Genomic DNA, 57,671 nt, shown 5'->3' with positions numbered 1-57,671 from the left:
ATTGGGGGAATTGTCGCAAAACGCTGCGGTCGTGAAAACTAAAACCTTTAGCTTTTCGCTTAAGGCGACTATTATCTAGCCCATTATGTTGTTTAGTCTGATGGTAAAGTGCAATGCTTCAGGAAATAATAGAAAGCAAACTTACAGATACATTTGAACCTAGTTACCTAAGTGTTGTTAACGAGAGCTATATGCACAATGTGCCAGCCGGTTCAGAAAGCCACTTTAAAGTGGTGATTGTGAGTGAGAAGTTTGAGGGATTAAGGCTGATTGCTCGCCACCGTCAAGTGAATCAAACACTGGCTGAGGAACTGGCAAACTACATACATGCGTTATCGATGCACACCTACACAGAGCACGAATGGCAGCAACACAATCAAATCGCGCCGGACAGCCCTATGTGTATGGGTGGTGACAAATAACTGCTGAAAAAGGGTAGCATGGCTGCCCTTTTTAGTTAGTCCAAAAAAGGTATTGTTAACAACATAGAAACAATAAATACAGTGGTTAGTTTTAAATAAGATTGTTTCACGATGTGAATATGTAGTGTCATTACTCTTTTTGCGGCTATTTCTGTTTGTGCGATGGCTCAAACTTATGACTATTCCTTAGTCTTTTAAACTCAATTCCTTCGAAATATGTACCTTATTCCCTGCATTGGTCATGGCATCAACTTCCTAAAAGATGCTAAACTACCGCACCTGATAAATCTCGCCGATTTCTTGTGACGAGATTTTTAATAGGATGTTGCGATTTTGGTGTTTAAAACAGCACCGAAACCGGACACTAGTGTCGTGTCTAAAAGTTACGCAATCAAAGAATCTTTTTCCCGATAAAAGTAGTGCAAGTGCGTATGATTACAATAAAGAAGGGTTTGGACCTTCCTATCGCAGGAACTCCTACCCAGGTGATTAATGATGGTAAGACCATCAAAAAAGTCGCCTTGCTTGGCGAAGAGTACGTCGGCATGCGTCCTACTATGCATGTCCGCGTAGGCGATGAAGTAAAGAAAGCTCAAGTTCTTTTTGAAGATAAGAAGAATCCGGGAGTGAAATTTACTTCACCAGCAGCTGGTAAAGTGATCGAGATTAACCGTGGCGCTAAGCGTGTGCTTCAGTCTATTGTGATTGAAGTTGCAGGTGAAGAGCAGGTGACATTCGATAAGTTTGAAGCTGGCCAACTAGCAGGTCTTGACCGTGAAGCGGTTAAAACTCAGCTTGTTGACTCAGGTCTTTGGACTGCTTTACGTACTCGTCCGTTCAGCAAGGTTCCTGCAATCGAATCTTCTACGAAGGCTATTTTCGTAACTGCTATGGATACTAATCCTTTAGCGGCTCAGCCTGAGTTGATCATCAATGAGCAACAAGAAGCGTTTGTTGCTGGTTTAGATGTGCTTTCGACTCTGACTGATGGCAAGGTTTACGTATGTAAATCTGGTACAAGTCTTCCTCGTTCTTCTCAGTCTAATGTTGAAGAGCATGTATTTGATGGCCCTCACCCAGCAGGTCTCGCTGGCACCCACATGCATTTCCTATACCCCGTGAATGCAGAAAATGTGGCGTGGAGCATCAACTACCAAGATGTTATTGCGTTTGGTAAGTTGTTCCTAACTGGTGAACTTTACACTGACCGTGTTATCTCTCTGGCTGGTCCAGTGGTGAATAACCCTCGTCTAGTTCGTACTTCTATTGGTGCAAGCCTAGAAGACGTAACAGATAGCGAGCTAATGCCAGGTGAAGTTCGTGTGATTTCTGGTTCAGTACTAACAGGTACTCATGCAACTGGTCCTCACGCTTACCTTGGTCGTTACCACGTGCAGGTTTCTGTATTACGTGAAGGCCGCGAAAAAGAGCTGTTCGGTTGGGCTACTCCTGGCAAGAACAAGTTCTCGATTACTCGCTCATTCCTTGGTCATCTATTCAAAGGTCAGTTGTTCAACATGACAACGACAACGAATGGTAGTGACCGTTCTATGGTTCCAATTGGCAACTACGAACGCGTAATGCCTCTTGATATGGAGCCTACTCTGCTACTTCGTGATCTATGTGCAGGTGATACGGATAGTGCTATCGCACTAGGTTTGCTTGAACTAGACGAAGAAGATTTAGCATTGTGTACCTTTGTGTGTCCTGGTAAGTACGAGTACGGTGCGTTACTACGTGAATGCCTAGATATCATTGAGAAGGAAGGGTAATTTTCCATGGGTCTTAAAAAGTTTATTGAAGACATCGAGCATCACTTTGAGCCTGGTGGTAAACATGAGAAGTGGTTTGCGCTTTACGAAGCAGCAGCGACTCTGTTCTACACGCCTGGTCTAGTGACAAAGAAAAGCTCGCACGTTCGTGATAGCGTTGACCTAAAACGCATCATGATCATGGTTTGGTTTGCGGTATTCCCAGCAATGTTCTGGGGTATGTACAACGCAGGTGGCCAAGCTATTGCAGCACTAAATCACATGTACGCTGGTGATCAGCTAGCAGCGGTTGTTGCTGGTAACTGGCACTACTGGTTAACGGAAATGCTTGGCGGCACTTTAGCGGCTGATGCTGGCGTTGGCAGTAAGATGATGCTTGGTGCAACTTACTTCCTACCAATCTACGCAACGGTATTTATCGTTGGTGGTTTCTGGGAAGTGCTGTTCTGTATGGTGCGTAAGCACGAAGTTAACGAAGGTTTCTTTGTAACTTCTATCCTGTTTGCACTGATCGTTCCACCGACACTTCCTCTATGGCAAGCGGCACTAGGTATTACCTTTGGTGTTGTTGTTGCTAAGGAGATCTTTGGTGGTACGGGTCGTAACTTCCTAAACCCAGCTCTTGCTGGCCGTGCGTTCCTGTTCTTCGCCTACCCTGCGCAAATCTCAGGTGACGTAGTATGGACTGCAGCTGATGGCTTCTCTGGTGCAACCGCACTAAGCCAGTGGGCTCAAGGTGGTAACGGTGCACTGGTTAATGCAGTGACAGGCGCTCCAATCACTTGGATGGACGCATTCATCGGTAACATTCCTGGTTCAATTGGTGAAGTTTCAACACTCGCACTGATGATCGGTGCAGCGATGATCGTTTACATGCGAATCGCTTCTTGGCGCATCATTGCAGGTGTAATGATCGGTATGATTGCAACAGCAACCCTGTTCAACGTGATCGGTTCTGACACTAACCCAATGTTCAACATGCCATGGCACTGGCACCTAGTCCTAGGTGGTTTTGCATTCGGTATGTTCTTTATGGCAACAGACCCTGTATCGGCTTCATTTACTAACAAAGGTAAATGGTGGTACGGCGCGCTGATCGGCGCGATGTGTGTTCTGATTCGTGTAGTAAACCCAGCGTACCCAGAAGGTATGATGCTGGCGATCCTATTTGCGAACCTGTTTGCACCTCTGTTAGACCACATAGTTATCGAGAAGAACATCAAGCGGAGACAAGCACGCTATGGCAAGTAATAACGATAGCATTAAAAAGACGCTGGGTGTTGTTATCGGGTTGAGCCTTGTTTGTTCAATCATCGTATCAACAGCAGCCGTGGGTCTACGCGACAAGCAAAAAGCTAACGCTGTACTAGATAAGCAAACTAAGATCGTTGAAGTAGCTGGCATTGAAGCTGAGGGTAAAAAAGTACCTGAGCTATTTGCTGAGTTCATCGAACCGCGCCTAGTTAACTTTGAAACTGGTGCGTTTGTTGACGGCGATGCTGCAACTTACGATCAGCGTAAAGCAGCAAAAGATCCAGCAGAGTCTATCAAGCTAACAGCTGACCAAGACAAAGCTAAGATCCTACGTCGTGCTAACACAGGTGTTGTATACCTAGTGAAAGATGGCGACGCTGTATCTAAGATCATCCTACCGGTACATGGTAATGGTCTTTGGTCAATGATGTATGCATTTGTTGCGGTTGAAACTGACGGTAACACGGTATCTGCGATCACTTACTACGAGCAGGGTGAAACTCCTGGACTTGGTGGTGAAGTTGAGAACCCATCTTGGCGTGATCAATTTATTGGCAAGAAGCTTTATGATGAAAACTTCAAGCCAGCTATCAAAGTTGTTAAAGGTGGTGCCCCAGCCGGTTCTGAACACGGTGTTGATGGCCTATCAGGTGCGACACTAACAGGTAACGGTGTTCAAGGTACATTTGATTTCTGGTTAGGCGATATGGGCTTTGGTCCATTCCTAGCAAAAGTTCGTGACGGAGGTCTGAACTAATGTCTAGCGCACAAAACGTTAAGAAGAGTCTGTTAGCACCGGTATTGGATAACAACCCAATCGCGCTTCAGGTTCTTGGTGTTTGTTCTGCTCTGGCAGTAACCACCAAACTAGAAACGGCTTTTGTAATGACACTAGCGGTTATCTTTGTAACTGCACTGTCTAACTTCTTCGTTTCAGTAATCCGTAACCACATTCCAAACAGTGTGCGTATCATCGTCCAAATGGCGATCATCGCATCGCTAGTAATCGTGGTAGACCAAGTGCTAAAAGCTTACCTATACGATATCTCTAAGCAGCTATCGGTATTCGTAGGCCTAATCATTACAAACTGTATTGTAATGGGTCGTGCTGAAGCATTCGCAATGAAGTCTGAGCCAATCCCATCTCTAATCGATGGTATCGGTAACGGTCTTGGTTACGGTTTCGTTCTTATCACTGTTGGCTTCTTCCGTGAACTGTTTGGTTCAGGCAAACTGTTCGGTATGGAAGTGCTTCCTCTAGTAAGCAACGGCGGTTGGTACCAACCAAACGGTATGATGCTTCTAGCGCCATCAGCATTCTTCCTAATCGGCTTCCTAATCTGGGCAATCCGTATTCTGAAACCAGAACAAGTAGAAGCGAAGGAGTAAGGACGTCATGGAACATTACATTAGCTTGCTAGTTAAATCGATTTTCATCGAAAACTTAGCACTATCGTTCTTCTTAGGTATGTGTACGTTTCTTGCGGTATCTAAGAAAGTTAAGACCTCTTTCGGTCTTGGTGTTGCGGTTGTATTTGTACTGACAGTAGCAGTACCTGTGAACAACCTGCTTTACACTTTCATTCTTAAAGAGAATGCGTTAGTTGAAGGCGTGGACCTTAGCTTCCTGAACTTCATCACCTTTATCGGTGTAATCGCAGCACTTGTACAGATTTTAGAAATGATCTTAGACCGTTTCTTCCCACCTCTGTACAACGCGCTAGGCATCTTCCTACCGCTGATCACAGTAAACTGTGCAATCTTTGGTGGCGTGTCTTTCATGGTTACACGTGACTACAACTTTGCTGAATCTGTTGTTTACGGCTTTGGTTCTGGTGTGGGCTGGATGCTAGCTATCGTTGCGTTAGCAGGTATCCGCGAGAAGATGAAGTACTCTGATGTACCTCCAGGTCTACGCGGTCTTGGTATTACGTTCATCACAGTTGGTCTTATGGCGTTAGGCTTTATGTCTTTCTCTGGTGTTCAACTGTAAGTCGGGTAAACGGCAGCAATTAAAGGAATAGTCATGAATACTATTATTTTTGGTGTAGTGATGTTTACCCTGATTATTTTGGCGCTAGTTTTAGTGATTCTTTTCGCTAAATCTAAACTAGTACCATCAGGTGACATTACAATTTCTGTGAACGATGACCCTTCTTTGGCGATCGTTACTCAGCCAGGCGGTAAGCTTCTGGGTGCTCTAGCAGGTGCTGGTGTATTCGTATCTTCTGCTTGTGGTGGCGGTGGCTCATGTGGTCAGTGTCGCGTAAAAATTAAATCAGGCGGTGGCGACATTCTACCAACCGAGCTTGACCATATTACTAAAGGTGAAGCGCGCGAAGGTGAGCGTCTAGCGTGTCAGGTTGCAATGAAAACTGACATGGACATCGAGCTACCTGAAGAGATCTTCGGTGTTAAGAAGTGGGAATGTACAGTTATCTCTAACGATAACAAAGCGACATTCATCAAAGAGCTTAAGCTGCAAATTCCAGATGGCGAATCAGTACCTTTCCGTGCTGGTGGTTACATCCAGATTGAAGCGCCTGCTCACCACATTAAATACGCTGATTACGATATTCCTAAGGAATACCGTGAAGATTGGGACAAATTCAACCTGTTCCGTTACGAGTCTAAGGTAAGTGAAGAGACAATCCGTGCTTACTCAATGGCTAACTACCCTGAAGAAGAAGGTATTATTATGCTGAACGTGCGTATCGCTACGCCGCCGCCTAATAATCCTGATGTACCACCAGGTATCATGTCTTCGTTCATCTGGTCTCTAAAAGAAGGCGACAAGTGTACTATTTCTGGTCCATTTGGTGAGTTCTTTGCTAAAGATACAGACAACGAGATGGTCTTCATCGGTGGTGGTGCGGGTATGGCGCCAATGCGTTCACATATCTTCGACCAACTTAAGCGTCTTAAGTCTACTCGTAAGATGTCGTTCTGGTACGGTGCGCGCTCTAAGCGTGAAATGTTCTACGTAGAAGATTTCGATGGCCTACAAGCAGAAAATGACAACTTCGTATGGCACTGTGCTCTGTCTGATCCAATGCCAGAAGATAACTGGGATGGTTACACAGGCTTCATCCACAACGTATTGTACGAAAACTACCTAAGGGATCATGACGCTCCTGAAGATTGTGAATACTACATGTGTGGTCCACCTATGATGAACGCAGCCGTAATCGGTATGCTGAAAGATCTAGGTGTGGAAGATGAGAATATCCTACTGGATGACTTCGGCGGCTAAATTTCAGCGTATTTGAAATTACATATATAAGATGGCTGACTGCTTAAAGTCAGCCATTGTTGTTTTAGAGTGGTAATAGTCGATACGTTGTAAAGTAACGTATGCGCTATTCCCGTTCCTCAATATACAGGAGTCTAACAAGTGAAAAAGTGGCTTGTTGCATTTGCTTCTCTGTTAGTACTAGCTGGTTGTGAAAAACCAGTTGAGCAGATCCATCTCAGTGGCCCAACTATGGGTACCACATACAATATCAAGTATATTTCGGCTGAAGGGCAACCTACACCTGAAGCGATTCAGAAAGAAGTTGATCGTCTACTCGAAGAAGTTAACGACCAAATGTCGACTTACCGTAAAGACTCCGAATTAAGTCGCTTCAACCAGAGTCAGTCAGCTGAAGCATTTGCCGTTTCACCTCAAACAGCGACAGTGGTGAAAGAAGCGATTCGACTTAACGGTCTTACTTTAGGTGCATTGGACGTCACTGTTGGTCCACTCGTCAACCTATGGGGTTTTGGCCCAGAAGGCAGACCGGAGGTTGTTCCAACAACTGAAGAGCTCGCGGCGCGTAAAGCAATGACGGGCATCCAGCATCTGAGTGTGAATGATGATGCTTTAGTGAAAGATATTCCTAACTTGTATGTAGATTTGTCTACAATTGCAAAAGGTTGGGGGGTCGATGTTGTTGCTGACTACATCCAGTCGCAAGGCATTCAGAACTATATGGTTGAAGTAGGTGGTGAAATGCGCCTAAAAGGCTTGAACCGTGAAGGTGTTGCGTGGCGAATTGCCATTGAAAAACCATCGGTTGAAGAGCGTGCGATTCAAGACATTATTGAGCCAGGCGATATGGCTGTTGCCACATCCGGCGATTACCGTAACTACTTCGAGCATGACGGAATTCGATACTCACACATTATCAATCCAGAAACGGGTAAGCCGATTAGCCATAAGGTTGTATCGGTAACGGTTCTTGACCAATCGTCTATGACGGCGGATGGGTTAGCGACTGGACTGATGGTATTAGGCGAAGAGAAAGGCATGCAGATTGCTGAAGAAAACAACATTCCTGTGCTTATGATCGTCAAAACGGAAGAGGGTTTTAAAGAACTAGCCTCTTCTGCATATAAGCCTTATACGAATAAATAATAACTCGAGCGAGCATGTCATTATGAGTACATTTTTGATTACATTTGGTGTGTTTATGGTCGTGATTGCAGCGATGTCCATAGGCTATATCATTCAGAAGAAAGTTGTTAAAGGTAGCTGTGGTGGCTTAGGTGCGGTTGGTATCGAAAAGGTATGTAATTGTCCTGAGCCATGTGATGCACGTAAGAAGCGTGAAGCACGTGAAGCGGCCCGTCAAGAAAAGCTAGCCGCATGGGAAAAAGACCGCATCGCTTAGTCCCGTCCTGCTAATACAAAACACCAGTCACTCGACTGGTGTTTTTTTTAACATTTCGTCGGTGAAAATAGTCCGGTTACGTCCCAACTTCTTCGCCAAATATAAGCGATCATCAGCGATCTTAATTTGGTCATGAATGTCCCCACTGATAGTACTTATGCCTATGCTGACAGTAACAAGTATGGTATTTCCATTATGCTCTACTGGGGTTTTCTCGACACGTTGTCTCATGTTTTCAATGCGATTGATGAAATCATCGTATGGCGTGCACGATTGAATACAAAACTCTTCCCCACCAAAACGCACCACGACATCATCAGGAAAATATATCTTCAGGATATTTGCGACTGTTTTAAGAGCAGCATCGCCCCCGTCATGACCATAATTGTCGAATAGGTCGATATCAATCATTGCAATGTTACGTAGCAGACAACCAGAGCAAGCCTGACTACAGAGAAATCTTCGATTCCACAACCCTGTGAGAGCGTCTTGATTAGCGAGTTTGTGTAACTTATCGGTTGCTTCCTTCATATCAAGCAACTGGTGAACTCGACAGTAAAACTCTTCTTGATTAAATGGCTTGGTGAGAAAGTCATTCGCTCCCGCTTTTAGAAACTGGGCGGTAAGGGTTTTCGATTCGTTGCCAGATAGCTCTATGATGGCGAGTTGGTTCTTATCGTACATCTGGCGCATTTCACGAGTCATGGATATGCCATCTTTAACCGGCATGTCATGATCAGTGATAACAAATGTGATATCGGAACAGCTTTGCAGTTTTTCGAGTGCAACTTGACCGTTTTCCGCCTGCGTGGTGCGAATGTACTGATGTTCGAGCAACTGTGTCACATGGCGTCGGACTGTCGCTGAGTCATCAACAATGAGGGCATGGTGTTTGCTGTTATTAATAAGCCGTTTAGCTAGAGGAAGTAGGTAGGAGACGGATGCCATGCTGTCTTTCAATATGTAGTCCAGAACCCCCTTTGCAATAACTGTTCGGCCTGTGCAAAAGATTCTGCACAGCAGACATGACAGCCTAAAGTAGTGAGCTGCTGTTTTAAGAAATTTTGGTAAGCGCGACTATCCTCTACAACCAAGACTTTATTGTTCAAAGCGGTGCCTCTTTTGTTACCTATAGAATTAATAATAACTGCATCCAACAAACTTGCGAGTGTCGAACAGGACAAATTTGCAGGCAATTTGTACTTTGAGATATATATGTGATTTATTATACTGTTTATATGTACAGTCTATTCCGGTCATCGAAAGTGGATAAGAAAACGCGAAAAATCATACATATAGACATGGATTGTTTTTACGCGGCAGTGGAAATGCGTGATAACCCTTCATATCGTGGACGGCCACTCGCCGTCGGGGGGCATGAAAAACAACGTGGCGTGTTAAGTACCTGCAATTATGAAGCGAGAAAGTTCGGCATCCGCAGTGCCATGCCAACCTCTAGAGCATTGCAGTTATGCCCTCAGTTACTTGTCGTACCGGGAAGAATGCAGATCTACAAAGCGGTTTCAAAACAGATCCACGCTATCTTTTCGCGTTACACAGCACTTATTGAGCCCCTGTCTCTTGATGAAGCGTACCTCGATGTGACGGATTGCCCTTTACATAAAGGCTCGGCAACCCTGATTGCTGAAGCTATTCGTAGTGATATTTGGAATGAGCTACAGCTAACGGCATCTGCGGGTATCGCGCCAGTAAAGTTTCTCGCCAAGATTGCTTCCGATATGAATAAGCCCAATGGTCAGTATGTGATTCCTCCGGATAGAGTTCAAAGTGAGATAGACAATTTGCCGTTAGAGAAAATTCCGGGGGTTGGCAAAGTGAGTCTGGAAAAACTCCATCAAGCTGGGTTGTATGTAGGGCAAGACGTCAAAAACAGTGACTATCGCGATTTACTACTCAAGTTCGGCCGGCTTGGAGCCTCGTTGTGGAACAAGAGCCATGGTGTTGATGATCGTGAAGTCGTGGTTGAAAGGGAAAGAAAATCGGTTGGGGTCGAGCGTACATTTGCCGAAAATATTTTTTCATATGATGAATGTTGGCGTGTCATAGAAGACAAGTTATTTCCTGAATTAGAACAAAGGCTAGAAAGAGCATCGCCAGACAAGGCGATCATCAAGCAGGGGATTAAAGTTAAATTTGCTGATTTTCAATTAACGACGATAGAACATATTCACTCGCAGTTGGAGTTGGAATATTTTAAACAGCTATTGCATGACATTCTTAAACGTCAACAAGACCGAGAAATCCGATTACTGGGTCTAAGCGTGATGCTTAAACCCGAGGAACAGAGTAAACAACTGAGTTTTTTTTAATCTAGGCTTTCTACCCACAGCCTAACCTCACTGAAGGGGATGGCTTCAAGTTGACCAAACCCAGCTAAAGAGCGTGCTTTGATCTTGGTAAATACAGGTGTAGTGATCCCACAAAGAAATTTCGTTCTTAGATTGAGCGACAAAGGCGCACGAGCTTTGGTTTCCAATTGAACCAACCATTCACGAACTTGTTCTTGATCCGTCTCGCGTTGTACTAACTTGGGTAAGAGTGCGACTTCGCCACGACAGACACTACAGTGGTTACAGTTGGAAGGTGCGTGTTTATCGCCAAAATACTTGGCCAACCTTGCACTAAGGCATTGACTTGATTCAAAGAAATCCAGCAGTTCGCGAATACGATTCACATCATTGGTTTCTTTATTTTTAAACAGAGAGGATAGTTTTTCAGCGAGTTCAGCGGTAGTGTTGGCTTTTGACGAAACTCGATAGACCTCAGTCATCAGTTTACTTTCTAGCTCTATCCAGCCTTTCTCGTTGAAATAGTTGAGTGCGGCTATGGCTCTTGAACGATCGCCTTGGAACTCTTGCCATAAGGTCTCAAAATCGACCTGACACCAAGTGCGAGCTTGGGGTGAACAGTTAAATAGCGCGGTAATAAACGCACTACGTTGTGGATCAAAATGATTGACAATGTTTTGTTTATCGGTGAGAAACTTAAAACGATAGTCTGCGAAATAGCTGTATTGTGACTCGATGACACCTTCCATTTCCATGTACACTAATAACGTTTTCAAAGGAAGCTGACGAATATTGCTTTCTGTCGAGAGTCTGCTGAGCACGACTTCCCATTGAGGAGATGAGTCAATCGCTTGTTTGAGGACAAACTCTATTTCGCTTGTCTCAGGTGTGTCGCCATAAATAAAGTTCTCTAAGGTGCTGATACTATTTTGGTTCGCGAGTAATACGCATTGGGACGGATGCCCGTCTCGTCCTGCTCGACCTATTTCTTGCGCATAGTTTTCGATGGATTTAGGCAGATCGAAGTGAATGACTCGGCGAATATCAGATTTGTCCACTCCCATTCCAAAAGCGATGGTTGCGACAATGCAATCTAGCTGCCCCTGCATAAATTGATTTTGAATCTGCTCACGCGTTTCATTGCCCATGCCTGCATGATAGGCACTGACGTTAAGGTTATTATCAGCCAGTAAGCGGGCAACCTGCTCGGCGGTATTTTGCAGGGTCACATAGACAATGGTGGGCAGTTTGGAGTTTGATTTAATTAAACTCAGTAGCGCTTCAGGCTTGTTTTCGTCCAAGCATGGTGAGACAGAAATATCGAGATTAGGACGATAAAAGCCAGTGACAACAACATCATCAGGTTCAATGGAGAACTTGCTCTGCATATCCTCGATAACCGTTTGTGTGGCTGTCGCGGTAAGCAATAGGACTTGAGGTATGTTTAATTCTTTCAGGTAGTGCGGCAGTTTGAGGTAGTCCGGGCGGAAATTGTGGCCCCACTCAGAGATACAATGAGCCTCATCGACGACCAGCAAAGATATCGGTACTTGGGAAATAAACTGCCTAAAGCGTTCATTCTTCAGCCTTTCGACAGAAATCATCAAAACCTTGGTATGTCCTTGTTTTACCAGATTCATGATCTGTAAGGACTCTTCACGGGTTTGGCTAGAGTCAATGGATGCCGCAGGAATTTGTTTGCTGCTTAGGAAGGCGAGCTGATCCTTCATCAATGCCAGCAGAGGAGAAACCACCAAGGTCAGATGAGGCAAGACGACAGCGGGAAGTTGATAACAGAGAGATTTACCTGAACCGGTAGGGAAAATTGCTGCACATGATTGGCCTTGCATCACTTTTTCGATAACCGCTTGCTGCCCTGTACGAAGTGATTCGAAACCAAAGGTGTGATGGAGTGTCTGCTGAAGATCGAATTCTTGGTTGGGGCTAAACATAATACTTGATTCCGGTATCTTTAAAGGGTAATGAGCTCTATTCTAAGGGCATTAAAATGATTGGAACATGGTTTTAGTATGAATAAGTTGGAACTAAAACGCATTATTCTGGATTTGCTAGAACGAAAATGGCAAATCGCGCAAAGCTCAGTTCAAAGGGCAATTGAATCGGCGACGGACGAAGAAACGGTTCCTGAGCATAAGTATGACACTTTAGCCCTTGAAGCATCTTATCTTGCCCATGGTCAGGCAATGCGCTTACAGGAATGTGAACAAGAAATTCGCGTGATGAAAGAACTTGTTTTGCCTATCGAGCCCGAAAAAGTGGTACTTGGATGTGTGATTTCATTACTGGACGATGACGATCAGATCAAACGCTTTTTTATCTCACCATGTGCGGGTGGTTTAAAAGTGTCAATCGACGATGAGAGCGTCACATTAGTAACGTTTGATTCGCCATTAGGTCAGGCTCTCAAGTCCAAGAAAGTTGGAGAGGAAGTGACTTACAAGGTTGCCGGTGTAGAACATTGTTACGAGATTGAAACCATAAGCTGACAAACATCAAACGATTTCTGCTATGGTAGGCATCAATAACTGCTCGAGAGGTAACAATGAAAAAAGTATTACTGACATTACCTTTATTACTTTCCAGCCAAGTTTATGCTGCACAGTGTAAAGTTGACTTAAAAAACGAAATTCACTTGAATGGTGAGAGAATTGAAATTCACCAAGTTGGTGGTGAAACCGCGGTTGTCGATGCAGACAATGGCCTAACGATTCATGGTGAAAAAATTGAGTTGGATGATAGCCAGAAACAAGCTATTGCCCAATATCGAGAGAATATTAATGACTATTTGCCTAGAGCGAAGCAAATCGCCCAAGATGGCTTAGCACTCGCGAATGATATTGTTGATGATGTGGCAGAGAGCTTTGACGCGCCAGAGGCGTTTGATAGCGTCAAAGAGGCTATGAAGCAGTTTTATGCCGATATTGAAGCTCGATACTACAAGAATGGTGATTTGGTTTTACCTGCCGAAAGCTTTGGATCGCTAAATGAAACATGGGCTGAAGACTTAGAAAAAGCCAAAGCACTGTTTAATGAAGAGTTCATTACGAGTGCCTTTGATGCAATGTCAGCGAAAATGAAGGCAGAGGGTGGACTTAACTTAACTGAAATGGCCAACTCAATGGCGGAACTTAAAGAACGAGTTGCTAAACGTCTTGCCGAGCATGCGGCTGAAGTTGAGCAACAAAGTGAAGACTTTTGTGATTCTCTTGATCAAATGGCTGAACAAGAGCAGCAACTTCACGATAAGATCCCACAATTGAAGGATTACCAAATCTTCACCATCTAATCCGATTTACTTTTTCGATTGTATTGAATAAAGAGCGCCTGTATGGCGCTTTTTTATGTCTTGAGTACTGGAATAGTGAATTGTTGTTTGATTTTTGCTCATTTGAGACTGATTTGTTGTAAATACGCTGAGAACTGCCCATGTGTGTTGATTGTTTAGTTTTGGCTAGTGTTTTATACTTGTGTACTAGTTAGCTAGTTCATTGGTGCGAATAGGTTGTATGGCTCAAACAAATAACACACAAACACGTGAGCATTTTGGTTCTCGTCTCGGTTTCATTCTTGCTGCGGCAGGCGCAGCGGTAGGTCTTGGCAACATTTGGGGCTTCCCTACGCAAGCCGCGAGCAATGGTGGTGGTGCATTTCTGCTAGTTTACCTAGTGATGATTCTAGTGGTTGCATTTCCCATGTTGGTCGTTGAAATGGCAATCGGTCGATATGGTCAGGCAAATCCGGTAGATAGTATGCGCTCACTTACTAGCAACCCTTTAGGTAAAAAAGTAGGGGCAACGGTAGGTTGGATTGGATTGAGTGTGCCAAGTGCGGTATTGGCATTCTATAGCATTGTAGGCGGTTGGCTAATTTGCTTTTTACTAGGAGCAATAACCGACGTTCTGGGGTTTGAGCAGGCAACCGCTTGGTTTAAGGGATTTAGCGTAGAGCGCAATTTGTTCGGTACGATTGCATTCTATGTTCTAACCGTATTAATCGTTCAAGGTGGAGTGAAGCAGGGGATTGAAAAGTGGTCAACCCGCTTGATGCCAGCACTATTTGTTCTATTTGGTCTGCTATTTATCTATATCATGACTCAAAGCGGTGCGATTGAGGGGTTAAAACACTATTTGATACCTGACTTTGAAAAGGTAATGGATCGAAAACTCATTTTGGCCGCGATGGGGCAAGGGTTCTTTTCACTGACTATTGGTGGTTGTTCAATGCTGATTTATGGTTCTTACCTCAGCAAGAAAGAAAACCTGCCAAAGATGGCGATGAATGTCACCTTAGTTGATACAGCCGTGGCGTTTATTGCCGGACTGGTCGTGATGCCAGCGATGTTTGTCGCAATGCAAAAAGGTGTGCAGATTTATGCTGAAGATGGTTCTTTGCTCAGTTCTGATACCTTAGTATTCACGGTTCTACCTTTGATGTTTGATAGCTTAGGTCTGCTTGGCCAGCTGTTTTCAATTGTGTTTTTCCTATTGCTGACGATTGCTGCGTTAACATCTTCAATTTCTATGTTGGAATGTCCGGTGGCGTTAGTGAGTGAGCGCTTCAACACCAAACGCAAGACAACAAGCTGGGTTTTAGCTGGGCTTATCGCTCTGTTCAGTATTGTTATTGTTTACAATTTTGGCGCTATGTTTGGGGTGGTAGCAACGGTGGCGACTCAATACTTGCAACCTGCCGCAGCGCTGTTGTTCTGTCTGTTTGGTGGCTGGGTGTGGAGCCGAAATAGCAAAGTTAAAGAGCTAGAACAAGGGTATCCTGAGTTCACTCAAAGCTGGTTTGGTAAAATATGGCCAATTTATGTCAAGTTCGTTTGTCCAGTACTGGTCTCCACCGTGATATGGGCATCATTTGGTTAAAGCAAAGCTCAATTTGTTAACGTAGCCCGCGTAATGCGGGCTACGTTAGTGAGTCACGCCACCGTTACTTCGATCTGATACAAACGGCGGTCTGATAGGTGATTGGGAACCATTGCCAAAACCAAGCAAAGCGGTGTTCCATCATTTTTCCTGGCCACCAGTATTTCCATTTAAAAAACACATCATCAGCCATGCCAAATCCTACCTCGGAGTAACCGGTGTAGTAGAGATTATATGGCGCTTCTCTTGTACGTCTTAGTGGCCTCGTCATCGGGCGTTCATTCGATCTGATGAGTCGCCAGTCGGAGTAACCTGCGTAGGTTGAATTGGAACATGCATTCCTTCCTTGCTGACGGTTGTAGAATGGCCCCCATTGTGTGTAGTACATGTGGCGATACGTCTCATAAACAGGCTGAGTTGGCCCGTATATAACCGCTACGGACTGAGAGCAGTTTGAGACATATATTGGGAAGCCATGGGCAAAACCGCCTATCGAGCAAGAGCGCACAGAATCTGTACCAGTGGGCAGAGAGATACCATTTAGGGTGCTCACTACACTATTAGAGAATTTGGCCCTTAAAACGTTACCGTCTTGGTCTTCAACTTGATGGTACAGGAACGAAAACTGGCCTTGTAAAATAGTAAACTCACTTGTTGCCCAGAATGTATCGCCTACGTTTAGGTTCTCTCCACCGTTGATGGTGTTGGTAACATTCCCTGAGTTAGCCTGAATGTTTCTACTTGCCGGACTAGCAGGTCTGTAATAGTCGGAACACTTAGGGGCTCGGTAGCCTTTACGCACACAAAATCTGACTGAAGATAAGTGTGAATTGTTGGCGATATAGTAAGGCTTACTCGATACGATAGTGCCGGAACGTGTCTGCCAATAGATAGATCGAAAGGTTGAAGATGAATCAAAGTTGGTGGCAATTTCTTGATCGATCATGCCTGTAAGCATGATGTCTTGTCTATTTTGTATCGTTACTTCGCTGGCGTGTACCCAGCTAGAACAAACACTAATAAATAATAGTAAGATGAACTGCTTCATTATTTTTCTCTTGTAGTGGGTAGCTAAGTCATATGAAAATTACTTGCCGACTCCAAATGCCAATGACTAATTAAGACGCGTGCAAATTGCTGTGGCGACCAGATGAATTTGTGTTCTACAATTTGGCCTGTGGTTGCGTAGTTTTATTATGTCCATAGTTGTCCTTTGATCTTAGTTGTTATTTCGTAAACTGATGAAGAGGATGGTTATTGGTTATAATGCCAATCTTATAATTATTATTTACTTAATTGATGGTTGTTTATTTTAGTCATTATTTAATTTATTAATTAGTGTTTTTTTAGATTGATGTTGCTTTTATCTTCTAATATGAATAGGGATCGATTAATAAATTGTTGTTTTTGATAATAAATTTAGTTTCTATAGGATTGTTTCTTGGTTTGCATTGTGTTTGCTCTCCTTTTTAATAAGATAATTGGTTGGGTTGTGTAAGGTAAATTCCCATTCCTAAGGAAGATATTACAAATGTTCACTTTGATAGAGAGTGGAAATGACTTTGTTGCTTAAATCGAAGGAACTAAATCAAGCTTATAGGACTAGGTATGCCTGAAACTCAGTATGTTGTTGATTACTCTAATTAGGTTCTTAGCTTGGTTATGAGTCAATGTCACTAATAATAATGCTTACTAAAGCAATTTGTTTGAAGGCTATATTAATATCATATGAATGTGCTAACTACTAATTTCGAAAACGCATCATTATTTTCGATCTTAGGCTAGAGTAATTTTAAGGACTAATTATGAGTAGGTTTTTACTATTATTCATTGCGCTATTTTCTGGTATCGCAAGTGCTAGTGTTAGCGTATTTACAACTAACGGTGGCCTCGCTTCAGCAACGGTTTCGCCTAACAAAATCATTATGGAAAAACATAATAATGATTTGGCTAAAAATTTGGTTGGAAATCAAAAGTTCGATACCTATTGGTCATTAGATGGTTAAGTTGTATCTAACTTGCCGTATTTCTACGTTGAAAATCAGCACGTAGGTCAGCAACTTCAGTTTTGCGTGAGGAAAAGGGCTGCTCTATTTACTCGAACTTGTAGTTCGGTGTTGAATGTAGCCAATACAGCTCACACTAGGAATATAGTAGTCAATACGGGTTACACTTCAAACTACATATTTGATAAACGTAAGATCAAAACGATGATGTTATCGAGTCGCGTTTCGTCCCGGTATCACCAGGATTAACTAACGATAAGGTGTTCAATGTGCTGAATCGCGAGGCAAATTTAAATGGTCGTGTGACCAAGTATACGTCTTGCTCGGTAGCGTTATTGACTAATGGAATGCGTACGATTAGTCAGGAAACCTGTAAAGGTCCATTTGATGTTGGACTAAGATAGGGGGGCGATGCTAACAAGTATCTCAGTCCTAGTAGACAGACTGAGATACTTAGTCAATTATGACGTGGAGATTTGACCCGTTGTAAGAGGGTCTACATCCAGATCATTCACTTTCTCAATGAATTCCTCTACCACCTGTTCTACTTCTTCGTCATCTTGTTCAAAGTAGGCTAGGTTGAATATTGCATCACCTTCATTGACCAGCGGCAGTGTTTGTTGACCGATAACAATACCGCCTTTACGGGCGATGAGTTCGATTTCACTGTGTCCCAGTGGAGCACTGATGTATGCCAATACTTGCCCTTTTTCGACTTTCTCGCCCAGAGTCACCACAGTGCGAAGAATGCCGTCACTTTCCGCACGCAGCCAACTGGTTGACTTGGCAATAACGTGTGTTGGCAGCTTTTTGCGAGTTGAGCGTAGCATACCGATAGCCTGCATTACTCGCTGAACTCCAATAAATCCAGCACTGATACAGATTGGCTCGAAGCGTAATGCTTCGCCTGCTTCATAGGTAAGAACAGGGATACCCAGACGTTCAGCCTCACTGCGTAAAGAACCATCTCGTAGAGGAGCATCAATGATCACAGGAGTCGCAAATGCCTGAGCAATGCGAAGTGTTTCAGGATTACTCAAGTCGGCACGCAGTTGAGGTAGGTTGGTTCGATGGATGGCACCGGTGTGGAGATCGAGTATGTAGTCACAACGTTTGGCTACCTGAGAGAAAAATGTGTATGCCATACGTGATGCGAGTGAACCTTTTTCACTACCAGGGAAGCAGCGATTTAAATCTCGTCTATCAGGTAAATAACGTGATTTGTGAATAAAACCAAAAACGTTAACTATAGGCACAGCAATGAGTGTTCCTTTTAGCTTGTTAACGTCAATGGTGTTAATCAGTTGTCTTACGATTTCAACGCCGTTGAGTTCATCACCGTGGATCGCCGCATTAACCATCAGTACTGGTCCTGCTAGCTTGCCGTTGATGACCTCAACCGGAATTGATAGTGGCGAGTGGGTATAAAGTCTTGCTGCATCTAACTCTATGACCTTACGTTCTCCCGGTGAGATAGACTCACCGAGAAATTCAAAAACGCTATTTATTTTAGCCTTTGCCACGAGTTTTAGTCCTTTTACTTGCCGCATTTTTCTCTATGAATTCGACAATCATTCCAGCAATGTCTTTACCAGTTGCGGTCTCAATACCTTCAAGACCTGGAGATGAGTTTACTTCCATGACTAATGGACCGCGATCTGATCTTAATAGATCCACACCGGCCACATTTAGACCCATAATTTTAGCGGCTGCAACTGCTGTACGGCGTTCAGTTGGGGTGATTTTTACTAATGATGCGCTACCACCACGATGTAGGTTGGAGCGGAATTCACCCTCTGCACCTTGACGTTTCATAGACGCAATCACTTTATCGCCAATGACGAAACAGCGAATGTCAGCACCGCCGGCTTCTTTAATGTACTCTTGCACCATAATGTTTGCTTTAAGACCCATAAAGGCTTCAATAACACTTTCCGCCGCTTTACGAGTTTCAGCTAAAACAACACCAATACCTTGAGTACCTTCAAGTAGTTTTATCACTACTGGAGCACCACCAACCATGTCTAAAAGGTCTTTTACATCGTCAGGTTTGCTTGCAAAGCCAGTAATAGGCATGCCAATGCCTTTACGTGATAATAGCTGCATCGAACGCAATTTGTCACGCGAGCGAGTGATTGCGACCGATTCGTTAACTGGATATACGCCCATCATCTCAAACTGACGTAATACCGCAGTGCCATAAAATGTAACTGAAGCACCAATTCGAGGAACAATAGCATCAAAGCCAGATAGCTCTTCACCTTTAAAGTGAATTTCTGGTTTGTCTGAGTTGATATTCATATAACAACGTAGCGCATCAATCACTTTTACTTCGTGACCACGGATTTTTGCTGCTTCAATTAGACGCTTCGTTGAGTAAAGAGTCGAGTTGCGAGACAGAATAGCAATTTTCATTATTTGTTTTCCTCGAAAGGGACTAAAAACGATTCTACAGGGTCGACGATGATACGATTATGCATTGCTGTTCGACCTAATAACATGCGAAAAGCCATATTTTCGCGATTAGTTAAAGTAATTTCTATTGGCCAACTTTTTCCGCCAAGTTTTATTTCTGATTCGATAACATAGCGTGACTCTTCATGTCCGCCCGAATCACGAACTATACGTTCATCAATAACTTTCGCTTCACATACAGTTTCGAAGTCCGTGTTATGTTGCATTGGGTGGATCCAGAATCTAACCCAAAGAGCTTCGTCCTTTTTAAAGCTCTCTACTTTGAATGCGTGTAAGCATGAGGTCCTGGCTCCGGTATCAATTTTTGCATTAATTTCTTCAATACCTAAACCCGGCAGGCTGAGGGTTTCTCGCCAACCTACTAATAGTTTTTCTTTCATCGCAGTAACAATATATTTAGAGAGAATTTAAGACACTCTAATGAAGTGAGCATCCCCGACATAACGCGGTTGACTACCGATTATATGGCTTGAAGAGGGTATGAGAATTTACCCTAAGGCGCTTCAAGGACGGCGACTGTAGCAACCATGCTATGGTGTGACTAACGAATTAAAATTGCCGTCACAACAAATTATACTTATTAAACAGTAGCATATAAAACAAAAAAAACCAGCTAATGTGAGCTGGCTTTTTGAATTACTTTTACTAATGGATTGGTGAATGTTATTTATTCGGAATTGCTTCTAACAATGCCACCATTTGATCCCAGAATAGAGTGACTGTATCGATCTTAACCTTTTCATCTGGAGAGTGTGGGAACTTAATGGTTGGGCCAAAAGAAACCATATCCATATTAGGGTAAGGTTCTTTGAATAAACCACACTCAAGACCTGCGTGAATGACCATGATGTTTGGCTTGTGTCCGTAGATACCTTCATACATATCGCGGAAGATGGCCATGATCTCTGAATCAGCATCTGGTTTCCAACCTGGATATGCACCAGAAAACTCGATATTTGCACCGGCGAGCTCTGCAACAGAAGTCAACATACCTTCAACTTGTTGGCGACCAGAATCGATCAGCGATCGTACTAGGCATAGTACGTTGATGTGATCTTGTTCAGTCGTTACAACGCCAACGTTTAGCGACGTTTCAACAACGCCTTCTATCTCATCACTCATACGAATGACGCCATTCGGGCAAGCGTTCAATGCCGCAATAAAACGTTGCTGGTCAGCAATGGAAAGCACTTCTGACTGAGTTTCGATTGCTTGATTAAATGAGACAACGTCAGTTTCAACTTTACCCAGTTCGGTTTTTATCAAGTTGGAATAGAAGTCAAACAGTTCAGCCAGTTTAGCTTCGTTTTCAGCTGGAATTGCGACGGTAACAAATGCTTCACGAGGGATCGCATTACGTAAGCTACCACCACGGAACTCAATGAGGCGAAGATCTAACTCTTGAGCATGACCCGCTAAGAATCGAGCAAGTAATTTGTTGGCGTTCCCACGACCTGTGTGGATATCACAACCAGAGTGACCGCCTTTAAGTCCTTTCAGGATCAGTTGGCGAGTAACAAGACCAGCAGGAATCGCTTCACGAGTAATATTGAACGTCATTTCACCATCGATGCCGCCCGCACAACCCATGTAGACTTCACCTTCTTGTTCAGAGTCTGTGTTTAGAAGAATATCGCCTTCCAACCAACCCGCTTCCAAACCAAATGCGCCAGTCATTCCTGCTTCTTCATCAATAGTAAGCAGAACTTCGATTGGACCATGTTTGATCTCTGTTGAAGCAAGCACAGCTAAACAAGAAGCCATACCAATGCCGTTGTCAGCACCTAACGTCGTACCTTCTGCGGTAACCCATTCCCCATCTATATAAGGTTGGATAGCATCTTTTGTGAAATCATGATCTGTGTCTTCGTTCTTCTGCGGCACCATATCGATGTGTGCTTGGAGAACAACACCTTTCTTGTTTTCCATACCTGGTGTCGCGGGCTTTTTAATGAACACGTTACCTGTTGGATCACGACGAACATCTAGGCCTTGCTCTGTTGCCCAGTTAACAATGTACTGGGCAAGGGCTTCTTCATGCTTTGAAGGGTGAGGAATAGAACAGATCTTATCGAAAAACTGCCAAAGTGGAGCAGGTGATAAGTTGCTGATTTCAGAATGGAATTCAGACACGGATGACTCCTTTTTAAGAATAATGCCAGATCATATGATTTGTAATCTTAATAATGTAGAGAATTAATCTGCATCTGGCCTATTAAGTAGAGGCACAGAATATCACTCCCAGAGTCGCGGGTGTAGTGAAACCGCAGCTGAATTATCTTGTGGCTATCACAGAATACGGAATTGTTTCGACTACGCTATGTGGCTAGATTCGTATAAAATGTAGGAAAATAAAACAATAAGCTGATAATTCTGTAATTTAATTACGGAATTATAATAATTTCTACTAGGTTTTAAATTTTTTGTGACTTTAATCACTTTGATGCTTGTAATTAAATTTCTTTGAGGTATATTTGTAACCAACTTCCCAAGCGAAGAAAGAAATGCTCAAAGGATGAGTCCGATTTGTCGCCTCCAAGGAACCGAGAAATCAATATTTGTAATCTGTTTTAATTGATTTAGAAGGTGATAGTTATGAAAGGTTTACCAAGTGCAGCGTTCTGGCTAAACAGCTCTGTTTACACAGGCAGCTTTACTTACCCAACAAGCTTCGGTTACTAACCCTAAGCTTGTCACTCTCGAACAGTTTGTTCACCCCTATTATTGGAATTCTTTACGGCTCCTATATAGCTGACATGATTCAACCGCCACTCAATCTGAGTGGCGTTTTTTTATCTATCCTTTTCCTCTACTCGATATATTTCTTGATTTAGGTGTATCGACCTATCTACCTAGTTATTACGCATTTAGGCACATATTTGTTTGCTTCTTCGCGCGAGTTTCCTAAGAAGAGTTTTCCGTTAGAGTAAAAAAGTGTCTTTTGAAAACTCTCTACTCAATGATGTTTATTGACTGAAATAAAACAAGAAAACACGCTTGCCTCTCATTGTTGTTTGTTTGAAATGTCGTTTTACAGTTAGAAATATTGATTAGAGTCATAATTCTATCTGGAATTTACTATTTGATGACTTTATAATTCGAGCCAATCGATTACGCAACCGTTTACTTTTTACCCTTTTAGGATTCGATCATGTTCGAAAAACTGTTCAAGCTCAGTGAAAACGGCACCAACGTTAAAACTGAGATCATCGCTGGTATTACTACTTTCCTGACGATGGCTTACATCATTTTTGTCAACCCAGCAATGCTTGCAGATGCAGGTATGGACAAAGGTGCTGTGTTCGTAGCAACCTGTCTTGCAGCTGCGATCGGCTGTTTCATCATGGGCTTTGTCGCTAACTACCCAATCGCACTGGCTCCGGGCATGGGTTTGAATGCCTTCTTTACCTACGGCGTAGTGTTAGGCATGGGCCATTCGTGGCAAGTTGCTTTAGGCGCGGTATTTGTATCGGGTCTGATTTTCATGGCGTTGAGTGTATTTAAGATCCGTGAATGGATTATCAACTCAATCCCAATGTCACTGCGTACAGGTATCTCTGCGGGTATCGGTCTCTTCTTGGCTTTCATCGGTCTACAAAATTCAGGTATCGTTGTTGATAACCCAGCAACACTTGTGGGTCTAGGACATATTACAGGTTTACAACCAGCGCTTGCTGCTCTGGGCTTTTTCCTGACCATTGGTTTGGTGTACCGCGGTGTGCGCGGCGCGGTTATGATCGCGATTCTTATTATCACTGCATTGGGTCTAATCGTGGGTGATGTTCAGTGGGGCGGCTTCATGTCTATGCCACCAAGTGTTGCACCAACATTTATGCAGATGAATATCGTTGATGTTTTTGAAGTGGGCATGATTTCAGTTGTATTCGCGTTCCTCTTCGTTGACCTATTCGATACGGCGGGAACACTCGTTGGTGTTGCAAGCAAAGCAAACCTTATTAAAGAAGATGGCAAGCTTCCACGTTTGAGCAAAGCGCTTTTGGCTGACTCAACGGCTACGTCTGTTGGTGCAATGATCGGTACTTCAAGCACGACTTCGTACGTTGAATCAACAGCAGGTGTGGCGGCCGGTGGCCGTACTGGTCTTACTGCTGTGGTTGTTGGTGTGTTGTTCCTACTGGCGTTATTCTTCTCACCATTGGCTGGTATGATCCCTGCCTACGCAACGGCTGGAGCTCTGTTCTACGTTGCGATTCTAATGATGTCAGGTTTAGTAAGCGTTAACTGGCGTGACCTCACAGAAGCGGCTCCGGTTGTTGTGACCTGTCTTCTTATGCCACTGACTTATTCCATTGCTGAAGGTATTGCTCTTGGCTTTATCTCTTACGCAGCGATCAAACTGCTAAGTGGCAAAGGTCGTGATGTTTCTATGAGTGTTTGGGTTCTTGCTGCGGTATTCATTATTAAATACCTAGTAGCTTAAGCGCTAACTCAGTGATTTAGTTCGCTAGTTAACCTCAAATACGCTATTTTTCGCCATAACAGTTGCTCTGTTATGGCGATTATTTTTGTAGTAGAGACAAATTCCCCATTGGTATTGTATGTCGCATCCGTTAAAATAATCGTTTGCGTAGCTTTTCCCCAGATATGTCTGGTGCAATCGTCCTGAGATTCTTGACGCGTTGCTGGGATGCAGATTTTAAAAATTATTAGGTTATTACAATGAGTAAAAAATTCATCATCACTTGGGACCAAATGCACACGTTCTGTCGCGAACTTGCTGAAAAACAGATGCCAGCAGAGCAGTGGAAAGGAATTTGGGCAGTGAGCCGTGGTGGTCTTGTTCCTGGTGCAATCCTAGCTCGTGAGCTGGGTATTCGTCATGTTGATACTATCTGTATTTCTAGCTACGACCATGATCACCAGCGTGATATGACGGTTGTTAAAGCACCTCAAGGCGATGGTGAAGGCTTCCTTATTGTTGAAGATCTTGTCGATAGCGGTGACACGGCGCGTAAACTGCGTGAAATGTACCCAAAAGCCAAACTGATCGCAGTATGTGCTAAACCAGCGGGTGTTGAACTGCTGGATGACTACGTTGTCGATATTGCTCAAGACACATGGATTGAGCAACCTTGGGATATGTCAATTCAGTACGTAGAGCCAATCAACCGTAAGCAAAAGTAGTCGCTAGATTGATATCTCGGCAAATAATTGATGGATGACCCTTTATTGGGTCATTTTTTTTATTACTATTTAGAAAATGATTTTAATTAGGTTGTACTAATGTCCGAGGAAGTCAGTAAGAACCTCTCAGAAACCTTATTCGCTAACCATAAGCAAGCGAAAGAGACTTCTGCGTTGACCCAATACATGCCAACAAGCGAGAAGTTTCTTGAAGAGAAACAGTTGGAAGATGGTTACAAGTGGTACCGAAACTTGCGCAGAATGCAGTGGGCGTGGCAGGGATTAGATCCTATCGAAATAGAATCTGTCCTCGCTAAAATTGCGGCTTCAAAACATTCTCGTACTCATGATGAGTGGCTCGACACTGTGATGGGATATCACAGTGGTAACTGGACATACGAGTGGACGAAATTGGGGATGCTACACCAGAAGCGTTCGGCCGAGCTGAAGGGTGAAATGGCGGCGGATGAGCTATTTAATGCATCGCTCTGTTTTAGTATCGCTGGCTACCCACATTTGAAAAATGACCGCCTTGCGACTCAAGCGCAGGTACTGGCAAGTAACGCTTATACTGAAGCCACTAAAAAGACCGGATATATCGTTAAGCGGATTGAAGTGCCATATCAGAAGAAGAGTATCGTTGCTCATCTCCATCTGACCAGTACGGAAAAGCCTCAGCCTGTAGTGATGGTTAGTGCTGGCTTAGATAGCCTACAAACAGATTTGTGGAGTTTGTTCCGCGATCATTTGGCGAAGAAAAACATCGCAATGCTCACTGTCGATATGCCTTCGATTGGACACAACATCCATTGGAACCTGACTGAGGACACGTCGTGTTTGCATCAGGCAGTGCTGAATGAGTTGTACAGTATCCCGTGGGTCGATCATCATAGAGTTGGTCTGATTGGTTTTCGATTTGGCGGCAATGCGATGGTGCGTTTGTCATTTATGGAGCAAGATAAAATCAAAGCGTGCGTATCATTAGGAGCACCTATTCACGATGTCTTGTCTTCGCCAGCCAAGTTAAAGCAGATGCCCAAAATGTATTTAGATGTCTTGGCATCGCGTCTGGGCAAAAGTGTGGTGGATATTAATAGTCTCGCAGGTCAGTTGATGGCATGGTCTCTTAAGGTTCAGGGGATTTTGTCTAGCCGTAAAACTCGTGTACCGATTCTCGCCATGAGTTTAGAGAATGATCCAGTCTCACCCTATAGTGACAATCAGTTAGTGGCACTTTTTAGTGATTACGGTAAAGCTAAGAAAATTAGTGCTAAAACAATTACACAAGGCTATGAGCAATCCCTCGATTTAGCGATAAAGTGGTTGGAAGACGAGCTAATTAGATGACATTTCAGCTAATTTAGACAACACTTAATCATATCGACTACCCAGACTTTTAAGTCCTTTCTAGTAGGCGATTATAATAAGTCAATGAATATGGAGATTCATTATGTCTGAACCGACGAAAAGTCCAACGCACTACCGCTTGTTATCAACCCTAAGAGCTATTGGTCCTTATCTACGAGAATTACAGAGCACGGATGGCATGTATATCTTTGATTGCTTGTCTGTGTGTGTAAACGACAAAAAATCTCCTGAACAAAGGGAGTTTTGGGGCTGGTGGTTAGAGCTCGAGAAAAACGGCGATCTATTTGAAGCTCGCTATCGAACTGGATTGTACGATGTGGCAGGTGAGTGGCAGGAGAAAGCATTACCGAAAAAAACGGTCGAAGATGTGACGCGCACTCAGGAGGCCTTCCATCAGAAACTGATAGAAACACTGGGTAAGGAGTTCGAAATACCAGTGGCAATGCATGAAGAGTCGGTAGAATTCGTCTAATTTTCGTTGCTTATTATTGTTGTTCACCAAAAAGGCGCTTTTTAGCGCCTTTTCTGCTTGTGAATTTACCATTTGATTGCTAAAACATCAGGTCTAATCGATCTTGTTAGCCCATCTTCTTGCGCTAGGGTCGTGACGGTTTTTTATTTATTTCATAGTAGAAAGGCAATGAATCAAGAAAGCGGAAAAGCATCACAGTCTCAGACCGTGGTGGTTAAATTAGGTACAAGTGTTTTAACTGGTGGCACTCTGGCTTTGGACCGAGCTCATATGGTTGAGTTGGTTCGTCAATGTGCAGAACTGAAAAAGCAAGGCCACTCTGTCGTGATGGTCTCGTCTGGCGCGATTGCAGCAGGACGCGAACACCTAGGATACCCCGCACTGCCCAACTCAATGGCAAGTAAACAGCTACTAGCGGCTGTTGGACAAAGTCAGTTAATTCAGACTTGGGAGTCATTGTTCGCTATTTATGGACTAAAAATCGGACAAATGCTGTTAACACGTGCCGATCTTGAAGACCGTGAGCGCTTCTTAAATGCGCGTGACACCATCAATGCGTTAGTTGAAAACGATATTATTCCTGTTGTTAACGAAAACGATGCGGTGGCAACCAGTGAAATCAAAGTGGGTGACAATGACAATTTGTCTGCCTTAGTTGGCATTCTTTGTGGTGCTGACAAACTGTTACTTCTTACCGATCAAAAAGGTCTGTTTACTGCGGATCCTCGCAAAGACCCTAATGCTGAGTTGATTAAGGAAGTAAAAACCATTGATGACACGCTGCGTAAAATTGCAGGTGGCAGTGGTACGACACTCGGTACCGGTGGTATGGCAACAAAACTGCAAGCAGCGGATATTGCACGCCGAGCTGGTATAGAAGTCATTATTGCGGCTGGTAGTGCACCGAACGTAGTATTTGACTCATTGGGCGAACATCCACAAGGAACTCGATTCCTACCTTGTGAAGAGGCACTAGAGAACCGTAAGCGCTGGATATTGGCGGGGCCTGCTGCGTCTGGTGATATTGTTATTGATGATGGTGCTGTGAATGCTGTAGTCGGAAAGGGCAGCAGTCTATTGGCTAAAGGCTTAACCAAAGTAAGTGGTGAGTTTGCTCGCGGAGACGTCGTGCGAGTAACTGATGTCAAAGGCAAGCTGATTGCGCGTGGTATCGCGAGCTACTCTAGTCAAGATATGGCGAAAATCGTTGGCAAGCATAGTAAAGATATAATCGGAATACTTGGGTACGATTACGGCAACGAAGTGCTTCACCGTGATGATATGGTCGTCATCCAAGAATAAGGAAAAACAAAGTGGAACTGATTTCAATGGGGATCGCGGCAAAAGATGCGGCGTTCCAACTCGCGACTGCTTCGACAGCGCAAAAAAACAAAGCCCTAGCTATCATCGCTGATGAACTTGAAGCGAATGCAGACACTATTCTAGCTGCCAACGCTAAGGATATCGCCAAAGGCCGTGATGCAGGTTTGAGCGACGCATTACTTGATCGTCTTCTTCTTAACCAAGAGCGTCTATCGGGGATTGCCAATGACGTACGTAACGTTATCAGCCTTAATGATCCAGTGGGTAGCGAGCTAGATAGCAAAGTGTTGGAAAACGGAATGACGCTGTCTCGTCGCCGTGTTCCTCTTGGCGTCGTGGGTGTTATCTATGAAGCGCGTCCAAACGTGACCATCGATATTGCTGCATTGTGCTTAAAAACAGGTAACGCCAGTATCTTACGTGGCGGTAAAGAGACTTTTTTCTCTAACATGGAGTTGGTTAAGGTCATTCAATCTGCGCTAGCGAAAGCTGAACTTCCGGCTGCATCAGTACAGTACATTGAAAAACCAGATCGTGAATTGGTTTCTCAGCTACTAAAACTGGACGATTACGTTGATATGATTATTCCTCGTGGTGGTGCCGGTCTACACAAAATGTGTAAAGAGAACAGCACGATTCCAGTGATCATCGGTGGTTTTGGTATCAGCCATATTTTTGTGGATGAGAGCGCTGATTTGGTGAAGTCTCTGGATGTGGTAGAAAACGCTAAAGTTCAACGTCCTTCCGCCTGTAATGCACTTGATACTCTGTTAGTACATGAGAAAGTGGCGGCCGAATTCTTGCCAATGCTGATCGAGCGAATCAACGACCAAGTTACCTTTGTTGTCGAAGCAAGTGCGAAGCCTTTTATGAGTGCAGCCAAACAGCAGCGCGATGCGGTAGAGGGTGACTTTGATACTGAATGGCTGAGCTACACTCTGGGTGTTAAGGTAGTGGCGGATGTTAAAGAAGCGATTAACCACATGCGTGTGCACAATGCTAGCCACTCAGATGCCATCATGACCAACAGTCTTGTTAACTCGGAGTTGTTTATAAACTCTGCTGGTTCGGCTGCGGTTTATGTGAATGCCTCTACGCGTTTCACTGACGGTGCTCAGTTTGGTCTGGGTGCGGAAGTTGCTGTATCAACCCAAAAACTTCACGCTCGTGGTCCAATGGGTCTAGAAGAGCTAACCAGTTATAAATGGGTTGGTAAGGCGAACTACTTGCCGCGCAGTTAACAAATATCGGTTAACATTGGTTGAAAAAGGGGCTAACGGGCCCCTTTTGCTTTTATTCAGAATACTTAATCCGCTAAACTGTCTGTCACTTATATGGAGGTGATATGCATTGTCCTTTTTGCTCTGAGAATGATACTAAAGTGATCGATTCTCGCTTGGTTGCTGATGGCCATCAGGTTCGTCGCCGTAGGCAGTGTCTTGCGTGTAATGAACGTTTCACAACTTTCGAAACCGCTGAACTGGTGATGCCTCGTGTGATTAAATCTAACGGGAATCGTGAACCATTTAATGAAGACAAAATGGTGGGTGGTCTTCAGCGGGCATTAGAAAAACGCCCAGTAAGTGCCGACGCAGTCGATGTTGCGATTAGTATGATTAAGTCACAACTTCGCGCAACAGGTGAACGCGAAGTACCTAGTGAAATGATAGGTAACTTGGTGATGGATCAACTCAAAGAGCTAGATAAGGTTGCGTACATTCGCTTTGCTTCTGTTTACCGTAGCTTCGAAGACATTCGAGAATTTGGTGAAGAGATTGCAAGGTTAGAAGATTAAGGCCGTTTCTCTATGACTACCTTTACTCAGCAAGATTTTATCATGATGTCCCGCGCTATTGAGTTAGCAAAAGGGGGCATCTATACCACGGCTCCAAATCCCAATGTAGGCTGTGTTATCACCCTTGATGGTGAAGTCGTGGGTGAAGGCTTTCACTTGCGCGCTGGTGAACCCCACGCTGAAGTACACGCCCTTCGAATGGCAGGTGAAAAGTCAGTGGGTGCCACTGCATACGTGACGTTAGAGCCTTGCTCTCATTACGGCAGAACTCCACCATGTGCAGAGGGGCTGATCAAGGCCAAAGTGGCTAAAGTCATTTGCGCGATGCAAGACCCCAACCCCCAAGTCGCAGGGCGCGGGATTAAAATGCTGCGCGATGCGGGCATAGAAGTTGAAGTCGGCCTGCTGGAACAAGATGCGATCAATCTAAATCCGGCATTTATCAAACGAATGAAAAGCGGAATGCCGTTTGTTCAATTAAAAATGGCTGCTAGCTTAGATGGTCAGACAGCCTTGTCTAATGGCCAAAGTCAGTGGATCACATCTGCGCAAGCGCGTCAGGACGTACAAAACTACCGCGCACAAAGCGGCGCGATACTCTCAACCAGTAAAACCGTTATTGAAGATAATGCTTCATTGAATGTGCGTTGGGAAGAGTTACCTATTTCAGTACAGACGAAGTACTCACATCAGCAATTGCGCCAGCCAGTTAGAGTTATTCTCGATAGACAAAGCCAACTGACACCAGATTTAAAGTTATTTCATACTGAAGGGGAGCGTTTAATTGTTTCACCACAAGGTGATGTGCAGCCAACGCTAAACTCAAATCAGCAAGTGGATTTAGCCGCGACATTTTCTCAATTGGCGACTGCTCATAACATTAACCATCTCTGGGTCGAAGCTGGAGCGACATTAGCGTCTAGTCTTATTCAGCAAAATCTAGTTGATGAGCTGGTGCTCTATCTGGCTCCTAAGATTATGGGAAGTGATGGTCGAGGATTGCTCGGCGCACTTGGGCTGGCGTCAATGGCCGATGTCATTGATCTTAATTTTAAAGATATCAGACTCGTTGGTCGCGATGTACGCATCGTTGCCACAATTGAAAAGAAAGAATTCTAATCATGTTTACAGGTATTGTAGAAGCAGTCGGTACCTTGACTGCAATCACGCCAAAGGGCGAAGACATTAGTGTGACGGTTGATGCTGGCAAGCTTGATATGAGTGATGTGAAGCTTGGCGATAGTATTGCCACCAATGGTGTCTGCTTAACGGTCGTCGCCTTTACTTCCACCAGTTATACCGCAGACTTGTCACTAGAAACCCTTGATAAAACAGGATTTACTGATTACCAAGCGGGTGACAAAGTTAACTTAGAAAAGGCGATGTTACCAACGACCCGGTTTGGCGGACACATTGTCTCTGGGCATGTTGATGGAGTCGGCCAAATCGTTGAAAGAAATATGATAGGGCGTGCGATTGAATTCTGGGTATCAATGCCAGAGGAGCTGTCGAAATACGTTGCGGAAAAAGGTTCGATTACGGTTGATGGTATCAGCTTGACAGTGAACGCTCTACGCAAGAACGCGTTCAAACTCACCATAGTTCCGCATACGGGTGAAGAGACGACAATTGCCGATTTCCATGTGGGTCGAAAAGTGAACCTCGAAGTTGATGTACTTGCTCGCTATATGGAACGTTTACTGACCAGTCGAGAAGAGCAACAAACACAATCCAGCATCACCATGGAATTTTTACAGCAAAATGGATTTGCCTAGGTTAGGCAATGGTCTGACCGATTTAATTAGCCGCTAGAAGCCAAGATAGGAATATAAAGATGCCAATTAGTACGCCACAAGAAATTATTGATGATATTCGTTTAGGTAAAATGGTTATCCTGATGGATGACGAAGATCGTGAGAATGAAGGCGATTTAATCATGGCTGCTGAGCATGTGACTCCAGAAGCGATTAACTTCATGGCGACTCACGGTCGTGGCTTGATCTGCTTAACCATGACTAAAGCGCGTTGTGAGCGTCTTGGTTTGCCTCCTATGGTTCAAGACAACAATGCTCAGTACACCACCAACTTTACGGTTTCAATCGAAGCTGCGGAAGGCGTAACGACTGGTATTTCTGCTGCAGACCGCGCGCGTACAGTTCAGGCGGCAGTTGCGAAAGATGCCAAAGCCGCAGATCTTGTTCAGCCAGGCCACATCTTTCCTTTAGCGGCGCAAGAAGGCGGAGTTTTAACACGTGCCGGGCATACAGAAGCAGGTTGTGATTTAGCTCGTCTTGCTGGGCTAGAGCCAGCGGGTGTGATTGTCGAGATTCTCAATGACGATGGCACTATGGCACGCCGTCCTGACTTGGAAGTTTTTGCTGAAAAGCATGGCCTTAAACTGGGTACGATTGCGGATCTGATTGAATACCGCAATAACACGGAAACGACCATTGAGCGTGTCGCTGAATGTCAATTGCCTACCGAGTTTGGTGAATTTAACTTAGTGACTTACCGTGACACCATAGACAACCAAATCCACTATGCACTTTGCAAAGGTGAGTTAACCGCAGATGCACCGTTAGTCCGTGTTCATTTGCAAGATACTTTTACTGACTTACTGCATAGCGATAGAAATGCTGAGCGCAGTTGGACGCTTGATGCGGCCATGAAACGTATCGGTGAACAGGGCGGTGTTTTGGTTATTCTTGGTAACGAGGAGTCAACGGAACTGTTGATCCATCGCGTTAAAATGTTCGAAGCACAGGACAAAGGCCAAGCACCAACATTAGCGAAAAAACAAGGTACCTCTCGCCGCGTGGGGGTGGGATCGCAGATTCTTGCGGATCTTGGCGTACATGATATGCGTCTATTGTCATCAACCAACAAAAAGTACCATGCGCTTGGCGGTTTTGGCTTGAACGTCGTTGAATATGTATGTGAGTAATCTTGGTCACTGACCTTGTTCTACTTACTCAATCAGGCCTTGTCGTTAGTGCAAGGCCTAAAACTTGTACTAGCCAAATGCTTTAGCTGCTGGGTACTCGTTCTGTTAAATTTCTATTAGATATTGCTCACAGATTTGTGCTAGAATCCGGCGATTCTCACTTGATGAACATAGTTAAAGGAAGGCTTATGAAAGTGATCGAGGGTGGCTTCCCAGCGCCAAACGCAAAAATTGCTATCGTTATTTCTCGTTTCAACAGTTTTATTAACGAAAGTCTATTGTCTGGTGCAATCGATACTTTAAAGCGTCACGGTCAAGTAAGCGAAGATAATATCACTATCGTTCGCTGTCCTGGTGCAGTAGAGCTTCCACTTGTTGCTCAGCGCGTAGCTAAAACCGGTAAGTACGATGCGATTGTATCACTAGGTACAGTAATTCGCGGTGGTACACCACACTTTGACTATGTTTGTAGTGAATGTAACAAGGGTCTTGCGCAGGTGTCTCTGGAATACAGTCTTCCAGTCGCATTTGGTGTACTGACTGTTGATACAATTGACCAAGCAATTGAGCGCGCAGGAACCAAGGCTGGTAATAAAGGTGCAGAGGCTGCACTAAGCGCACTTGAGATGATTAACGTTCTTTCAGAAATCGATTCCTAATGGGGGCCAGTGTGAAACCAGCCGCACGTCGTAATGCACGTCGATTCGCTCTACAAGCGATCTACTCTTGGCAAATTACTAAAGAAAATGTTGCTACGATTGAGGAGCAGTTTTTGTCAGGTGGCAAGTATGATGAAGAAGAACATCATGCATCAGAACCTGCACTATCTACTCCGGATACAGATGTCGCATACTTCCGTGACCTACTAACAGGTGTTGTGCTAAGTCACACAGAGCTAGATAGTAAGATTCGTCCATACACTGCTCGTCCAATGCAAGATTTGGATATGATGGAGCTAGCGCTTCTTCGTTTAGCAATGTATGAAATGACACGTCGTGAAGATGTGCCTTACAAAGTGGTCATTAACGAAGCGATTGAACTTGCAAAAGTGTTCGCGGCGGAAGATAGCCACAAATTCGTCAATGGTGTGCTAGATAAAGCGGCACCTCATGTACGTAAGAAATAATCGGTTTTGATTATCTAAAGGTCAGCAAATGCTGACCTTTTTTATGTCCAAACATTCAATAATTTAACGGTCATAGTATGTCTGGTGAATTTAATCTGATTGAAAAATATTTTGTTAATCGTCAGAAGCAACGGAAAGACGTTGTGCTTGCCGCAGGTGACGATTGTGCATTGGTAAAAGTACCAGAGAACCTTTCTGTGGCGATCAGTACCGATACTTTAGTTGCAGGGACACACTTCCTGGCTGATGCAAACCCTAGCTGGGTTGCGCACAAGGCATTAGCGTCCAATATTAGTGATCTTGCAGCAATGGGGGCGACCCCGAGTTGGGTATCACTTGCGTTGACTATGCCGAGCCCAGATGAGTTATGGCTGGCGCCCTTCTGTGATGCTTTCTTTGAGTTGGCGGATTACTACGGAATCCAGTTAATTGGTGGTGATACCACTAAAGGGCCTTTAAGTATCACTTTAACCGTGCAGGGTTTAGTGGATGCAGATAAAGCATTACGTCGAGATGGTGCTCAGGTTGGAGATTGGGTCTACGTTACCGGGGTGCTCGGTGACAGCAAAGCAGGCTTAGATGTGGTGCTTGATAACAGTTTGCGTCGTAAGCCTTTTGCCGAGCAACTGGAGCAGCGTCATTACCTAGCAACACCAAGAGTGCTGGTGGGGCAAGCACTACTCAATTTGGCTAGTTCCGCTATCGATATTTCTGACGGACTGATTTCTGATATCAAGCATATATTGAATCGCTCACACGTTGGGGTAAGCCTTGACGTAGCACAGCTTCCTGTTTCTAATGAACTTACTCAGTTTGTAGGCAGTGCAGAGCTTGCTCTGCAATATGCGTTATCAAGTGGTGAAGAGTATGAACTGTGCTTTACCGTCCCTGAGCAGAACAAGGGATCGATTGAAAGTGCACTCGCACATTGTGGCGCTAAGGTAACATGTATCGGCCAGATTCGTCCTCAGGGAACCTTTGAACTGCACAGTAATGGGCAACCAATCGACTGGCACCTAAGCGGCTACGATCACTTTAAGTAAGATATAATCAGTTATGACGAATCCTCTTTCTCTTATCTCATTAAAAAATCCATGGCACCTACTTGCGACTGGTTTCGGTAGTGGTCTATCGCCCATCGTGCCGGGTACGATGGGTACGCTAGCGGCGATCCCCTTCTATTTGCTGCTGGTGCAATTACCTCTGCCTTTGTATCTTGTTGCACTCGTCGTTGCTTGCATCGTCGGTGTAAAAATTTGCCAAGTCACCTCGGATGATATGGGGGTTCATGATCATGGCTCAATTGTATGGGATGAGTTTGCTGGCTTTTGGATTACAATGTTAGTGGTCCCAGTACTAAACCTGTCGGCATATGACTGGAAATGGCTGTTAACGGGCTTTGTTCTGTTCCGATTCTTCGACATGGTAAAACCATGGCCTATCGGCTGGTTGGATAAGCGAGTACATGGCGGGTTAGGTATTATGCTGGATGATATTGTCGCTGGTGTGATGGCGGGTGTGGCGCTTTATCTGGTTGGCAAATATGCGGGTTGGCTTGTTTAAAGCTTAGAACGCTTCGCTACGAGAGTCGAGAAATTAGAGCGCTGCGCTTCGAGAACGGACTTCGTCCTACGAGAATTTAGAACGGGCTGCGCCCTTCGAGAGGTGCAGGTATCTGATACAGAGTTTTGTGTTCTAAAATCCAGAAAAAAAGGTTGACGCTTTCACGTCAACCTTCCAAAAATTTCTCACTTCTATTTCAGCTTCTCTAAGTCCGCTTCGATCTCTGCAATCTTACTTGAGACCACTTTCTCTAAGTGGCGTAAGTCGGTAAGAATCTTCTGTTTTACGTCGACTTCATTGCTGCTAACTGGCTTGGTCAACCTATTCAGCTCATCAATAACTAGAGTCAAGTTGCGGTTTATTTCAGTTACTTCTTTGTATTGATGGCTTCCGCTATCAACCAAAACGTTTTTGACTTGTCGTGGGTATTTGAACTTGACGCTTTTCGCAAACAACTCACCTTTTTGTTTGTGAAAATAGATTTTTAACACATCCTTGTGCGCTTCTTGACGAAGGGAATAGCGCTCAATTTGTTTAGGATCGTGAATACCTAAACCAGTGAGGTGTGGATACATAGGCTACCTCTATTGTGTTGCAGTGACTATCCCTACTCAAAGCGAGTAGGGATTAACAATTCACTATTAATGTAGCAGTCAATATTCGTGGTAGACAGCGCTTTTTTAACCAAGTTAATAACTTGTGGTCGAGATCGCTTACGGTGCCAGTTCAGCGATGTTTTTAATCAAGTTTTCGCGCAATTCTTGCTGTTCTTCCTCTGTTAATTTGCCACCATTTTGGCTAGTAATGATGAACAAGTCTTCGGCACGTTCGCCAATGGTTGTGATCTTCGCAGCGTGCAGATCAATCCCCAAATCGGCAAAGGTTGCCCCTACCGTTGCCAGCAATCCAGGAGTATCCAGAGCAACAAACTCGAGTAAGGTACGCTTTTTGCTCTTTGTCGGTAGGAAATCGACCGTCGTCTTGACCTGAAAATGTTGCAGGTTACGCGGAATCCGGCGTGTCTTGATTTTGGTTGGTCTACCATCTTCAAGTACGTGTGCCAGATGTTTAATCACTGCTTTATGGCGGCTTTCGTCAATCACTTCACCATGCTGATCTAGAACCATAAAGGTATCGAGTACGTAACCATCCTTGCTGGTCATGACTTGCGCGTCATGAACGTTGAAGTTACGTCGGTCAAGTTCTGCGACCACAGTGGCGAAAAGCGCATGCTGGTCTTTACTATAGACAAACACTTCTGTACCACCGCGAGTGGCTTTTTTAGACATAAGGATCAGTGGCTTGGTATGGTCTTCATGGCGAAGTAAGTGCATACAGTGCCAAGCGATCTGTTTGTGTGTATGGCGTAAAAAATAATCTGCCTTAAAGCGCTGCCACAATACTTCAATTTCTCGGGCACTAAACCCTTCTTTGCGCAGCAAAGCCGAGGCTAATTGTTGGTTGTGACGAATACGTTCCCTAACATCGACAGGATTTTCCAAGCCGCGGCGCAGTGCTCGTTGCGTTGAGTAAAAAAGCTCCGCAAGCAAGGTACGCTTCCAGCTGTTCCATAATTCTGGGTTGGTGGCACAAATATCCGCGACCGTGAGACAAACCAGATACTCTAAATACTCTTCATCACGAACTTGTTTCGCAAACTCAGTAATCACCTCCGGATCATAGATATCACGGCGCTGAGCGGTCACAGACATCAGTAGATGGTTTCTAACTAACCAAGAAACTAGCTTTGCTTCAGGCTTAGATAAACCGTGTTCGATACAAAAATCGTACGCTTCACCTTCACCAATAACCGAGTGATCTCCCCCACGACCTTTGCCTATGTCATGGAAAATGGCTGCGATGATCAATAACTCTTTTTTCTGAATTCTCGGATAGACTTCGCAGCAGATAGGGTGTTTATCGTGGTTTTTAGCGTAGCCGAAGGTGTTGATATGTTTTAGGAGTCGCACGCTGTGTTCATCAACGGTATAGACATGAAACAAATCAAACTGCATCTGGCCGACGATTTGGCTCCATTGAGGCAGATAGGCCGCTAGTACTCCAAGTTTGTGCATCAGACTGAAGGCTTTGTGTAGTGCATTTGGATGACGACAAAGCTCTAAGAACTTTTCACGAGCTTCTGGAATGGTGTGTAAAAATTTATTCAGGCGTCGACGAGCGGTTCTTAGTTGGCGCATGGTCGGTGGCGAGACACCTTCAATGGTTGAATCATTCGCGATATGCAGGAACATATCTAAGATAGTTTCAGGACGCGCCTGAAATAACGCAGGTTTACGCGCTTCAATAAGATGACCGCGACGCTGAAAATCCTCGCTGAGAACTTCTGGCTTATCTTCGATACCGTTGTCGAGGATCGCCTGATCGAAGAGTTTTAGCAGCATTTTATTGAGTTCTGCTACGCGGCGAAGCGTACGATAGAACTCTTTCATCATCATCTCAACGCCTCGATTTCCTTCCCCAGTATATCCAAGGCTTTCAGCCACCTGAGGCTGATGAGCAAAGGTGAGGCGGTTATCATAGCGTTTTAACTCAATGTGCAACGCGAAGCGAACGCGCCATAGAAAATCCTGACACTCGACCAGTTCTCGGTACTCGGCATCGGTTAGAAATCCATAGCGACTCATTTCGAGTAGAGACGTTGCACCAAAGTGACGACGTGCGACCCAACTCAGAGTGTGTATGTCACGTAAACCACCTGGCGTAGACTTAATATCCGGCTCTAAATTGTAAGTCGTATCGTGGTAACGAGCATGTCGGTCGCGCTGCTCTTGAACCTTGGCCTTGTAGAAAATCTCACTTGGCCAAAATGATTCTGAATGAATCACCATTTTTAGCTGGTGAAAGGTATCTTCGCAACCACACAGCAAACGAGCCTCTTGTAAGTTCGTCGCCACCGTGAGGTCTTCACGTCCTATGGCAGCACACTCTTCGACACTACGTACCGCGTGGCCGACTTCTAAACGTAAATCCCAAAGTAGGGTAATGAACTCACTCACTTTGCTGGCAAGTGCATCAGGCAGTGCCTTACGCGATACAACCAGGATATCGATGTCTGACAGTGGGTGTAGTTCACCTCGACCATAACCGCCAACAGCGACAAGGCTAATATTAGGTAAGGCGGTAAAGCCAAAATGTTGCCACAAACGGTTGAGAAGTAGGTCGATATATTCAGCTCGACCTAATACCAAGTCGGTCACTGGGTGATGGGCAAGAAACTCTTGTTTCTGGTAATCAGCAAATTTTTCTAGCTGGTTTTTTAACTCAGCAATTGTGAGCTGTTGATCGTCAAAAGTGAGTGGTGATTGAAACGGCATACAGCGAATCCATGCAAAACAGTCCTGATGACCAATCTATCAGACTTATAAGGATAAAAAAATATCCCCGACTGGGCGGGGATATTTGAGGAACTTGCGTTGATTATGCGTTGTTCATTAGGCGAGGGATGGTGTCATCGCTACGCAGCGTTAACACTTCACAGCCGTTTTTCGTCACCAAGATGGTGTGTTCATACTGGGCTGACTTCTTACCATCACCAGTGTAAACCGTCCAATCATCTTCGGCATCAACAGTCACGCCAAACTTACCTTCGTTAATCATTGGTTCAATGGTAAAACACATGCCTTCTTTTAGTACTCGGCGGTCGTTATTTTTGTAGTGAACGATTTGAGGCTCTTCGTGGAACTCGTTACCAATACCGTGACCACAGAAATCTTTAACAATAGAGAACTTATTGCGTGGATTGTTCTTGTTGTTAGTTTTGATGTATTTCTCAATTGCCGTACCAATATCACCAACGGTTGCGCCTGGTTTCACTTGACGCATACCAATGTATAGCGCTTCTTGGGTGACCATACATAGACGTTTGTCAGCAGGAGATACTTCGCCGACAAAGAACATCTTCGATGTATCACCATGGTAACCCTCTGGGCGGACAGACAAATCAGCGTCAGCATCGTTAGGGATGATAACGGTAATATCAACGTTAATGATGTCGCCATTTTTGAGCACAGCAGGTTTCAGTTGCCCATTGCTGCCTACTTCGTCTGCTGAAGCTGGAATACCGTGACATACAATGTGGTTGATGGACGTACAGATTGATTTAGGGAATCCATGGTAATCAAGAGGTGCAGAATATGCGCCTTTTTCAATCCCGTAATCGTGACAGATTTGGTTTAGCTCATCTGTTGTCACACCTTCTTTGATGTGCGGTTCGATCATTTCTAGGATTTCAGCGGCCAACGCGCCCGCTAGTCGCATACGTTCGATTTCTTCAGCTGTTTTAATCTTGATTGACATCGGCTTTCTCTATTTGTTCTTGTGCACAAGTGAGTGCGAATCGGTGCATTCTATCAGGAACACAACATAATGAGAATTATTCTTCATCTTTCGATAGTACGTGTGGGAATGAAAATAGTGCACTCTCATCCCTAACAATCGTTTTTTTACTAGCCATGATAGGCAAAAATATGGTATAAAGCGCGCCGGAAATGTGGTCTGTTCTCTCTAGCTGAACGTTTATCAGGTGGCGAAACTGATTACTTCCGACTAACTTATATCTTTAAATCACACACATTCCGTCACATATTCCGGGGTGCTGGGCAGAAGCCTAGTCGGAGTTATGGGGGATGTGGAGGCCTAACCCCATAGAGGATTTTAAAATGGCAACTGTATCAATGCGCGATATGCTGAAAGCTGGTGTTCACTTCGGTCACCAAACTCGTTACTGGAACCCAAAAATGAAGCCATTCATCTTTGGTGCTCGTAACCGCGTTCACATCATCAACCTAGAAAAAACTGTACCAATGTTCAACGAAGCTCTAGCTGAACTAGCTAAAGTTGGCGAGAAGAAAGGTAAAGTTCTATTCGTAGGTACTAAGCGCGCTGCATCTGAAGCTGTTAAAGAAGCTGCAATCGCAAGCAACCAGTACTACGTAAACAACCGCTGGTTAGGCGGTATGCTTACAAACTACAAAACTGTTCGTCAATCAATCAAGCGTCTAAAAGAACTTGAAGCTCAAGCTCAAGACGGTACTTTTGACAAACTAACTAAGAAAGAAGCTCTAATGCGTACTCGTGAAATGGAGAAGCTAGAGAAATCTCTTGGTGGTATCAAAGACATGGGCGGCCTACCAGACGCTCTATTCGTAATCGATGCTGATCACGAACACATTGCGATTAAAGAAGCTAACAACCTAGGTATCCCAGTTTACGCTGTAGTAGATACTAACTCTAACCCAGACGGCGTTGACTACATCATCCCAGGTAACGACGATGCGATCCGTGCAGTTCAGCTTTACCTAAACGCTGCTGCTGCTTCAGTAACTGAAGGTCGTAACAAAGACGTAGCTGCTGTTGCTGAGAAAGACGGTTTCGTAGAAGCTGAATAATAGCGGCTCCGAGTCACACTTAGTCTATGTGCAACCAAGTTGTAGCATAAACTGAGTTATAGTTATCAGCAGGGGCCGAAAATGTAGGCCCCTGTTTTTTACCAAATCCAGAATCAACTGAGGAATAGAGAATGGCTGTTACTGCTGCTCTAGTTAAAGAACTGCGCGAACGTACTGGCGCAGGTATGATGGAATGTAAGAAAGCGCTTGTTGAAGCAAACGCTGACATCGAACTAGCAATCGAAAACATGCGTAAATCAGGTGCTGCTAAAGCTGCTAAGAAAGCAGGTAACGTAGCGGCTGAAGGCGCAATCATCATCAAAGAAGAAAACGGTGTTGCTGTTCTTCTTGAAGTTAACTGCCAAACTGACTTCGTTGCTAAAGATGGTAACTTCACAGCATTCGCTGAAAAAGTAGCTCTAGAAGCTCTAGCGGCTAAATCATCTGTTGAAGAACTAGTAGCTAAGTTCGAAGAAGAGCGTGTAGCTCTAGTTGCTAAAATCGGTGAAAACATCAACATCCGTCGCGTACAATACGTTGAAGGTGCTGCACTAGCTTCTTACCGTCACGGCGAGAAAATCGGTGTTGTTGTTGCTGGTGAAGGCGACGCGGAAACTCTTAAGCACGTTGCAATGCACGTTGCTGCTTCACGTCCAGAATACGTGAACCCAGAAGACGTACCAGCTGAAGTAGTAGCGAAAGAGCGTGAAGTTCAAGTAGAAATCGCTATGAACGAAGGCAAGCCAAAAGAAATCGCAGAGAAAATGGTTGAAGGCCGCATGAAGAAATTCACTGGCGAAGTTTCTCTAACTGGTCAAGCTTTCATCATGGAGCCTAAGAAAACTGTTGGCGAAATGCTGAAAGAAAAAGGTGCTTCAGTTTCTACGTTCGTTCGCCTAGAAGTTGGTGAAGGTATCGAGAAAGCAGAAGGCCTAAGCTTCGCTGAAGAAGTAGCACTAGCTCAAAAAGGTTAATCCTTAGCGAATTGTGCAAATATTAGACCGTGGCCTTGGCTGCGGTCTTTTTACGATAACGGTAGTAAACGGTTAGCCGTGATGAATAGGGGAAACAACGCCTAGATGTCAGTGTCAAGTCCCTAGAGTGCCAAGGTCTTCTCTAGCGACTTAGAACGAATCACTAGGTTCTTTCCTCTATCCATGACTGTTAATCAATAACTCTCTTTTTGGAAGGTAAACTCCATGACAACGAACCCTAAACCAGCGTATCAACGTATTCTGTTAAAACTGAGTGGTGAAGCTCTTCAAGGCAATGAAGGTTTCGGCATCGATCCTGCGATCCTTGATCGTATGGCACAAGAAGTAAAAGAGCTGGTTGAACTTGGTGTTCAAGTGGGTGTGGTAATCGGTGGTGGTAACCTTTTCCGTGGCGCAGGTCTAGCTGAAGCGGGTATGAACCGAGTTGTGGGCGACCACATGGGTATGCTTGCAACAGTAATGAATGGTCTAGCAATGCGCGATGCACTGCACCGTGCTTACGTGAATGCTCGTGTAATGTCAGCAATTCCTTTGAAAGGTGTGTGTGACGACTATAACTGGGCTGATGCTATCCGCGAACTTCGCCAAGGCCGCGTGGTTATCTTCTCAGCAGGTACTGGTAACCCATTCTTCACGACGGATTCTGCTGCTTGTTTGCGCGGTATTGAAATTGAAGCGGACGTAGTTCTAAAAGCGACAAAAGTGGATGGCGTATTTAGTGCTGACCCTGTAGCAAACCCAGACGCAGAACTGTATGATAAGCTCTCATTCAATGCTGTTCTTGATAAAGAACTGAAAGTGATGGATTTGGCAGCGTTCACGTTAGCTCGTGACCACAAAATGCCAATTCGCGTATTCAACATGAATAAGCCAGGCGCACTACGTCGCGTGGTTATGGGTGAAGCAGAAGGCACGCTAATCAGCGATGCAGAGTAATTCCAATCGCCGCAGCAGATTTAATGCTGCGGTATTGCCTTTTGAAGACTCCCTATTAGGCTTTCTTCGAGAAAGATTTACACATTAAGGTGATATTGTGATTAACGAAATCAAACAAGACGCTCAAGAGCGCATGGAAAAAAGCGTTGAAGCGCTAAAGAACAACCTTTCTAAAGTTCGCACAGGTCGTGCGCACCCAAGCTTATTATCTGGTATCTCGGTCGAGTACTACGGCGCATCAACACCTCTTAACCAAGTAGCGAACGTTATTGCAGAAGATGCTCGTACGCTAGCAATCACGGTATTTGATAAAGAGCTGACTCAAAAAGTTGAGAAAGCAATCATGATGTCTGATTTGGGTTTAAACCCAATGTCTGCGGGTACTATCATTCGCGTTCCACTTCCACCGCTAACAGAAGAGCGTCGTAAAGACCTTGTTAAGATCGTTCGTGGTGAAGCTGAAGGTGGTCGTGTTGCGATCCGTAACATCCGTCGTGATGCAAACGGTGAGCTAAAAGCACTACTTAAAGACAAAGAAATCTCTGAAGATGAAGATCGTAAAGGTCAGGAAGAGATTCAAAAACTTACTGATGCAGCAGTTAAACTTGTTGACGAAGTGCTAGCGGCAAAAGAAAAAGAGTTGATGGAAGTCTAATTCTCCATAAACTTAACGCATAATTGGCGCTGTGCTCGCAGCACAGCGTTTTTTTATGCTACTCTTTGTCCCTGCCGATTATCTATCAACGTCTTATGCATAATTCACAACTCTCCCCTGATTTACTTCCAAAACATATCGCAATCATTATGGATGGCAATGGCCGTTGGGCAAAGGCACAAGGTAAACCTCGTGTGTTTGGCCATAAAAATGGTGTTGCAGCGGTACGAAAAGCCATTGCGACTTCGGCAAAGCTCGGAATCAAGGCTATTACTCTTTTTGCGTTTAGCAGTGAAAACTGGAGAAGGCCAGAAGAAGAAGTTGGCGTCTTGATGGAACTGTTCATTACAGTGCTTTCAACGGAAGTGAAAAAACTGCATAAGAACAACTTACGCCTACGAGTGATTGGTGAAACCTCTCGTTTCAATGACCGCTTGCAAAAGAAAATCGCTCAAGCTGAAGCAATGACTGCCTCAAATACAGGAATGGTCATTAACATTGCAGCCAATTATGGCGGTAAGTGGGATATTATGCAGGCAACAAAAGCAATTTCAGCTAAGGTTGCCGCCGGTGAACTAACGTGTGATGAGATTAGCGAAGAGCTGATCACTCAACACTTAACCATGGCAGATTTACCTGAAGTTGATTTAATGATTCGGACCAGCGGTGAATGTAGGATCAGTAATTTCATGCTTTGGCAGATGGCCTACGCAGAAATGTACTTTACACCGATATACTGGCCCGAGTTTGATGAAAACAGCTTGATCGAAGCAGTGACTTGGTTTGTCAATCGTGAGCGACGTTTTGGTTGCACTGGCGAACAGATCAAGGCATTGATGGAAAGCGAATAAAGGACCTAAGTTTGAAACAAAGAATTATAACTGCGCTTATCCTTGCTCCTTTAGTGATTTTGGGGATTTTTGAACTCTCGCTGCCACTGTTTACACTAGCCATTGCTGCTGTAATGTTGATTGGCTATTGGGAGTGGACTCAGTTTGTAGAGCCGAAATCTCGTTGGATGGCACTTATTCCTGCAGTACTAGTTAGTGCGCTAAGTATGGCCTTTATTCCGTTTGATGCCATCAGTCTCAACCAAGTTGTAGAGCCGCACTATATGGTATTAGCAGTGGGCTGTGTTTGGTGGATTGTCTCAAGCTTATTAGCGATTACCTATCCCAAGTCTTCGGCGTTGTGGCAAAACTCAACATTACTCCGACACGCATTTGGTATTCTCACACTATTACCTTTCTTCTGGAGCGTGTTACTGCTGCGCGCTGAAGGCATTGATAGTGATGCGTACCATGGTGCCAAGCTTGTGTTGTATGTATGTTTGATCGTATGGGCTGCCGATAGCGGTGCCTATTTTGCCGGCAAGAGCTTGGGCAAACGCAAGATGGCTCCCCATGTAAGTCCGAATAAAACCATTGAAGGTCTGATCGGCGGTATTATCACTGCTGTGGTTATTGGCTGGTTAGCTGCTGATTGGTTCGATATAGAATTTTCCAGTCCACTGGTCATGATTGCAATTACTTTAGTGACGGTAGTGATTTCTGTATTAGGTGACCTAGTCGAAAGCATGTTTAAGCGCGTATCAGGTATAAAGGATAGTAGTAATATTATCCCAGGCCATGGCGGTGTGCTGGATCGCATCGATAGCTTGACAGCGGCATTCCCTGTTTTTGCATTTCTTTACTTCATTTTTTAGGCGAGCTTCGGCTTGCCTAAGTCATCAATCGGTTTATTGCTATGCGTAAGCTAACAATTTTAGGTGCTACTGGTTCGATCGGTGCAAGCACGTTTAAAGTCATCGAACAGAACCCACAACAATTTTCTGTTGTCGCGCTTGCCGCGGGTAACAACGTCGCGAAAATGCGCGAATTGTGCCAGAGATGGCAGCCTAAGTATGCCGTCATGGCAAACGACGGTGCAGCCATGACGCTAAAACAGCAATTGGCAGAGCTGAACATTGCTACTGAAGTACTTTCAGGCGTTAATGCAATGTGTCATGTCTCTTCCTTTGATGAAGTTGATACCGTTATGGCTGCGATCGTTGGTGCAGCTGGTCTATTGCCAACGATGGCGGCGGTGAAAGCGGGTAAACGCGTGCTGCTTGCCAACAAAGAAGCCTTAGTCATGTCTGGGCAACTGTTTATTGATGCCGTCAAACAGCATGGCGCAGAGCTAATGCCTGTTGACAGTGAGCACAATGCAATATTCCAATGTTTACCGAGCGAGATTCAAACCAACTTAGGCCGCTGTGATTTAAATCAGCATGGTATCTCAAATATCCTGCTTACTGGTTCAGGTGGCCCATTCCGTTACAGCGATATTGATACGCTAAGTCGTGTTACACCAGAAGAGGCGATCGCTCATCCTAACTGGTCTATGGGGCCGAAAATTTCGGTAGATTCAGCGACTATGATGAATAAGGGGTTGGAATATATCGAGGCTAAGTGGCTGTTTAATACATCACGCGAACAGCTGAAAGTACTGATTCATCCTCAATCGGTTATTCATTCGATGGTGCAATATCGCGATGGTTCTGTGTTAGCGCAAATGGGCGAACCTGATATGGCGACGCCAATTGCGTTAACCTTGTCTTACCCTGATCGTGTATCAGCCGGTGTTGCACCTCTTGATTTTACGAAAGTTGGTCAGCTAACGTTTCTAGAGCCTGACTATGCTCGATACCCATGCTTGAAGCTGGCGATTGATGCCTGCTATGAAGGTCAACATGCCACGACCGCTGTCAATGCGGCCAATGAAGTTGCGGTCAGCGCATTCCTTGGTCGACAGTTGTCGTTTACTGATATAGCAGTGGTTAATCAGAAAGTACTGAACAAAGTCTGTGCTGATACTAACCAGTCGCACTGTCACGACTTGGAAAGCATTCTCGAGGTCGATAGAATGGCAAGAGAATTAGCGGCCAATTGGGTAAGAGAGCGTAAGCTATGACCGGTATTTTATGGAACTTTGTTTCCTTCATAGTTGCTTTAGGCATATTAGTCGCAGTCCATGAGTTTGGTCACTTTTGGGTGGCACGCCGTTGTGGTGTAAGAGTCGAAAAGTTTTCTATCGGCTTCGGTAAGTCTATCTGGAGTAAGGTGGACAAAGACGGTACAGAATACAGTCTGTCTATTATTCCACTCGGTGGCTACGTGAAGATGCTTGATGGGCGAGTCGATGATTTGGCTCAAGGTGACGAGCAATATGCGTTCGACAGAAAGCCTTTGTGGAAGCGCACTGCTATTGTCGCCGCTGGACCTGCATTTAATTTCCTCTTTGCTATCTTTGCATACTGGTTGGTTTTTCTGATCGGTGTTCCCGCTGTGAAGCCTGTAGTTGGTCAAGTTACTCCTTATTCTATTGCTGCCGAAGCAGGTTTAGAACCTGGTATGGAACTAAAAGCCGTTTCTGGCGTCAAAACTGCGGATTGGGAATCGGTTAATATGGGTTTGATTTCTCATATTGGCGATGATCAACTCACCATAACCGTTGCGCCGGTTGAAGGTGTTGGTATCGAAGAAATTAAGCACTTTGACCTGCGTAATTGGAACTTTGACCCCGAGAAAGAGTCTGCTATGTCAGCGTTAGGGTTTGTACCTTATAAGCCAGAAATCACGGCTCGACTCACCAGTGTCTCACCTGAGGGTGCAGGTGCACGTGCGGGGCTAAAAATTGGCGACCGCTTAGCCAAAGTGGATGGTGTTGAAGTCACTGATTGGCAGCAGGTGGTGACAAGTATTCAGCAGCACCCTAACTCTCCGGTTGAACTCGTCGTTGAACGCTATGGTCAAACTCTGTTACTGACCATCATTCCAGATAGTCGTGAGCTATCAGGTGATAAAGTAATAGGTTTTGCGGGAATCGCACCTGAAGTCGCAGAATGGCCAGAAAATTATCGCTTCGACTTACAATTTGGTGTAATTGAATCAGTCGGTAAAGCGGTTGAGAAAACAGGTCAAGTAATCAATCTGACTATTAGTATGTTGAAGAAACTGATAGTAGGTGATGTGGGATTGAATAACTTAAGTGGACCTATTTCTATCGCGAAAGGAGCCGGAACGACGGCCGATTACGGCTTAGTTTATTTCTTGGGGTTCCTCGCATTAATCAGTGTGAACTTAGGGATTATTAACCTTGTACCGCTGCCTATGCTAGATGGCGGACATTTATTGTTTTTTGCTATTGAGGCTGTAATCAGACGCCCAGTACCAGAAAAGGTACAGGAAATGGGTTTCCGCATAGGCGGAGCTATTATCTTCTCTCTTATGGCAGTGGCAATTTTCAATGATTTTGCTCGTCTTTAGCTGAGTAAAGGTTGAAGTAAGGAATAACTAAAACAAATATGGCGATGAAAAATATTCTGTTTGCCACCTTGTTAGCAACAAGCGTGAGTGCAAATGGTGCCGAGAACTTTGTAGTTCAAGATATCAAAATTGAAGGCCTTCAGCGTGTTGCACTCGGTGCGGCATTACTAAAAATGCCAGTCCGTATTGGAGACACGGTTGATAACCAAGATGTCTCTGAAATGATTCGTGCTCTTTATGCCACTGGTAACTTCGAAGACATCAAAGTTTTAAGAGATAATGATGTGTTGGTGGTTCAAGTTAAAGAACGACCAACAATTGCAAGTATCTCTTTCTCTGGCAACAAAGCAATCAAAGAAGAGCAACTACAGCAGAACCTCGATGCATCAGGTATCCGCGTTGGTGAAGCGCTTGACCGCACAACGCTATCTACGATTGAAAAAGGTCTTGAAGACTTCTATTACAGCGTAGGTAAGTACAATGCGAACGTTAAAGCTGTGGTGACGCCACTGCCTCGTAACCGTTCAGACTTAAAGTTTGTCTTTACTGAAGGTGTTTCAGCTAAGATCAAGCAGATTAACTTTATTGGTAATACACAATACACCGATGAAGAGCTCCTAAGCCGCTTTGAACTTAATGTGGATGTCGCTTGGTGGAACTTCCTATCTGATGACAAGTACCAAAAACAAGTGCTTGCTGGTGATATTGAGGCGCTGAAATCTTATTACCTAGACCGTGGTTATCTGAAGTTCCAGATCGACTCTACTCAAGTTGCGATTTCACCAGACAAGAAAGGGGTTTATATCACCCTTGGCCTTAATGAAGGCCTGCCTTACACAGTAAAAGATGTGAAATTCCATGGTGAACTGCTAGGCAAAGAGCAAGAATTTGAAAATCTAGTTACTTTTGAACCGGGTGAAACCTACAACGGTTCTGCGGTAACTGGATTGGAAGAAGGCGTTAAACGCCTGCTAGGCGAAGCAGGTTATGCTTATCCTCAAGTTCGCACCGTTCCTGAATTCGATGATGAAAACCAATCTGTTTCGCTGGTGGTGAACGTGGAAGCGGGTAACCGTATCTATGTTCGCGATATCCGTTTTGTGGGCAACAATGCGACGAAAGATGAAGTTTTACGTCGTGAAATGCGTCAAATGGAAGGCAGCTGGCTTAACTCCAAATCGATTGAAACGGGTAAAAACCGTCTTAGCCGTTTAGGTTTCTTCGAAACCGTTGATGTGCAGACCGTTCGCGTCCCCGGTAGTGAAGACCAAGTGGATTTGGTCTACAGCGTAAAAGAAGCGAACTCAGGCAGCGTTAACTTTGGTATCGGTTATGGTACCGAGTCTGGTGTGAGCTTCCAGGTTGGTCTTCAGCAAGATAACTTTGCGGGTAGTGGTAACCGCGTTGGTATCAATGCAATGATGAACGACTACCAGAAAAACATTAGCTTAGATTACCGTGATCCATACTGGAACCTTGATGGTGTTAGTTTGGGCGGAAAGATCTTCTACAACGAGTTTGAAGCATCGGAAGCGGGTATCGTTGACTACACCAACGAAAGTTATGGTGCCAGCTTAACTTGGGGTTTCCCATTCGATGAGCTGAACCGTTTTGAAATTGGTGTCGGCTACACTCACAACAAGATTGGTAATGTTCCGACGTACGACCAAGCCCAACGTTTTGCTCAAAGTATCGGTCAAGCCGACGGTGATATCATTACCAATGACTTTGATATGAACATTGCGTGGACGCGAAATAACCTTAACCGTGGTTACTTCCCGACCGCTGGTAACTATCAACGTGCATTTGCTAAGGCAACGGTACCGAGCTCAGACGCACAGTACTTCAAATTCCAGTATGATGTAAGGCAGTACGTGCCGATCACTAAGAAGCATGAGTTTACGTTACTGATGCGTGGTCGCTTGGGCTATGGTAATGGCTATGGCAAAACCGACGGCAACGACAACTTATTCCCGTTCTATGAAAACTACTATGCGGGTGGTTTTACAACCCTACGTGGTTTTGGCTCAAACAGTGCGGGTCCTAAAGCGGTTTACACAACCAACGGCAACCCAGATACCTGTAATAGCAGCAGTTGTGTGTCAGCAACCGACGATTCAGTCGGTGGTAACGCAGTTGCTCTTGCAAGCCTAGAGCTTATCGTACCAACGCCTTTCGCTTCTGAAGAAGTGAGAAGTCAAATCCGTACCAGTGTGTTTATTGATGCCGCGAGTGTATGGGACACTGAGTTTGTCTACGATCCTAAGTATGCGAATGATCCATACTATGGTGACTTCTCTGACCCGACAAACTATCGTGCGTCTTATGGTGCGGCGTTGCAGTGGATGTCTCCAATGGGACCATTAGTCTTCTCCATTGCGAAACCTATTGAAAGTTACGAAGGTGATGATGAAGAGTTCTTCACTTTCACCATCGGCAGAACCTTCTAATCTAGAGGAAATAAAAGTGAATAAAACGATTAAAGCGGCTGGTCTAAGCCTTGTTGTGATGACGTCTTCTTTTTTTGCAAATGCTGCTGAAGCGGCGCAAAAGATCGGCTATGTGAATACAGCTCAAGTATTTCAAGCGCTTCCTCAACGTGAAGTCGTATTGCAAAAAATGCAAGAAGAGTTCAAGGACAAAGCTGACGAGCTAAAGGCGATCAAAGCGCAAGCAAAAACGAAGATTGAGAAGTTGCAGCGTGATGGTGAACTACTTGGTCAGGAAGAAGTAGAGAAACTACGTATTGAAATTGGTCAGCTTGATAGCAAGTACAAGATCAAGGGCCAAGCTTTGGAACAAGCTAGCGCACGTCGTGAAGCAGAAGAGAAGCAAAAACTGTTTATAACTATTCAGGATGCAGTGAAAAAAGTGGCTGAAAAAGAAGGCTACGACATTATTGTTGATATTCAAACTATGCAATACGGCAAACCTGAATTCAACGTGACAGAAAAAGTAATTAAACAACTAAAATAATTGATTATGGCGACACTTTCTTTAGCCGAATTGGCGACGATTACCGGGGGCGAGCTACATGGTGACGCGAACGCGACAGTGACCATGGTAGCGCCGATGGATAAAGCACAGGCAGGTCACGTTACCTTCCTGTCTAATCCTAAGTATGCAAAACACTTATCAGACTGCCAAGCAACAGTTGTAATGGTAAAAGAAGCGCAACGTGAACTGTGCGTGGGTAATGTACTGGTCGTCGCCGATCCGTATGTCGCGTTTGCAAGAGTCGCTCAAGCGCTTGATACCACTCCGATGCCAGCGGAATCAATCGCTCCGTCTGCTGTGATTGCGAGTGACGCTAAGTTGGGTACCAATGTTTCTGTTGGTGCGAATGCAGTGATTGAATCCGGTGTGGAACTGGGCGATAACGTTGTGATTGGTGCTGGATGCTTTATTGGCAAAAACGCCAAAATTGGTGCCAATACCAAACTTTGGTCAAACGTGAGCATTTACCACAGTGTTGAGCTAGGTGCAGATTGCTTAGTGCAAGCCAATACAGTGATCGGTGCTGATGGTTTTGGATATGCGAATGAAAAAGGTGAGTGGATTAAGATCCCTCAACTTGGCACTGTTCGTATTGGAAACCGTGTTGAAATCGGCTCATGTACGACGATTGATCGTGGTGCACTGGATGACACTGTTATTGAAGATAATGTTATTCTCGATAACCAGTTACAGATCGCTCATAACGTACACATCGGATATGGTACTGCCATAGCTGGTGGTACCATTGTTGCGGGCAGTACTAAGATCGGAAAATACTGTATCATCGGCGGCGGCGCTGTGATCAATGGTCATATTGACATTGCCGATGGCGTTACTATCACAGGTATGGGGATGGTAATGCGTGGTATTGAAGAGAAAGGTATGTACTCTTCAGGTATTCCGCTACAAACGAACAAAGAGTGGCGAAAAACTGCGGCACGTGTTCATCGAATTGACGATATGAACAAGCGCTTGAAAGCTGTAGAAAAACAGCTAGAAAATAAAGAAGACGCCTAGTTCTAGATGAAACTAAAAAGGCTCGCGTATTGCGGGTCTTTTTCATCTATAATGCCTCTCAGATACAAATTAGCATTCAACATAGGAATATGACTTTGACTACTGAAAACAAAACGATGAACATCACTGAAATTCAGGAATTACTCCCTCATCGCTACCCATTTTTGCTGATTGATCGTGTTATTGACTTTCAAGAAGAGAAATACCTTACTGCGATTAAAAACGTTTCAGTGAATGAACCTCAGTTTACAGGTCATTTCCCTCAACTACCTGTATTTCCAGGCGTACTGATCCTTGAAGCGATGGCACAGGCGACAGGTCTACTCGCATTCAAATCATTTGGTGCTCCTTCAGAAAACGAACTTTACTATTTTGCTAGTGTTGATGGCGCGAAATTCCGTAAACCGGTTGTTCCAGGTGACCAGCTAGTGATCGAAGTAGAATTTATCAAAGAGCGTCGCGGCATTGCTGCATTCAAAGGCATTGCAAAAGTGGATGGTGACGTTGTCTGTTCTGCAGAGCTAAAATGTGCTCGTCGAGAGTTTTAATATGATTCATGAAACGGCTCAAATTCATCCTTCAGCAGTGATTGAAGGAGATGTAAAGATTGCTGCCAACGTGACGGTTGGTCCGTTTACCTATATCTCAGGTAATATTGAGATTGGTGAAGGTACTGAAATCATGTCTCACGTTGTCATTAAAGGTCATACTACCATTGGTAAAGACAACCGTATTTTCCCACACGCTGTTATTGGTGAAGAGAACCAAGACAAGAAGTATGGTGGCGAAGCGACAACAGTTGTGATTGGTGATCGTAACGTTATTCGTGAAGCGGTACAGATTCACCGTGGTACGACTCAAGACAAAGCTACAACTGTGATTGGCAATGACAACCTACTGTGTGTTAATGCTCACATCGCCCATGACGTTATCGTTGGTAACCACACACACGTGGGTAACAACGCTATCCTTGGTGGACACGTAACGGTTGAAGACTACGCTGGTGTTATGGCACTGTCTGCGATTCACCCATTCTGTAAAGTGGGTGCTTACAGCTACATCGGTGGTTGTTCAGCAGTGGTGAAAGACGTACCGCCATACGTATTAGCGCAGGGTAATCATGCGACTCCATTTGGTCTGAACCTTGTAGGTCTACAGCGCAATGGATTTGAAAAAGCAGAACTGCGTGCACTACGTAACGCTTACAAAGAGTTTTACCGTGCAGGCAAAACTCAAGCTGAAGCCAAAGTCGTTTTGGAGCAGATGGCTAAAGACTGGCCTTCAATCAAGCACTTCATTGAGTTTGTGGAAACGTCTGAGCGTGGTGTTATTCGCTAACCCAGCAGTCAAATGAATGGTAAAAGATCGTAGTCTTTCGGCTGCGGTCTTTTTTGCGTTTTAAAGCAATAAATCAGATAGGTCAGTCAGCAATGGAAAAACCATTACGAATTGGAATTGTCGCAGGCGAATTGTCAGGGGACACGTTGGGTGAAGGCTTTATCAAGGCGATAAAAGCGAAATATCCAGATGCAGAATTCGTTGGGATCGGCGGGCCGAAGATGATCGCTCAAGGGTGCCAATCACTGTTTGAGATGGAAGAGCTCGCGGTGATGGGATTGGTTGAAGTATTAGGTCGACTGCCGCGTTTGCTAAAAGTCAAAGCTGAGTTAGTTAAGTTCTTCACCGATAATCCTCCAGATGTATTCGTTGGCATTGATGCACCGGACTTCAACTTGCGACTTGAGTTAGATTTAAAGCAAGCGGGAATTAAAACCGTCCATTATGTTAGCCCGTCGGTTTGGGCGTGGCGCCAAAAGCGTATCTTCAAGATTGAAGCTGCAACCAACTTAGTGCTGGCTTTCTTACCATTCGAAAAAGCCTTCTATGACAAGTTTAATGTTCCATGTGAGTTTATCGGCCACACATTAGCGGATGCCATTCCTATGGAGTCGGCTAAGGCACCAGCACGCGAGCTATTAGGTTTACAACAAGATAAGCAATGGCTAGCGGTATTGCCAGGTAGCCGTGGCAGTGAACTTAAGATGCTGGCTGAGCCATTTATCAAAGCTTGTCAGTTGCTGCATAAGAAATATCCAGAGTTAGGTTTTGTCGTTGCCTTGGTCAATGAAAAACGCCGTGAGCAATTTGAACAAGCTTGGCAACAAATCGCGCCAGAACTCGATTTTAAATTGGTTAATGACACGGCGAAAAACGTCATAACCGCAGCGGATACTGTGATGCTGGCATCAGGAACGGTCGCACTTGAATGTATGCTGCTCAAACGACCAATGGTAGTTGGCTACCGAGTCAATGCGATTACCGCGTTCATTGCTCGTCGTCTAGTGAAGACCAAATACGTTTCACTCCCCAATATTCTTGCTGACCAAGAGTTAGTCAAAGAGTACCTGCTTGAAGAGTGCACACCGGAGAATCTCTCTCGCGAAGTCACTCGTCTAATTGAAAATGGTGGTGAAAAGATGATTGAAAAGTTCACTGAAATGCATCACTGGATCCGTAAAGATGCCGATAACCAAGCCGCTCAAGCGGTGCTTAAACTGATCGGCAGAGAGTAAGACAATGACAAAACAGACAAAAGAACTCCCGCCATTTGAATACCCAATGGGTTATCAGTTAATCGCGGGGGTTGACGAAGTAGGGCGTGGTCCTCTTGTTGGTGATGTGGTGACGGCCGCTGTTATTCTTGATCCTAAGAATCCAATTGAAGGCTTGAATGACTCAAAAAAGCTGTCAGAGAAAAAACGCCTCGCCTTATTACCTGAAATTCAAGAGAAGGCGTTGGCATGGTCAGTTGGTCGTTGCAGCCCGGAAGAAATTGACCAGTTAAACATTTTGCAAGCGACCATGGTTGCCATGCAGCGCGCCATCGCAGGGCTGTCAATTCAACCCGATCTCGTGCTTATTGATGGAAACCGCTGCCCACAGCTCCCTATGGACTCACAGGCGGTTGTAAAAGGTGACCTACGAGTTGCGGAGATCAGTGCTGCTTCCATTATTGCAAAAGTGGTTCGTGACCAAGAGATGGAAGAGCTGGACAAGCAGTATCCAGAGTTTGGGTTTGCAAAACATAAAGGCTATCCGACTAAGGCGCATTTTGATGCGATTGAGCAGCATGGTGTGATCGATCAACACCGCAAGAGTTTTAAACCCGTTAAACGGGCTCTTGGCATCGAGTAGAAAGCCCTGTTAAGGGGTATATAAGTACGCGTTTTTCACTTAAAATACCCAATTGTCTTCCCAAATTAGTTATCTTTCTGGACGATATTCATGTCAGACCCTAAGTTTATCCACCTTCGAGTTCATAGTGACTTTTCCATGGTTGACGGCTTGTCAAAAGTACCACCATTGGTGAAGAAAGTGGCTGAATTGGGCATGCCAGCGGTGGCGTTGACGGATTTTACCAACCTCTGTGGTTTGGTTAAGTTTTACGGTACCGCGCATGGTTGTGGGGTTAAGCCGATCATCGGTGCCGATTTCTTGATGCAGTCGGCTGGGTTTGGTGATGAGTTAACAAAGTTGACGGTTCTAGCGGCTGACAATGTCGGTTACAAGAACCTAACGTTGCTTATCTCAAAAGCGTATTTGCGCGGTCATGTTCAGCACCAGCCTGTCATTGATAGAGAGTGGCTAGTTGAACTGTCTGAAGGTGTTATCTTACTGTCAGGCGGTAAAAATGGCGAAATTGGTAAGGCGTTATTGAAGGGCAACCACAAAGTAGTGTCTGAGTGTGTTGAGTTTTATCAAACCCATTTCCCAGATCGCTTTTATCTTGAGCTGACGAGAACCGGACGCGCCGATGAAGAGACGTATCTTCACTTCGCGTTGGAGCTAGCGGAACAAGCGGAGCTGCCTGTCGTAGCGACCAATGATGTGGTTATTCTCGATGAGTCCCTGTTTGATGCCCATGAAATTCGTGTTGCCATTCACGATGGCTACACTCTAGAAGACCCTCGTCGACCAAAAAACTACAGCCCTCAGCAATATTTGCGTAGCGAACAAGAAATGTGTGAACTTTTCTCAGACATTCCTGAAGCGCTTGAAAACAGTGTTGAAATTGCTAAGCGTTGTAACGTCACGGTACGTCTTGGCGAGTACTTCCTACCCGCCTTCCCAACTGAAGGGATGAAAGAGACCGAGTTTTTGGTCATGAAGTCTAAAGAGGGCTTAGAAGAGCGACTTGAGTTCCTTTTCCCTGATCCTCAAGTTCGTGCACAACGACGACCTGAGTATGATGAGCGTCTTGATGTTGAACTGGAAGTTATCAATAACATGGGCTTCCCTGGTTACTTCTTGATCGTAATGGAGTTTATCCAGTGGTCAAAAGATAACAGTATTCCAGTAGGGCCTGGCCGTGGTTCTGGTGCGGGCTCTCTCGTTGCTTACGCGTTGAAGATCACCGATCTTGACCCACTTGAGTATGACCTACTTTTCGAACGATTTCTTAACCCAGAGCGTGTCTCCATGCCCGACTTCGACGTCGACTTCTGTATGGACAAGCGCGATCAGGTGATTGATCACGTCGCAGAAATGTACGGTCGTGACGCCGTGTCTCAGATTATTACCTTTGGTACGATGGCGGCAAAAGCGGTAATCCGCGATGTAGGTCGTGTGCTTGGGCATGGCTTTGGTTTCGTTGATCGAATCTCCAAGCTGGTACCACCCGATCCAGGTATGACCCTCGAAAAGGCATTTAAAGCAGAGCCAGCATTACCTGAGTTGTATGAAAACGACGAAGAGGTAAAAGAGCTTATCGACATGTGTCGCATTCTAGAAGGGTGTACACGAAATGCCGGTAAGCACGCGGGTGGAGTAGTTATCTCTCCGACGACTATTACTGACTTTGCTCCGATATACGCGGATGCAGAAGGTAACTTTCCAGTTACTCAGTTTGACAAGAATGACGTAGAAACGGCGGGTCTGGTTAAGTTTGACTTCTTGGGTCTGCGGACACTGACCATCATCGACTGGGCTTTAGGCTTGATCAACCCTCGTCTTGAGCGCGAAGGTAAGCCAGCCGTCGCCATTGAGTCGATCCCTCTTGACGATCAGGCGTCATTTAACGTACTGCAAAACTCAGAGACGACAGCGGTATTCCAGTTGGAATCACGCGGTATGAAAGAGTTGATCAAGCGACTTCAGCCAGACTGTTTTGAAGATATCATCGCACTAGTAGCCCTGTTCCGTCCTGGTCCGTTGCAATCGGGCATGGTAGATAACTTTATTGACCGTAAGCATGGTCGAGAGGCAATCTCATACCCAGATGAAACTTGGCAGCACGAGTCTTTAAAAGAGACGCTTGACCCAACCTACGGCATCATCCTGTATCAAGAACAGGTAATGCAAATTGCCCAGATCCTTGCGGGTTATACTCTGGGTGGCGCAGACATGCTGCGTCGTGCGATGGGTAAGAAAAAACCGGAAGAGATGGCCAAGCAGCGCGGCACCTTCAAAGAGGGCGCGGAGAAGAACGGAGTTGATGGCGAGCTGGCGATGAAGATCTTCGACCTTGTGGAGAAGTTCGCGGGCTACGGCTTTAACAAATCTCACTCAGCAGCCTATGCGCTTGTCTCTTACCAGACGCTTTGGTTAAAGACGCATTACCCAGCCGAGTTTATGGCCGCGGTAATGACTGCTGATATGGATAACACAGAGAAGGTCGTTGGCCTAGTTGATGAGTGTTTCCGTATGAAGCTAAAGGTGCTTCCACCCGATATTAATGCAGGTCTATACCGCTTTAATGTCGATGAAACGGGGGCTATCGTTTACGGTATCGGCGCAATTAAAGGGGTGGGTGAAGGCCCGATTGAAGCCATT

The 57,671-nt window shown here is 44.7% G+C and carries 53 protein-coding genes and 1 pseudogene (1 of these 54 running past the window's edge); 44 read left to right on the top strand and 10 right to left on the bottom strand.

What is annotated here, in order from left to right; translation table 11 throughout:
• Positions 1–113 precede the first annotated feature (113 nt).
• From bolA to nqrM, 9 genes are all read left to right on the top strand, one after another.
• On the top strand, positions 114–422 hold the full coding sequence (gene bolA / locus QTN95_RS02005; RefSeq protein ID WP_331416148.1) for a transcriptional regulator BolA: 309 nt from the start codon (positions 114–116) through the stop codon (positions 420–422).
• Positions 423–853: 431 nt separating this feature from the next.
• Complete coding sequence (locus tag QTN95_RS02000; RefSeq protein WP_269376644.1) at positions 854–2,194, top strand: Na(+)-translocating NADH-quinone reductase subunit A; 1,341 nt, start codon at positions 854–856, stop codon at positions 2,192–2,194.
• A 6-nt stretch (positions 2,195–2,200) separates the two neighbouring features.
• Positions 2,201–3,445 (top strand): NADH:ubiquinone reductase (Na(+)-transporting) subunit B, encoded by a 1,245-nt coding sequence (locus QTN95_RS01995; RefSeq protein ID WP_331416147.1) that lies wholly within the window; start codon positions 2,201–2,203, stop codon positions 3,443–3,445.
• Entirely contained in the window at positions 3,435–4,205 is a 771-nt protein-coding gene (locus tag QTN95_RS01990) for a Na(+)-translocating NADH-quinone reductase subunit C (RefSeq protein WP_331416146.1), read from the top strand. Before QTN95_RS01995 ends, QTN95_RS01990 begins: the two co-directional genes overlap by 11 nt.
• Positions 4,205–4,837, top strand: a complete 633-nt coding sequence (locus QTN95_RS01985) for an NADH:ubiquinone reductase (Na(+)-transporting) subunit D (protein ID WP_331416145.1) — start codon at positions 4,205–4,207, stop codon at positions 4,835–4,837. The genes QTN95_RS01990 and QTN95_RS01985 overlap by 1 nt, the downstream gene beginning before the upstream one ends.
• Before the next feature lie 7 nt (positions 4,838–4,844).
• Positions 4,845–5,441, top strand: a complete 597-nt coding sequence (gene nqrE / locus QTN95_RS01980; protein WP_004415327.1) for an NADH:ubiquinone reductase (Na(+)-transporting) subunit E — start codon at positions 4,845–4,847, stop codon at positions 5,439–5,441.
• Positions 5,442–5,474: 33 nt separating this feature from the next.
• Positions 5,475–6,701: an NADH:ubiquinone reductase (Na(+)-transporting) subunit F gene (nqrF, locus tag QTN95_RS01975; protein WP_331416144.1), complete on the top strand. Its 1,227-nt coding sequence runs from the start codon at positions 5,475–5,477 to the stop codon at positions 6,699–6,701.
• A gap of 141 nt (positions 6,702–6,842) precedes the next feature.
• Positions 6,843–7,847, top strand: coding sequence for an FAD:protein FMN transferase (locus QTN95_RS01970; protein WP_331416143.1), 1,005 nt, complete (start codon positions 6,843–6,845; stop codon positions 7,845–7,847).
• 22 nt (positions 7,848–7,869) lie between these two features.
• Entirely contained in the window at positions 7,870–8,103 is a 234-nt protein-coding gene (gene nqrM / locus QTN95_RS01965) for a (Na+)-NQR maturation NqrM (protein WP_331416142.1), read from the top strand.
• Between the two features lie 27 nt (positions 8,104–8,130).
• On the opposite strand, the pseudogene QTN95_RS01960 reads toward nqrM, so the two are convergent.
• Positions 8,131–9,212 (bottom strand): annotated as a pseudogene (locus QTN95_RS01960) (GGDEF domain-containing response regulator).
• A 129-nt stretch (positions 9,213–9,341) separates the two neighbouring features.
• On the opposite strand from QTN95_RS01960, the gene dinB reads away from it, so the two are divergent.
• Positions 9,342–10,433: a DNA polymerase IV gene (gene dinB / locus QTN95_RS01955; RefSeq protein ID WP_331416141.1), complete on the top strand. Its 1,092-nt coding sequence runs from the start codon at positions 9,342–9,344 to the stop codon at positions 10,431–10,433.
• Here the strand turns inward: dinB and QTN95_RS01950 are convergent.
• Positions 10,430–12,364: a RecQ family ATP-dependent DNA helicase gene (locus tag QTN95_RS01950; RefSeq protein WP_331416140.1), complete on the bottom strand. Its 1,935-nt coding sequence runs from the start codon at positions 12,362–12,364 to the stop codon at positions 10,430–10,432. The genes dinB and QTN95_RS01950 overlap by 4 nt on opposite strands.
• Positions 12,365–12,442: 78 nt before the next feature.
• Here QTN95_RS01950 and QTN95_RS01945 point away from each other — a divergent pair, with 78 nt between their 5' ends.
• The 3 genes from QTN95_RS01945 to QTN95_RS01935 all read left to right on the top strand — a co-directional run bounded on the left by QTN95_RS01945 (position 12,443) and on the right by QTN95_RS01935 (position 15,304).
• Positions 12,443–12,919 carry a GreA/GreB family elongation factor gene (locus QTN95_RS01945; RefSeq protein WP_331416139.1) on the top strand — a complete coding sequence of 159 codons (477 nt, stop codon included), beginning with the start codon at positions 12,443–12,445 and terminating at the stop codon, positions 12,917–12,919.
• A 56-nt stretch (positions 12,920–12,975) separates the two neighbouring features.
• Complete coding sequence (locus tag QTN95_RS01940; RefSeq protein ID WP_269376655.1) at positions 12,976–13,719, top strand: YggN family protein; 744 nt, start codon at positions 12,976–12,978, stop codon at positions 13,717–13,719.
• A 220-nt stretch (positions 13,720–13,939) separates the two neighbouring features.
• Positions 13,940–15,304, top strand: a complete 1,365-nt coding sequence (locus QTN95_RS01935; protein ID WP_331416138.1) for a sodium-dependent transporter — start codon at positions 13,940–13,942, stop codon at positions 15,302–15,304.
• A 64-nt stretch (positions 15,305–15,368) separates the two neighbouring features.
• On the opposite strand, the gene QTN95_RS01930 is transcribed toward QTN95_RS01935, so the two are convergent.
• The gene (locus QTN95_RS01930; RefSeq protein ID WP_331416137.1) at positions 15,369–16,352 is read right to left on the bottom strand and encodes a hypothetical protein; all 984 of its coding nucleotides are present in this window, start codon (positions 16,350–16,352) and stop codon (positions 15,369–15,371) included.
• A 757-nt stretch (positions 16,353–17,109) separates the two neighbouring features.
• On the opposite strand from QTN95_RS01930, the gene QTN95_RS01925 reads away from it, so the two are divergent.
• Entirely contained in the window at positions 17,110–17,310 is a 201-nt protein-coding gene (locus QTN95_RS01925) for a hypothetical protein (RefSeq protein WP_331416136.1), read from the top strand.
• A 461-nt stretch (positions 17,311–17,771) separates the two neighbouring features.
• Here the strand turns inward: QTN95_RS01925 and QTN95_RS01920 are convergent, their stop codons facing one another.
• The 4 genes from QTN95_RS01920 to QTN95_RS01905 all read right to left on the bottom strand — a co-directional run bounded on the left by QTN95_RS01920 (position 17,772) and on the right by QTN95_RS01905 (position 21,918).
• The gene (locus QTN95_RS01920) at positions 17,772–18,860 is read right to left on the bottom strand and encodes a succinylglutamate desuccinylase/aspartoacylase family protein (RefSeq protein ID WP_331416135.1); all 1,089 of its coding nucleotides are present in this window, start codon (positions 18,858–18,860) and stop codon (positions 17,772–17,774) included.
• Complete coding sequence (rimK, locus tag QTN95_RS01915; protein WP_331416134.1) at positions 18,820–19,725, bottom strand: 30S ribosomal protein S6--L-glutamate ligase; 906 nt, start codon at positions 19,723–19,725, stop codon at positions 18,820–18,822. Before rimK ends, QTN95_RS01920 begins: the two co-directional genes overlap by 41 nt.
• Entirely contained in the window at positions 19,725–20,165 is a 441-nt protein-coding gene (locus QTN95_RS01910; protein ID WP_269376670.1) for an ATP-dependent zinc protease family protein, read from the bottom strand. The genes rimK and QTN95_RS01910 overlap by 1 nt, the downstream gene beginning before the upstream one ends.
• Before the next feature lie 283 nt (positions 20,166–20,448).
• Positions 20,449–21,918, bottom strand: coding sequence for an aminoacyl-histidine dipeptidase (locus QTN95_RS01905; RefSeq protein WP_331416133.1), 1,470 nt, complete (start codon positions 21,916–21,918; stop codon positions 20,449–20,451).
• Positions 21,919–22,936: 1,018 nt separating this feature from the next.
• Between QTN95_RS01905 and QTN95_RS01900 the strand changes: the two genes are divergently transcribed.
• From QTN95_RS01900 to pgpA, 14 genes are all read left to right on the top strand, one after another.
• Positions 22,937–24,226 carry an NCS2 family permease gene (locus tag QTN95_RS01900; RefSeq protein ID WP_331416132.1) on the top strand — a complete coding sequence of 430 codons (1,290 nt, stop codon included), beginning with the start codon at positions 22,937–22,939 and terminating at the stop codon, positions 24,224–24,226.
• A 239-nt stretch (positions 24,227–24,465) separates the two neighbouring features.
• Positions 24,466–24,930: an oxytetracycline resistance phosphoribosyltransferase domain-containing protein Tet(34) gene (gene tet(34) / locus QTN95_RS01895; protein ID WP_138973473.1), complete on the top strand. Its 465-nt coding sequence runs from the start codon at positions 24,466–24,468 to the stop codon at positions 24,928–24,930.
• Between the two features lie 99 nt (positions 24,931–25,029).
• Positions 25,030–26,277, top strand: a complete 1,248-nt coding sequence (gene frsA, locus QTN95_RS01890; protein ID WP_331416131.1) for an esterase FrsA — start codon at positions 25,030–25,032, stop codon at positions 26,275–26,277.
• A gap of 103 nt (positions 26,278–26,380) precedes the next feature.
• Positions 26,381–26,770, top strand: a complete 390-nt coding sequence (crl, locus tag QTN95_RS01885; RefSeq protein WP_331416130.1) for a sigma factor-binding protein Crl — start codon at positions 26,381–26,383, stop codon at positions 26,768–26,770.
• Positions 26,771–26,938: 168 nt separating this feature from the next.
• A complete protein-coding gene (gene proB, locus QTN95_RS01880; protein ID WP_269376678.1) occupies positions 26,939–28,072 on the top strand; it encodes a glutamate 5-kinase in 1,134 nt (377 codons plus the stop codon).
• Between the two features lie 11 nt (positions 28,073–28,083).
• Positions 28,084–29,334, top strand: a complete 1,251-nt coding sequence (locus QTN95_RS01875) for a glutamate-5-semialdehyde dehydrogenase (protein ID WP_331416129.1) — start codon at positions 28,084–28,086, stop codon at positions 29,332–29,334.
• A gap of 104 nt (positions 29,335–29,438) precedes the next feature.
• Positions 29,439–29,888, top strand: coding sequence for a transcriptional regulator NrdR (gene nrdR, locus QTN95_RS01870; protein WP_138973468.1), 450 nt, complete (start codon positions 29,439–29,441; stop codon positions 29,886–29,888).
• Positions 29,889–29,900: 12 nt separating this feature from the next.
• Positions 29,901–31,007 carry a bifunctional diaminohydroxyphosphoribosylaminopyrimidine deaminase/5-amino-6-(5-phosphoribosylamino)uracil reductase RibD gene (gene ribD / locus QTN95_RS01865; protein WP_331416128.1) on the top strand — a complete coding sequence of 369 codons (1,107 nt, stop codon included), beginning with the start codon at positions 29,901–29,903 and terminating at the stop codon, positions 31,005–31,007.
• A 2-nt stretch (positions 31,008–31,009) separates the two neighbouring features.
• The gene (locus QTN95_RS01860; protein ID WP_331416127.1) at positions 31,010–31,663 is read left to right on the top strand and encodes a riboflavin synthase; all 654 of its coding nucleotides are present in this window, start codon (positions 31,010–31,012) and stop codon (positions 31,661–31,663) included.
• Between the two features lie 59 nt (positions 31,664–31,722).
• The gene (gene ribBA, locus QTN95_RS01855) at positions 31,723–32,832 is read left to right on the top strand and encodes a bifunctional 3,4-dihydroxy-2-butanone-4-phosphate synthase/GTP cyclohydrolase II (protein ID WP_331416126.1); all 1,110 of its coding nucleotides are present in this window, start codon (positions 31,723–31,725) and stop codon (positions 32,830–32,832) included.
• A 188-nt stretch (positions 32,833–33,020) separates the two neighbouring features.
• On the top strand, positions 33,021–33,491 hold the full coding sequence (ribH, locus tag QTN95_RS01850) for a 6,7-dimethyl-8-ribityllumazine synthase (RefSeq protein ID WP_078534915.1): 471 nt from the start codon (positions 33,021–33,023) through the stop codon (positions 33,489–33,491).
• On the top strand, positions 33,491–33,958 hold the full coding sequence (nusB, locus tag QTN95_RS01845; protein ID WP_138973464.1) for a transcription antitermination factor NusB: 468 nt from the start codon (positions 33,491–33,493) through the stop codon (positions 33,956–33,958). Before ribH ends, nusB begins: the two co-directional genes overlap by 1 nt.
• Before the next feature lie 77 nt (positions 33,959–34,035).
• Positions 34,036–35,001 carry a thiamine-phosphate kinase gene (gene thiL / locus QTN95_RS01840; protein ID WP_331416125.1) on the top strand — a complete coding sequence of 322 codons (966 nt, stop codon included), beginning with the start codon at positions 34,036–34,038 and terminating at the stop codon, positions 34,999–35,001.
• A gap of 13 nt (positions 35,002–35,014) precedes the next feature.
• The gene (gene pgpA, locus QTN95_RS01835; RefSeq protein ID WP_331416124.1) at positions 35,015–35,521 is read left to right on the top strand and encodes a phosphatidylglycerophosphatase A; all 507 of its coding nucleotides are present in this window, start codon (positions 35,015–35,017) and stop codon (positions 35,519–35,521) included.
• Positions 35,522–35,712: 191 nt separating this feature from the next.
• Here the strand turns inward: pgpA and QTN95_RS01830 are convergent, their stop codons facing one another.
• The 3 genes from QTN95_RS01830 to map form a co-directional block, all read right to left on the bottom strand.
• A complete protein-coding gene (locus QTN95_RS01830) occupies positions 35,713–36,096 on the bottom strand; it encodes a DUF3461 family protein (protein WP_331416123.1) in 384 nt (127 codons plus the stop codon).
• Between the two features lie 138 nt (positions 36,097–36,234).
• Positions 36,235–38,856, bottom strand: coding sequence for a bifunctional uridylyltransferase/uridylyl-removing protein GlnD (glnD, locus tag QTN95_RS01825; protein WP_331416122.1), 2,622 nt, complete (start codon positions 38,854–38,856; stop codon positions 36,235–36,237).
• 103 nt (positions 38,857–38,959) lie between these two features.
• The gene (map, locus tag QTN95_RS01820) at positions 38,960–39,838 is read right to left on the bottom strand and encodes a type I methionyl aminopeptidase (RefSeq protein ID WP_138973459.1); all 879 of its coding nucleotides are present in this window, start codon (positions 39,836–39,838) and stop codon (positions 38,960–38,962) included.
• A 362-nt stretch (positions 39,839–40,200) separates the two neighbouring features.
• On the opposite strand from map, the gene rpsB reads away from it, so the two are divergent.
• The 16 genes from rpsB to dnaE form a co-directional block, all read left to right on the top strand.
• Entirely contained in the window at positions 40,201–40,929 is a 729-nt protein-coding gene (gene rpsB, locus QTN95_RS01815; protein ID WP_269376688.1) for a 30S ribosomal protein S2, read from the top strand.
• A gap of 131 nt (positions 40,930–41,060) precedes the next feature.
• Positions 41,061–41,903, top strand: a complete 843-nt coding sequence (gene tsf, locus QTN95_RS01810; RefSeq protein WP_269376689.1) for a translation elongation factor Ts — start codon at positions 41,061–41,063, stop codon at positions 41,901–41,903.
• Between the two features lie 225 nt (positions 41,904–42,128).
• A complete protein-coding gene (gene pyrH, locus QTN95_RS01805) occupies positions 42,129–42,860 on the top strand; it encodes a UMP kinase (RefSeq protein ID WP_138973457.1) in 732 nt (243 codons plus the stop codon).
• A gap of 97 nt (positions 42,861–42,957) precedes the next feature.
• Positions 42,958–43,515 (top strand): ribosome recycling factor, encoded by a 558-nt coding sequence (frr, locus tag QTN95_RS01800; RefSeq protein ID WP_138973456.1) that lies wholly within the window; start codon positions 42,958–42,960, stop codon positions 43,513–43,515.
• Between the two features lie 95 nt (positions 43,516–43,610).
• Entirely contained in the window at positions 43,611–44,366 is a 756-nt protein-coding gene (locus tag QTN95_RS01795; RefSeq protein WP_138973455.1) for an isoprenyl transferase, read from the top strand.
• 11 nt (positions 44,367–44,377) lie between these two features.
• Entirely contained in the window at positions 44,378–45,220 is an 843-nt protein-coding gene (locus QTN95_RS01790) for a phosphatidate cytidylyltransferase (protein WP_138973454.1), read from the top strand.
• A gap of 41 nt (positions 45,221–45,261) precedes the next feature.
• The gene (gene ispC / locus QTN95_RS01785; protein WP_331416121.1) at positions 45,262–46,470 is read left to right on the top strand and encodes a 1-deoxy-D-xylulose-5-phosphate reductoisomerase; all 1,209 of its coding nucleotides are present in this window, start codon (positions 45,262–45,264) and stop codon (positions 46,468–46,470) included.
• Complete coding sequence (rseP, locus tag QTN95_RS01780; RefSeq protein ID WP_331416120.1) at positions 46,467–47,825, top strand: sigma E protease regulator RseP; 1,359 nt, start codon at positions 46,467–46,469, stop codon at positions 47,823–47,825. The genes ispC and rseP overlap by 4 nt, the downstream gene beginning before the upstream one ends.
• Before the next feature lie 38 nt (positions 47,826–47,863).
• The gene (gene bamA / locus QTN95_RS01775) at positions 47,864–50,275 is read left to right on the top strand and encodes an outer membrane protein assembly factor BamA (RefSeq protein ID WP_331416119.1); all 2,412 of its coding nucleotides are present in this window, start codon (positions 47,864–47,866) and stop codon (positions 50,273–50,275) included.
• Between the two features lie 16 nt (positions 50,276–50,291).
• Positions 50,292–50,801 carry an OmpH family outer membrane protein gene (locus QTN95_RS01770; RefSeq protein ID WP_331416118.1) on the top strand — a complete coding sequence of 170 codons (510 nt, stop codon included), beginning with the start codon at positions 50,292–50,294 and terminating at the stop codon, positions 50,799–50,801.
• 6 nt (positions 50,802–50,807) lie between these two features.
• On the top strand, positions 50,808–51,839 hold the full coding sequence (lpxD, locus tag QTN95_RS01765) for a UDP-3-O-(3-hydroxymyristoyl)glucosamine N-acyltransferase (protein WP_331416117.1): 1,032 nt from the start codon (positions 50,808–50,810) through the stop codon (positions 51,837–51,839).
• A 95-nt stretch (positions 51,840–51,934) separates the two neighbouring features.
• The gene (gene fabZ, locus QTN95_RS01760; RefSeq protein ID WP_138973449.1) at positions 51,935–52,387 is read left to right on the top strand and encodes a 3-hydroxyacyl-ACP dehydratase FabZ; all 453 of its coding nucleotides are present in this window, start codon (positions 51,935–51,937) and stop codon (positions 52,385–52,387) included.
• Position 52,388: 1 nt separating this feature from the next.
• Positions 52,389–53,177 carry an acyl-ACP--UDP-N-acetylglucosamine O-acyltransferase gene (lpxA, locus tag QTN95_RS01755; RefSeq protein ID WP_331416116.1) on the top strand — a complete coding sequence of 263 codons (789 nt, stop codon included), beginning with the start codon at positions 52,389–52,391 and terminating at the stop codon, positions 53,175–53,177.
• A gap of 92 nt (positions 53,178–53,269) precedes the next feature.
• Positions 53,270–54,412: a lipid-A-disaccharide synthase gene (gene lpxB / locus QTN95_RS01750; protein ID WP_331416115.1), complete on the top strand. Its 1,143-nt coding sequence runs from the start codon at positions 53,270–53,272 to the stop codon at positions 54,410–54,412.
• Between the two features lie 4 nt (positions 54,413–54,416).
• Positions 54,417–55,034 (top strand): ribonuclease HII, encoded by a 618-nt coding sequence (gene rnhB / locus QTN95_RS01745; protein WP_331416114.1) that lies wholly within the window; start codon positions 54,417–54,419, stop codon positions 55,032–55,034.
• A gap of 90 nt (positions 55,035–55,124) precedes the next feature.
• On the top strand, positions 55,125–57,671 hold the 5' portion of the coding sequence (dnaE, locus tag QTN95_RS01740) for a DNA polymerase III subunit alpha (protein WP_331416113.1). Its footprint extends 933 nt past the window's final position; the window shows 2,547 of its 3,480 coding nt (coding positions 1–2,547); the start codon lies at positions 55,125–55,127; its stop codon lies beyond the right edge, outside the window.

Origin of the sequence: Vibrio sp. M260112, from assembly GCF_036533775.1 — a bacterium.
In the GTDB taxonomy this organism is placed as follows: Bacteria; Pseudomonadota; Gammaproteobacteria; order Enterobacterales; family Vibrionaceae; genus Vibrio.
The sequence above is the reverse complement of the archived record's forward strand: the minus strand, read 5'-3'. Positions and strand labels throughout refer to the sequence as shown.

Excerpts from the sequence above, each read along its gene's own strand:
- bolA (WP_331416148.1), top strand. The coding sequence starts at position 114 with ATGCTTCAGGAAATAATAGAAAGCAAACTTACAGATACATTTGAACCT.
- QTN95_RS02000 (WP_269376644.1), top strand. The coding sequence starts at position 854 with ATGATTACAATAAAGAAGGGTTTGGACCTTCCTATCGCAGGAACTCCT.
- QTN95_RS01995 (WP_331416147.1), top strand. The coding sequence starts at position 2,201 with ATGGGTCTTAAAAAGTTTATTGAAGACATCGAGCATCACTTTGAGCCT.
- QTN95_RS01990 (WP_331416146.1), top strand. The coding sequence starts at position 3,435 with ATGGCAAGTAATAACGATAGCATTAAAAAGACGCTGGGTGTTGTTATC.
- QTN95_RS01985 (WP_331416145.1), top strand. The coding sequence starts at position 4,205 with ATGTCTAGCGCACAAAACGTTAAGAAGAGTCTGTTAGCACCGGTATTG.
- nqrE (WP_004415327.1), top strand. The coding sequence starts at position 4,845 with ATGGAACATTACATTAGCTTGCTAGTTAAATCGATTTTCATCGAAAAC.
- nqrF (WP_331416144.1), top strand. The coding sequence starts at position 5,475 with ATGAATACTATTATTTTTGGTGTAGTGATGTTTACCCTGATTATTTTG.
- nqrM (WP_331416142.1), top strand. The coding sequence starts at position 7,870 with ATGAGTACATTTTTGATTACATTTGGTGTGTTTATGGTCGTGATTGCA.
- dinB (WP_331416141.1), top strand. The coding sequence starts at position 9,342 with ATGTACAGTCTATTCCGGTCATCGAAAGTGGATAAGAAAACGCGAAAA.
- QTN95_RS01950 (WP_331416140.1), bottom strand. The coding sequence starts at position 12,364 with ATGTTTAGCCCCAACCAAGAATTCGATCTTCAGCAGACACTCCATCAC.
- QTN95_RS01945 (WP_331416139.1), top strand. The coding sequence starts at position 12,443 with ATGAATAAGTTGGAACTAAAACGCATTATTCTGGATTTGCTAGAACGA.
- QTN95_RS01940 (WP_269376655.1), top strand. The coding sequence starts at position 12,976 with ATGAAAAAAGTATTACTGACATTACCTTTATTACTTTCCAGCCAAGTT.
- QTN95_RS01935 (WP_331416138.1), top strand. The coding sequence starts at position 13,940 with ATGGCTCAAACAAATAACACACAAACACGTGAGCATTTTGGTTCTCGT.
- QTN95_RS01930 (WP_331416137.1), bottom strand. The coding sequence starts at position 16,352 with ATGAAGCAGTTCATCTTACTATTATTTATTAGTGTTTGTTCTAGCTGG.
- QTN95_RS01925 (WP_331416136.1), top strand. The coding sequence starts at position 17,110 with ATGAGTAGGTTTTTACTATTATTCATTGCGCTATTTTCTGGTATCGCA.
- QTN95_RS01920 (WP_331416135.1), bottom strand. The coding sequence starts at position 18,860 with ATGCGGCAAGTAAAAGGACTAAAACTCGTGGCAAAGGCTAAAATAAAT.
- rimK (WP_331416134.1), bottom strand. The coding sequence starts at position 19,725 with ATGAAAATTGCTATTCTGTCTCGCAACTCGACTCTTTACTCAACGAAG.
- QTN95_RS01910 (WP_269376670.1), bottom strand. The coding sequence starts at position 20,165 with ATGAAAGAAAAACTATTAGTAGGTTGGCGAGAAACCCTCAGCCTGCCG.
- QTN95_RS01900 (WP_331416132.1), top strand. The coding sequence starts at position 22,937 with ATGTTCGAAAAACTGTTCAAGCTCAGTGAAAACGGCACCAACGTTAAA.
- frsA (WP_331416131.1), top strand. The coding sequence starts at position 25,030 with ATGTCCGAGGAAGTCAGTAAGAACCTCTCAGAAACCTTATTCGCTAAC.
- crl (WP_331416130.1), top strand. The coding sequence starts at position 26,381 with ATGTCTGAACCGACGAAAAGTCCAACGCACTACCGCTTGTTATCAACC.
- proB (WP_269376678.1), top strand. The coding sequence starts at position 26,939 with ATGAATCAAGAAAGCGGAAAAGCATCACAGTCTCAGACCGTGGTGGTT.
- nrdR (WP_138973468.1), top strand. The coding sequence starts at position 29,439 with ATGCATTGTCCTTTTTGCTCTGAGAATGATACTAAAGTGATCGATTCT.
- ribD (WP_331416128.1), top strand. The coding sequence starts at position 29,901 with ATGACTACCTTTACTCAGCAAGATTTTATCATGATGTCCCGCGCTATT.
- QTN95_RS01860 (WP_331416127.1), top strand. The coding sequence starts at position 31,010 with ATGTTTACAGGTATTGTAGAAGCAGTCGGTACCTTGACTGCAATCACG.
- ribBA (WP_331416126.1), top strand. The coding sequence starts at position 31,723 with ATGCCAATTAGTACGCCACAAGAAATTATTGATGATATTCGTTTAGGT.
- ribH (WP_078534915.1), top strand. The coding sequence starts at position 33,021 with ATGAAAGTGATCGAGGGTGGCTTCCCAGCGCCAAACGCAAAAATTGCT.
- nusB (WP_138973464.1), top strand. The coding sequence starts at position 33,491 with ATGGGGGCCAGTGTGAAACCAGCCGCACGTCGTAATGCACGTCGATTC.
- thiL (WP_331416125.1), top strand. The coding sequence starts at position 34,036 with ATGTCTGGTGAATTTAATCTGATTGAAAAATATTTTGTTAATCGTCAG.
- pgpA (WP_331416124.1), top strand. The coding sequence starts at position 35,015 with ATGACGAATCCTCTTTCTCTTATCTCATTAAAAAATCCATGGCACCTA.
- QTN95_RS01830 (WP_331416123.1), bottom strand. The coding sequence starts at position 36,096 with ATGTATCCACACCTCACTGGTTTAGGTATTCACGATCCTAAACAAATT.
- glnD (WP_331416122.1), bottom strand. The coding sequence starts at position 38,856 with ATGCCGTTTCAATCACCACTCACTTTTGACGATCAACAGCTCACAATT.
- map (WP_138973459.1), bottom strand. The coding sequence starts at position 39,838 with ATGTCAATCAAGATTAAAACAGCTGAAGAAATCGAACGTATGCGACTA.
- rpsB (WP_269376688.1), top strand. The coding sequence starts at position 40,201 with ATGGCAACTGTATCAATGCGCGATATGCTGAAAGCTGGTGTTCACTTC.
- tsf (WP_269376689.1), top strand. The coding sequence starts at position 41,061 with ATGGCTGTTACTGCTGCTCTAGTTAAAGAACTGCGCGAACGTACTGGC.
- pyrH (WP_138973457.1), top strand. The coding sequence starts at position 42,129 with ATGACAACGAACCCTAAACCAGCGTATCAACGTATTCTGTTAAAACTG.
- QTN95_RS01795 (WP_138973455.1), top strand. The coding sequence starts at position 43,611 with ATGCATAATTCACAACTCTCCCCTGATTTACTTCCAAAACATATCGCA.
- ispC (WP_331416121.1), top strand. The coding sequence starts at position 45,262 with ATGCGTAAGCTAACAATTTTAGGTGCTACTGGTTCGATCGGTGCAAGC.
- rseP (WP_331416120.1), top strand. The coding sequence starts at position 46,467 with ATGACCGGTATTTTATGGAACTTTGTTTCCTTCATAGTTGCTTTAGGC.
- bamA (WP_331416119.1), top strand. The coding sequence starts at position 47,864 with ATGGCGATGAAAAATATTCTGTTTGCCACCTTGTTAGCAACAAGCGTG.
- lpxD (WP_331416117.1), top strand. The coding sequence starts at position 50,808 with ATGGCGACACTTTCTTTAGCCGAATTGGCGACGATTACCGGGGGCGAG.
- lpxA (WP_331416116.1), top strand. The coding sequence starts at position 52,389 with ATGATTCATGAAACGGCTCAAATTCATCCTTCAGCAGTGATTGAAGGA.
- lpxB (WP_331416115.1), top strand. The coding sequence starts at position 53,270 with ATGGAAAAACCATTACGAATTGGAATTGTCGCAGGCGAATTGTCAGGG.
- rnhB (WP_331416114.1), top strand. The coding sequence starts at position 54,417 with ATGACAAAACAGACAAAAGAACTCCCGCCATTTGAATACCCAATGGGT.